Genomic DNA, 57,671 nt, shown 5'->3' on the forward strand with positions numbered 1-57,671 from the left:
AATGATTGTCCTTTTCTTGCCATAAAAAAATCCCCTCCAGATAAAACAGTATTGAGTCCATCATATCAGATGGACTCTTTTTTTACTGTCTACCTATAGGGGATAATACCAACTTTGGTCCTCTTTAATCTTTCCGAAACAATCCGAACACCCCAACTGTTTGCAGTATATTTGTAAATGCACCTGGGTCCACTTGTTTAATAATCCTCTCTAATTCGTATAACTCGTAACGGGTAATAACCATCATTAACATTTCTTTATTTTCATTCGTATAAGCACCTGTTGCTGGTATCGTTGTAATCCCTCTTACTAATCGCGAGTGAATCGCCTTTCTTACGTCTGCCCCATTCTTCGTAACAATTAATGCTGTAATCTTTACATGACGAGTATGAATTGCATCAATAATTCTCGTTGACACATATAAAGTCACTAGCGTATACAACGCTTTTTCCCATCCATATACATAGCCAGCAGCGATAATGATAATTGCATTAAAAAAGAAAAAGTATGTACCGACAGGCTTATCTTTTATTTTTGATAAAATCATGGCAATAATATCTAATCCGCCTGTAGAAGCACCCCACTTTAAAGCAATCCCTACTCCAATTGCCGAAATAATTCCGCCAAAAATCGCATTTAATATGATATCATTCGAAACCGCTCTAACAGGGATAATTTCTAGAAACAGAGTCATAAATATAACACAAAGAAAACTGAAAAAGGTGAAGGCCTTTCCAACCTTTTTCCACGCTAAAATAACGACAGGAATATTAAATAAGCTAAACAATACTCCCGTAGATATGTGAATCGATAAAAAATCACCTAATATTTGTGATAATAATTGAGACAATCCAGCAAAGCCGCTCGCATACACTTTTGCTGGCGTTAAAAATAAATTCATCCCAATCGCGTTTAATAAACCTGCGATGATTACAACGATTAACTTCTTTATAAGTTCAGTATAATTCAACTTCAAATCCATTTGGAATCCACCTTTACCCTTCATAAATGCACCGCTATACATAGTCTTTACGAAAAAGGAAATGATAAACGTACAACGTTTAGAAATGGAGTTGATACATATGCCACATACGAGTGATAACGACAAAAAAGCACGCGATAATAACGCAAAACGCACACAAAAAAATGAGCAAGAACAAAAAAATATAGAGCAAGGTAAACGTGCATACTCTAAAAAGACCGATCACCTTTGATTCCATCGTACATCAACAATTATGTTGATGTACTTTTTTACATTTTAAAGGAAAAAAACATTAAAAATTCACTTCATGTTCACTTCTATATTCTACAATAGCGATAACATATTCGGATGAGGTGTTGGCATGAGAGGGAAACATATTTTCATTATTACTGCACTAATAAGTATATTGATGTTATCTGCTTGCGGACAAAAAAACGGCTCAGCTACAGTCGCTACAGCAACAGACTCGACCATTACAAAGGATAACTTCGAAAAACAATTGAAAGATCGTTACGGAAAAGACATGCTATACGAAATGATGGCACAAGACGTCATCACAAAAAAATATAAAGTATCTGATGAAGAGGTAAATAAAGAAGTAGAAAAAGTAAAAAAACAATATGGAGATCAATTCAAAAAAGTATTAGAAAATAATGGTTTAAAAGATGAAGAGGATTTTAAAAATCAAATTAAGTTCAAACTTGCTATGAATGAAGCGATTAAGAAAAGCATTACAGAGAAAGATGTAAAAGACCACTATAAGCCAGAAATTAAAGCGAGTCACATTTTAGTAAGTGACGAAAATGAAGCGAAAGAAATAAAGAGTAAACTAGATGCTGGTGCTTCATTTGAAGAATTAGCAAAACAAGAATCACAAGATCTACTATCAAAAGATAAAGGCGGAGACCTTGGATACTTCAATTCAGGTACAATGGCTCCTGAATTCGAAACGGCTGCCTACAAACTAAATGTTGGACAAATTAGCAACCCCGTAAAATCATCAAACGGTTATCACGTTATTAAATTAACTGATAAAAAAGATTTAAAACCTTACGATGAAGTAAAAAACTCTATTCGCAAAAACTTAGAGGAAGAACGTACTGCTGATTCTATATTCAGCAAAAAATTGTTACAAGAGGAATTAAAAAAGGCAAATATTAAAATAAATGATAGTGATTTGAAAGATACGTTTACTCTTGTTTCTCCGCAAGGAAATTAAAAAAAGCACACCCTTATCTTTTTAGATAAGGGTGCGCTTTTTAATCTTTCATCTTATTTCTTAAAGTAAGTCCAACCTTCTTCTTGGTAAACCTTTTCTTCTTTCATCAACTTACCAAGTGCACGCTTAAATGCAGCTTTACTCATGTTAAAGCGTTCTTTAATATCTTCTGGATGGCTCTTATCCCAAAACGGCATTGCTCCGCCTCGTTCTTCCATATATGCATAAATTACTGCAGCATCGTCTTCCATTCCTTCTTCTTTACGAGGAAGAAGTGAAATGTTAATTGTACCGTCATCTTTTACGTCAATAATACGTCCTGTTACACGCTGACCGATGCGGACTTGTTCTTTTCTTTCTGTATGGTGTAAGAAGGCACGGAAATGCTCATCCGTTAGTATGAATGAACCAACTTGAAGTGAACGATATACACGTCCATTTACGTTTTTATTACGCATAGATGGCGTTGCATCTACGATAATTTCTTGCATATCACTGTCTCTTGCCGGAAGAGCAATTAAACGATCACGATTCGTTAATTTTAACGTACAATATAATTCGTCGCCTACTTCTGGCCATACTGGCATATAAATCGGGAACTCATCAGCTGGAATTAGTATATCTTTTGACACACCAATATCAACAAACACACCTAAACTAGGAATAACTTCTACAACCTTTACCCAGTTCCAATCATAAGTTGTAATAATTGGTTCCTTCATTGTTGCTGAAATACGATTTTGGTGATCAAGGTATAAGAATACATCAATCGTATCGCCTTCTTCAATTTCTCCAGCTACTTCGTTTTTATGTAGGAAAATTTCTTCTTCTTCATTCCCAACCATATATCCGATTTCCGTTTCGCGTAAAACAGTTACCTGTTCAATCGATCCTATTTGCAAATACATATTTTTTAATTCCCTTCTATATATATAAAATTATCTTTTTTATCATTCCAAACAAAAGTTAATTATAACATGATTTTTCCTATATTTGTCCAACTGCCCAAAATTCACTATAATAAAATGAGGTTACATGAATATAAGTACGAAAACACTTAAGTCTAGACTCGTTTTCAGCTATACTTTAGTATGTACAGTACATAACAAGATTAGAAATTTATTTGGAGGTGCTAACTATGGCAAAAGATAGTTCTTTTGACATCGTTTCGAAAGTAGAATTACCTGAAGTAACAAACGCAATTAATATCGCATTAAAAGAAATCCAAAACCGATATGACTTTAAAGGAAGTAAAAGTGATATTAAATTAGAAAAAGAAGTACTTGTTTTAACTTCTGATGACGAGTTTAAATTAGAGCAAGTAAAAGACGTTCTTATCTCTAAACTTGTAAAACGTAACGTTCCAATTAAGAACTTAGATTACGGAAAAGTTGAAGCTGCAACTGGCAACACTGTTCGCCAACGCGCAACACTTCAACAAGGTATCGATAAAGATAACGCGAAAAAAATTAACAACATCATTAAAGAAATGAAATTAAAAGTAAAAACACAAGTACAAGATGATCAAGTACGTGTTACAGCAAAAAGCCGTGATGACTTACAAGCAGTAATCGCAGCTGTTCGTAGCGCTGATTTACCAATCGACGTACAGTTCATTAACTACCGCTAAAAAGAAAACTCCTCTTAATTAGAGGAGTTTTCTTTTTTGTCTTGTAGAGACAATATTACGAGAACAAACCATAGAAAAATGGTATATGCGGTGAAATTTGCTAAGTGAACAAAGTCTAACCATACGAGCACTTTACAAATGACCGCATGATCAAACTAGGCCTTATTGTAGAATTTGTTTCATACATGTATTTAGCAGACCTTATGGAAAATAAGAAAAAGACAACTTAAGACGTTTTCCCTTCGATTTGAATTACTTTTCTTAGTAATTACATCCTAGGCCAAAGTCATCTTAAAAATCGCTGTAACTCATAATTCCTCTCCCCGTCAAAACGTAACAATTTATGAGTATAAGAATATTTCCCAACCTTTAATGTAATGTAAAATTAATAAGGAACTTAAAAAATGTTAATTAAAAAAGAGTTAGAAGTGGTTATATGAAGAAATTAATATTATGGTTTTTATTGGCCACATTCTCCCTAAATACTGTAGGATGTTCTAATAATGCGAATTCACTAACGGATAAGTCTAACTGTATCAACAAAGCTTGGTACAAAAAAACTATGTCATGTAATCATTTAAAAAAACATTAAATAGTTAATGATAAAAGTCATAAAAAAAGACACCTCAAAGCGCCTTCCTCCGACTTGAACCATCTTAATTTTAATTATATTTGGATGGAGTTAAAAAGAAGCATAAATGGTTAATAAAGATGCAGACTTCAAAATAAAAAGTACACTAAGTAAACTCTTATTCAAAAATTTATATTAAACACTAATATTTTAGAAGAAAGTTTATAAGTTTAGAACCTACAGGGATTTTCCCTGTAGGTTCTATTATATTTCAAGTAATCCCCAAATGAATTATGAGTGGCTTTTTTCATTTTGGTTTTCAAAATATTTTTCTTTAACCATTTTTATCAGATTTTCTTTTTCTGTTAGTTCAAATATAAATAATGCTTTTTTCATGTTATTTGCAATATCTTCTTCATTCTGTTGTTTAAATCTTAATAAATTCCATCCCTTTAAATAGTAAAGTTCACCTAATAAGTATAAAGTATTTAGATTAATAGCTAATTTGATTCCTTTATCAATGTATTTTACTGCCTCTTCATATTGATAGGTCATACCTAAACATTTCGCTAAATTAAAAATGATTTTTAATTTAATCGCTTTATCTCTCGGAAAATCTAACTTATTAAAATTAGTTAAACACCTTCTTAATATAGTAATACTTTTATCATATTCTTTATTTTCCGCATAAAATATAGACATTGTCTGCATAATATCTATTTCTCTTTCTGATAAAAAATCAACATTGGTTAAAGTTAGTTTTAATGCATTATTTAAAAGCTTTAAAGCAGTTTTTATGGATCTGTTCGCCTCAAATATAGCAATTGCTTCATGCCATAGGAGAAATTGTTCATCTTCTTTTGCCTGGAAATTCCTTTCATCTTTCTCTTTTTTCACGATTTCATAAAGTTCATTATATTGTTTTTGCTTTAAGCAATCTTTTATTACGCATTTTACATTTTCTACATATTTTAGTTTTTTGTTTTGAGTTAATGCAAATATATTATTTGGGTCAATACCAAGTCTTTCTGATAATTGATATAACAATATACTAGATGGATAAATCACACCTTTTTCTATTTTGCTAATTTGACTTTGCGAACATATTCCATGACATAATTCGGATTGTGATATATTTTTTTTAATTCTAAGCTCTTTAATGGTAATACCCAAATCGTAAAATTCCATTTTCCACCTACTATTTAGCACTGTATTAGTATAAGAGTATTCTCTAACTTTTAATGTAACGTAAAATTAATATAGTTACAATTATTGATTGTTTCAAAGATTCTTCCCTATCGGTGCTAACACAAAAAACAGGTTAGGAAGAACATCCCCTTCCTAACCTGGCCCTCCTCTCACTAGGGACGTTTTCATTCTCACATCGTTTCTCTTAAGAAATTTCATATCAACAGAATAAATACTATCGCGCCACCGAACAAACTTACATATACAATAAGAAGACATGAACATAGAGCCAGCAACTTCTCATCTACGCTTCCTTTTAACTGCAATTAAAAACGCAATAAATAATACATTCACCCCAACGATTAAGGAGATAAATAACCAATTCACACCTGTTTCTCCTTTAACTTTATACACGTTTGATTCTTCACGCTTTAAAACGAGATAAAATTTTCCGTTTTCCTCTCTTATAATTTCATCCTGCAACAATCCTCTTAACTCTTGTTTTTCACCAATTGCACTTGCAGGTAAGGAGACTTTTTGTGTTTCTTTCGTATTATTAATTGCTACTAAAGTTACTTCATCTTTATATTTTCGTTTTAGTATGCTCATCCCGCTCTTATCATACAGAAGCTCAAACGTACCGCGTCGTAAAGACGGTCTCGCCTGCCTAAATTCACCTAGTTTTGTTATGTGTTGCATAAACTTTTCGTCTGACTTAAAATCCATTAATCGTCTATTATCGGGTACACTTCCTCCATCTAATGCAATTTCAGTTCCGTAATAAAAATTCGGAATTCCAGGTGATGTTAACAAATAAGTAAGCGCCAGTTTTAAACGTGATGGCGGATAATACATATGTTCTTTTGCAATACGCGCATATCTTTTTGTTTCTTGATTATCTAAGAACGTAACAAATTCTCCTTCTTTTTTACTCACATCGTATAACGATTTCACCGATACATCTGCTTTAGAAAACGACTCTACTATTTTTTCGTTGTATTCGCTATCCTCCTTTGTCATAATACGAAAATCTTTCTTTATCACTTGCATATCTTTTTGCGCGTTATCCCAAAAGGAACGCGGCTTTTTTTCACTCTGTATAACATAACTTCCGTCTAAATCAACTTCTTTTATCCACCATTTCATTGCGTCAATTACCTGTTGTTCGTTTTCTCCAAGCGGAAATTGAAATACAACTTTCATTCCTTTTGCATGAGCTTCTTTTACAAGTTCTTTCACATCATTGTCTGTCCCGAAATGTTCATTTACCTTTTTAAAATTTCGCACGTCTAATCCATCGTACTTTCCACTTTCAAAAAGTGGCGAAAGCATAACGGTAGTAAAACCCATTTCTTTTATGTAATCCAACCTTTTTATAATTCCTCTTATATCCCCGCCTTGATACCCTTCTAAATTACCAACTTCTAACTGCTTGTCATTTTTCGGTTCTCCATTATTGAAGCGATCAATCATAATGGAGTATATAACTTCATCTCGCCACTCTCTTTTTTCGTCTGCAAAAGTATGTATTGGTACAAACAAAACAACAGCTAAGCAAAAACAAATGAATAGTTTCCTAGTCCGTATTTTTCCCACACGCATCCCCCAAGCTTTTTTAATTGTAAGAATATTATACCAATTATCCGAATGAAACGCATATTTCGATTTTAATCCTAACAAAATAATTCATGTTAGGTTTCATGACATCATGCATATAATTTTCTGAATTTTTAGTTGATTTTTGGTTTAATTTCGAATATGATATGAAACATAACAAATAGATGTTATTTTTTCTAACATTTCAGGAGGAGAGATCATGAATATGGGAGATACGGTTTTTATGTTTGTGACGACAGTAATGGTCATGTTGATGACGCCAGGATTGGCACTTTTTTATGGAGGTATGGTTCGCAGCAAAAACGTACTCAGTACAACGATGCATAGTTATAGCGCAATGGCTATCGTTTCGATTCAATGGATCGTTTTCGGCTATTCTTTATCATTCGGACCAGATTGGCACGGGCTTATCGGTACACTTGATTGGTTCGGTCTAAATGGAGTTACCTACGCACCAAATCCAGACTACTCATCCACTATTCCTCACAATTTATTCATGATGTTTCAACTCATGTTCGCCATTTTAACTCCAGCTTTAATTTCAGGTGCATTTGCTGAAAGAATGCGATTTTCTGCCTTTCTTATTTTTATCCTTCTATGGACAACAATCGTTTACAATCCTGTCGCTCATTGGGTATGGGGCGTTGGTGGGTGGCTAAGGGAACTTGGCGCACTAGACTTCGCTGGCGGAAACGTCGTTCACATCACTTCCGGAGTTGCCGGCCTTGTATTAGCTATTTTCCTTGGAAAACGAAAAAACATAAATGGCCCTTCTCCTCACCATTTGCCATTTACAATGTTAGGCGCCGGTTTATTATGGTTTGGTTGGTTCGGTTTTAACGTCGGCAGCGCATTATCCTTAAATGATGTAGCTTTAACTGCATTTATTAATACAAATATAGCCGCCGCTGCCGCCGCTCTAACTTGGATGCTTTCTGAATGGTTCTTCCAATCAAAACCGACCGCGATGGGAGCTGCTTGCGGAGTTGTTTCTGGTCTAGTCGCTATTACACCAGCTTGCGGGTTCGTTACACCTTTCTCCGCCCTTCTTATCGGAGCAATTGGTGGCATATTATGCTTTGGCGCCGTTTTCTTCTTAAAAACAAAATTTGGGTATGACGATACACTTGATGCCTTTGGATGCCACGGCATCGGAGGAACTTGGGGCGGTATTGCAACAGGACTATTTGCAACTACTACCGTAAACGGGGATGGTGCGAACGGATTGTTTTACGGAAACGCCGCGTTACTGTTTAAACAACTTATAGCGATTGGCGCAACATATGCATTCACAATCATCATGACGTATGCCATTATTAAAGCGATCAACTTCTTCCTCCCTGTTCGAGTAGATGAACACGAAGAACACATGGGTCTTGATATTTCAATGCATGGTGAGAAGGCTTATGAACATGCAGAGCGAGCAAACTAAAAAGGGATGCAATCTATTACTAATAGATTGCATCCCTTTTTTTGCGCACGAGGCAACATACCCCACCTAGTATAACTGTAAATATATCAACGTTTTTTTGGATATATCAACGATTTTTCAAATATATCGATTGTTTCTTTCAATATATCAACGGTTCGACACAACATATCAATTTACCAACAAATTCTGACATGAAGAAGATGAAAAATACCCCGGCATAAATTTACACACAAAAAAGACGACCGAAGCCCGGTCGTCTTTTCCTATTTATTTCGGAGCATTTCCTACATATTGCGTAATATCAACATTTAATGCCTGCGCTAAACGCATACCGTATTCTTGATCTGCACGGAAGAAGTTACAAACAGCTAATAATTTTGTGCGTTCATTTACGTCTTTTAGATCATTTGTTAAGTTTGCAATTAAGTTATCTTGCTCTTCTTTAGAGAATGAACGGTAACGCTCACCTGCTTGTTTGAAGTCATTTGGTTTCTCAATTTTTTCACGAGATACATAGCCTTCTACTTTCATAGTTGAATCGCGGTAAGCTTTGTCTTCAACTGGATTTTCAGCATGACGACTAGGTTCATAGTTGATTGTAGATGGGTTTTGATTCACTTGCATCGCACCATCACGTTGTTGATTATAAACAGCTGCGTATGGGCAGTTTACAGGAATTTGCAAGTAATTTGCACCAAGACGATAACGTTGTGTATCTGGGTAAGAGAATAAACGACCTTGTAATAATTTATCTTCCGATGGCTCAATACCATTTACAGTTGCACTTGGAGAGAACGCTACTTGTTCTACTTCTGCAAAGAAGTTTTTCGGATTACGATTTAATGTCATTGTCCCTACTTCAATTAACGGGAAGCGATCTTCTGGCCATACTTTCGTTGGATCTAGTGGATCAAAGTCTAAAGAATCCATTTCATCTAATTGCATAACTTGTACGTGTAAATCCCATTTCGGGTGATTTCCTTTTTCGATCGCGTCGAACAAGTCACGAGTAGCATGATTGAAGTCTTTCCCTTGTACCTCTTGCACTTCTTTCGCATTTAAGTTACGTACACCTTGCTGTGGTTTCCAGTGGTATTTAATATAAACAATTTTACCTTCTTCATTAATCCATTTAAATGAATGGACGCCGAAACCTTCCATTTCACGATAACTTGCTGGTGTACCGTAATCAGAAAATACCCATGTCATCATATGTGTAGATTCCGGACTTAACGTCATGAAATCCCAGTAACGATCTGGCGTTTGAATATTCGTATCTGGTGCTGGTTTTAAAGAATGTACCATATCAGGGAATTTAATTGCATCACGAATGAAGAAAACTGGTAAATGATTACCTACGATATCGTAGTTTCCTTCTTCTGTATAAAATTTAACAGCGAACCCACGTGGGTCACGTGCTGTTTCAGGAGAACCTTGACCATGAATAACCGTTGAAAAACGAACAAATACAGGTGTTTCAGTTCCTTCATTTTGTAAAAATGCAGCTTTCGTATATGGCTTCATACTATTTTTCGTTACGAATACACCGTGAGCACCTGCACCACGTGCATGTACAACACGCTCCGGAATACGTTCACGATCAAAGTGTGCAAGTTTTTCTACTAAATGATAGTCTTCTAATAATACCGGTCCACGACGACCAGCTGTACGAGAATTTTGGTTGTCTCCAACTGGAGCACCTTGGTTTGTTGTTAAGCGATTATTTGGATTCATCTAGGGGGATCCTCCTCTTTCTTTCATAGTAATTATTATTTATTTAAAATTATTATAAATTAATTATTATTCAAAACTAAATCTTTGTCAACTATTTCCTTCACTTTTTTGGAAACAATTTCAGCCAAACAGTCGATAAATGCCGATTGCGCATTCGGCATATTTGGTCTAAAATATTTGGCATTTAATTCATCCGTTACAACTTTACATTCATAATCGTTGTCATATAAAACTTCTAAATGCTCCGCTACAAAACCAACTGGGCAATATATGAAATATTCGTACCCATGCTCTTCATATAAATCTTTCGTTAAATCTTGCACATCTGGACCAATCCACGGATCCGGAGTATTCCCAGCACTTTGCCAACCGATTGTATAGTTTTGAATATTTGCAGCTTCTACAATTAAATCTGCCGTATGCTTTAGTTGTTCTACATATGGGTCTCCTGCTGCAATAATTTTTTCTGGCAAACTATGTGCTGAAAAAATTACGACTGCTTTCTCTTTATCATCAATTTCTTTAAACGTTTCTTTTATTTGGTCTGCCCAATACGAAATAAATTTCGGTTCATCATACCATTGTTCAATTGGTTCAATAACAGGACCACCGATTTCTTTTGAAAGACGAATAGCACGGTCATTATACGCTTTAATGCTAAATGTAGAATAATGCGGCGCTAATACGATACTAATCGCTTGCCCAATCTTATCACGCTTCATCTCTTCTACTGCATCTTCTATAAATGGAGCTATATGTTTTAAACCTAAGTAACAAGTAAATTCATACTCTATAAATATGTTATTCATTGAATCTGTTAATTTATGCGCCTGTTCTTTCGTAATTTTTGCAAGTGGCGAAATTCCACCAATCGCTTTATAGCGCCCAATTAAATCTTCAAGCGCTTCTTCTGATGGCTTACGCCCGTGACGGATATGTGTATAATATCCCTCTACATCGTCTAATGATTCCGGTGTTCCATACGCCATTACGAGTAAACCTATTTTTTTCTTTGTCATCGATATAACACCTCAATTTTATAAATGAGAATCCTTTTCAGAACGTTTGTTTCCAATTATAACAAGTAATAATAAGTACGTCAAAATAATAATTCTAATTAAATATTATTTACAAGGTAATCTTGAATTTTATATGACAATTTCTTTAATAAAAAGCGACTTACATAATTGTAAGCCGCTTTTCCGTTATTCCTTAATATTTACCCCATATTCTTTAAACCAAATGTGAATTTGTGCTAAATGAGCTAAAAGCTGCGGCCCAGTCATCAATTGACCAAACCATGGTGTTTGAAATGCACTGCCGCCAGACTGAATCAATTCGTTCAACTGCTCTTTATCAAACAGTTCGTGTAAAATTGAACCTTTATCCGTTAATAAACTTTGAAGCCATACTGTTACTGCTTTTGTATAGTGTGGATTGTGAGTTTTCGGATAAGGACTCTTCTTTCTATATAAGATGTCATGTGGAAGTACATCTTCTAACGCTTTACGTAATAGACCTTTTTCGCGGTTTTTATACATTTTCATTTCCCAAGGAATATTCCACGCATATTCGACAAGACGATGATCTGCAAATGGAACACGTACTTCTAAGCTCGCCCCCATACTCATACGGTCTTTTCTGTCTAATAATGTTGTCATAAACCATACCATATTTAAATAAAATAATTGACGTCTTTTTGCTTCTAACGGACTTTCTCCCTCTAAAATAGGAACTTCTTGAATCGACTCTTCATAGCGCCTTTGTACATATTGTTGTAAATTTAATTTATTTCTCCATTCTTTTTTTAGAAGTTGTTCACGTGCCTCTGTAGAACGCATCCACGGAAATGCACTCGATTGTAAATCATCTTCTCTATAAAACCACGGATATCCACCAAATATTTCATCTGCACATTCTCCAGATAAGCCAACGACAAAATCTTGTTTAATTTCTCGGCAAAACCATAATAATGACGAATCGATATCTGCCATACCAGGCAAATCACGAACGAGTACCGCTTCAGTTAAATACTCTGCTAATTTTTCATTCGAAATGACGCAGCGATGATGGGTTGTTTGAAATGTCTCAGTCATTAAATTAATAAACGGAGCATCTGAATTTGGCTGGAATGCATTCGCTTTAAAGTATTTGTCATTATCTTCGTAATCAATAGAATACGTGTGTAATGGCCCTTTTCCTGATCTCTCGTATTCTTTCGCTGCGATAGCTGTAATAGCGCTCGAATCTACACCACCTGATAAAAAAGTACATAGTGGTACATCAGAAACAAGCTGTCTTGTAATGGCATCTTGTAATAAGAAGCGCGTTTTCTCTACTGTTTCTTCAAAAGAGTCTTCATGTTTTTTACTTTCTACATTCCAATATCTCCATATACATAAACCGTTCTTTGAAAATGTCATCGCATGACCTGGACGCAATTCTTTTATACCAGCATAAATACCGTGCCCAGGCGTTCTTGACGGTCCGAGTCCGAATATTTCTGATAATCCTTCTAACGTTACTTCCGCCTTCACATCTGGATGCGACAATATCGCTTTTAACTCCGAACCAAATAATAAGCGTCCGCTATCATATTTATAAAAAAGTGGCTTTACACCTAATCGATCTCTCGCAATAAATACTTGTTCTTTCTGTTCGTCCCATACTGCAAACGCATATATACCGTTTAAATGACTGACACATTCTTCTTTCCATTCAATATAAGAAGCTAATAATACTTCTGTATCAGAATGACCTTTGAACGTATATCCTCTTCTTAATAATTCCTTTCGAATGTCTTCTGTGTTATAAAGTTCACCGTTATAGCAAATGGCGTAATTCGTTTCATCTTTTAAACAAGTCATCGGTTGTTTACCGCCCTCAGGGTCCACAACGATTAAACGTTTATGCCCAAATGCGACATTGCCTTTAATCCAAACTTTATTATCATCTGGGCCACGCTTCGCTAACGTCTCAGCCATTTTCGTAACGACGTCCCGCTCTCCTTCTAATGAGCGTTTATAATCCACCCATCCTGTAATCCCGCACATATAAATCATCCTTCCATCTTATTTCTTTTCTTGAACGTGCAGTAATCCCCACCCTAAGAGTGCGGATTAAAAAATGAAAAACTTGACGATAACCTACTATCCACATATGGAATAGCATTTTCACTCAGTAAAACGTGTTTTATTGTATGCCCACCTATGTCTAGATGTGTCTAGTTATAAAGAATGCACGAACTGTCTATAACAGAAATAACTACTTTTCATAAAGGAGAAATCGTGTATGATACAACGTAAACATATTTTATATAATCAACCCCGTGCTCATACAGTCGGTAATGTAGAATATATAAACAATGAGTGGGTATTCTTTGATGATGAAAATGATGAAGCGTTTTTATTAGAAGATATTGCCGAAGATGGGTTTGAAATTTTGTATAATAACAATTGGCTACCAGCCCGTTTCTATGAACAAGATGTATTACAAATCGCCAACGAGCAACACCATTTGCAAAACGGTGAAATGATACGTATTCGAAAAAAGTTACTTCTTAGCTATAATGAATGGCTGGAGGAATTACCTGACTCTGTCTTCACATTATTAACGGAATCATTGCAATCACTTCACTACTCTTTATATGATTGCATGTATTGTCATAATTATTTATCTTTCTTACCGAAAGAGGAGTCACGCGAAGGAGTAAATATTCTTTTGTTTGATAACGAAGAAATGATTTGTACACTGCAGCATCATTTCGTTCGTCACACTACATCAAATAAAAATATGTTCCGTTTTACAAAAGTAAACGGAGAAGAGTTGCATATTGATGCGACATAAAGTAAAACTTTAATTAGTGGGGCAACCCCCACTAATTATTAACCTTCACCAATCTGGTGTTTACGGGATAACGTAAAAAACCACCTTATCTCCCAAGTCTTTGAGATTATAAGGTGGTTTTATTTTTTATTAGAATACTTGCCAGCCAATCGGTAATTTCAGTCCAAGGTAAAATACTGCTACTAGTGCAACAATAAATAGCCCCCAAACTGCCCCTGTTGCTTTGTTCTTGCTCATTTTCACAAGAACCATTTCCATTCCACCGATAACTAAAATACCAGCTATCATTTTTAAACCATACCACATGTGCATGTTACTTGTTGCAGTCTTCATAATACCCATGTACAACATGAAACCTGTCACAATAATGATAATATACATTAGGCGAAGCCCCATATGTACACCTTTACCTTTTCTTCCTGCTGAATAAAGTGAATACGCAACGAAGAATAAAATTAAACCTAACGCCCATGCTGTAATATGCATATGTACCATCGTATCCCTTACCTCCTCTTTTCACACTTTTTCACTCTATATGATAACATGTTCATTTATTTTCAGGAAATGTTTCGCTTTTTTACATTTAAATGATATAATATTTAGAGTATTTACAAACTTCTTGTAATAACAAAAGGGGGAACAATCATGATTCAAACTAAGGATATTATCGAACTTACAGACACATACGGAGCAAATAACTATCACCCACTTCCAATCGTTATTTCTAAAGCAGAAGGTGTTTGGGTAGAAGATCCTGAAGGAAACCGCTATATGGACTTATTAAGTGCATATTCTGCAGTAAACCAAGGTCATCGTCACCCGAAAATTATTAACGCTTTAATTGACCAAGCTAATCGTGTTACGTTAACTTCTCGTGCTTTCCATAGCGATCAATTAGGTCCTTGGTACGAAAAAGTTGCGAAACTAACTAATAAAGAAATGGTACTTCCAATGAATACAGGTGCTGAAGCTGTTGAAACTGCAATTAAAACAGTTCGTCGCTGGGCTTATGATGTGAAGAAAGTAGAAGCAAACCGTGCTGAAATCATCGTTTGTGAAGATAACTTCCACGGACGTACAATGGGTTCTGTTTCTATGTCTTCAAATGAAGAATACAAGCGTGGATTCGGTCCAATGCTTCCTGGCATCGTTGTAATTCCTTACGGTGATTTAGAAGCGTTAAAAGCTGCAATTACACCAAACACAGCAGCATTCATTTTAGAGCCAATTCAAGGTGAAGCAGGAATTAACATCCCACCAGCTGGTTACTTAAAAGAAGCTTTTGAAGTATGTAAAAAAGAAAACGTTTTATTCGTAGCAGATGAAATCCAAACTGGCTTAGGCCGTACTGGTAAAGTATTCGCTTGTGACTGGGACGATGTAACTCCTGACATGTACATACTTGGCAAAGCGCTTGGCGGCGGCGTGTTCCCGATCTCTTGCGTTGCAGCAAACCGTGACATTTTAGGTGTATTTGAGCCAGGTTCTCACGGTTCTACATTCGGTGGTAATCCACTTGCATGTGCTGTGTCTATCGCAGCTCTTGAAGTGTTAGAAGAAGAAAAATTAACAGAGCGTTCTCTTCAATTAGGAGAAAAATTAGTTGGGCAATTAAAAGAAATTGATAACCCAATGATCACTGAAGTTCGCGGTAAAGGTTTATTCATCGGTATCGAATTAAACGAACCAGCTCGTCCTTACTGTGAACAACTAAAAGCAGCTGGTCTACTATGTAAAGAAACACATGAAAACGTAATTCGTATCGCACCACCTCTAGTAATCTCTGAAGAAGATTTAGAGTGGGCATTCCAAAAAATTAAAGCTGTATTATCGTAATGATAGAGAGGTTGTCCGACATATTGGGACAACCTCTTTCTTTTTATATTCATTTATATTAAGATAAAATTGTAATTTTCTGTATTTTAAAATCGTAAAGGAGGTGCGATATGCTATTAAGATATGGTAAACATATTAACTATTTAGCTACATCTTTTATTTTAGTTACATTCTTTGGCTTCCTACTTTCCACAACATGGCTTACTCACTACTCAACTTCTACTACATTCACACTACTGAAAGCATCATTTTGGACTGCTGTTATTCTTACTATCATTGGTTTTGGACGAGAAAAAAGCGCACTTACGGTTATACTATTTGGCATTTGTACACTTGCATTCATTGGTCTTTACACTTTTTCCGTTATCGATTACCTCTATAACCCAAGGCCATAAAAAAGAGCTATCTTTTAACAAGATAGCTCTTTTCTTCACTTCACTACATTTCGCAAAGTACCAATTCCTTCTACTGTAATAACCACTTCATCACCAGCATGTAAAAACTTTGGTGGTGTGAAACCTTTTCCGACACCAGCCGGGGTTCCTGTTGCGATAATATCGCCTGGTTCTAAAGTCATTCCTTTACTTATCGTTGAAATAATTTCTTCTATTGGAAAAATCATTTTATTTGTGTTGGAAGTTTGCCTTACTTCTCCATTTACTACCGTTTCAATGTGTAATGAATTCGGCGCATTAACCACCGATTTATGAATTAAATACGGTCCCATCGGACAAAATGTATCGAAGCTTTTCCCAAGGAAAAACTGTTTATGTTTTCTTTGAATGTCTCGAGCTGTTACATCATTGATAATCGTATAACCAAAAACATGCTCAAGCGCTTTTTCTTTTTTAATTTGTTTCCCTCGCTTACCAATAATGATAGCTAATTCTCCTTCGTAATCTAGTTCGTCCGTTGCATGAGGGTGACCATTAATTTGCTCATTTATGCCAATAACTGTTGTTGGTGCTTTCGTAAAGATCATTATATTTTCTGGAATAGACTCTACTCCGCCCATTTCTACCGCATGCTCACGATAGTTTTTTCCAACGCACAAAATATTCTTTCTTGGCCTTGGAATCGGTGCTAATATTTTCACCTCTGTTAACGGATAATACGCCGCTTCCCCGTTCTCTTTTGCCCAATTTACAATTTCACATACTTTCTCAAAGCATTCAGTCCCTCTTTCAATACACTCTAGCATTGTAATAGGGATTGTAACCTTTTCCCCTTTTTGTCTTTGCGCTTCTCTTAAGTGTAATACCTTTTCTTCTTCTTCATCCACAATACCTACAAATACCTTTTCTTCTTTTTTCGCCGTTACAAAACGCAATATTTCCACTCTCCATCCTACAACTCATACACTTTAATTGTATTCGCATCCGCAAGAAAAAAACCTTCTCATGCACGCTAATTTTTACAATATTCTTCTCATATCCGATTCGTTACTCCTTTATCATTTGGCATAAAATGTAGAAATTTTACTTTTTTTAGCGAATGCATTTCTTTTTTATGAAGTTTTTGTATAATATGTACTACATATATACTAAAAATTTCATTTAGAGATGGAGCCGATTTCAATGTTTGAGCAAGCGATTGAAAAAAAACGTGAAAAAATGATTTATTTTGCTGAACGCTATGGAATGACTTCTCAAAAAACAGTGGATTGTAGCCAAGAACTGGACAGGCTCTTAAATGTAATTTGTCATGTACATACGGATTTACACCCTAATCAAACGTTCAAAACACACACGCAATAATGCGTGTGTTTCTTTTATTTCAAAAAAATACACATTTTATTGGAAACGCCCATACAATAGTAGAAAAGAAAATTTTAAAAACGAAGGGTGTTTTGTATGCCAGCTATGGTCGGACATATTCGTATCGTCAATATTGGATCAAGTGGTATTTTTCATATTGGAGATGTATTTGCGATTAGGCCTATTAGTTACTCACGTGCTTTCGCCGGGGCCGGCTCTTTTAACGTTGGAGATAACGTTTCTGTCTACAATTATCAAAGTGCAACGACTGTCAACGATTCAGATGTCGTCGATCAAGCGATAATTGGTTCAACTTAAAGGGGGCGATTATATTGAACTTTTATGTAAACCAAAGTATCGTCATCAACAGTATTAAAATTGATAGCATTACAACCTCTTCTGTGTTCCAAATTGGTACTGCCGGAAGTATTAAAGCCCTATCTAAATTTTCAAATACGGGCGGATTTACGGAGCCGCTTCGCCCATTACAGGCGAAAGGACAAATTATTTCTATCAAACCATCAACTAGTTCTTCTTAAGACATCCTTGTCATAAATATATAGTAGGAATATTTTTACCCTCCCTATTGAAAAGGAGGTTTCACAAATGAATCAAGATATATATACTTACTTACACCAACTTCAACAAGCTCTTCAAACACAACAAGCAGCCATCTTGAATTTAGAAGATCAAGTGCGCCAACTCCAAGAAGAGCTTAACGAATTAAAAAATCGCCCCTCCTCTTCTGTAGGAAAAGTGGAATACAAATTCGATCAATTAAAAGTCGAAAATTTAAATGGTACTTTAAATATTGGTTTAAACCCATTTTCAGCAAAAGGACAACAAATTGAAGATTTTCAAGTGGATACAGAAACATTAAAGGTAAACCCTGAAACCGAAACAAACCCAGACTTTTATCAAGGTATCCTCCAAGAAATGCATCGATACTTAGATGAAGAAGCATATAATCGTATTCTCCATTTTGAACAAGAAGAGAGAACACCGCTTGATGAAATGTATCGACAAATGATGGTGGATGACATAAAAAAACAGATGGAGCATCGACTCCCTTATTATTTATCACAAGCGCAATCATATGAAGGTATTTCAACAGATCCAGATTATTTACGAGATATCATTATTCAGGCAATGAAACAAGATATTGACAAAGCCTTTCTCTCCTTTATTCAGCACATACCAGGAAATTTCCGAAAGGAGTAATTATGTATGAACCTTAACGTTGTAAACCGTGAGTTAAAAGTCGGACAGATTAAAATGAACGGTGTATCGTCGTCCGCACTCTTTTTAATTGGAGATGCAAATCTCCTCATTCTATCTTCTATTCTCGATACACCATTTGAAACAGTTACAGAGGGTCCATTTGTACCATTAGTAACAGATGTCGCTCCTACTCCAGGTTAAGGAGACTGAGAAATTATGTTGCATCATGTGTCCATTGTCCAAAATGTTTCTATTATTTCTTTAGGGATTACTGCCGTATTTCAAGTTGGAGATGCAAACCAAATGGAATTAAAAAGTAGAGCTATTGCCGTCCACCGTGAAATTCCTTGTTATATACGGGGAGAAGGTCGCTTTGATGCTTTTGAAATCTTTACAGATGAACACATTACAATTCCAAAACGAACGACAGATGTAAAATTAAATATTGTAAATGAATGTCCTTTTATTGAAGTGAATAACGTTGAATTGCGGACACTTTTAAATTCTGGTTGCTTTCAAATTGGGAATGTTGATTATGCTTTTAATAACTCTCGTATTATGCAAATCCGCCAATATATTACGGATGAACCTTCCGCACAATAATTCATATAGTAATTAAAAAGCTTAGTAAAGTAGGTGGATGGTATGCCTTCGGTTGTAGGAAATCTCGTCGTGCAAAACAGTAACGGCTCTTTCAACTTAGGAGATTTTTATAACGTATCTCCGAAAGAAAACACGAAAGCCTATAACGGATCTGGAGCTTCTAATGTTGGGTTTGTCGTGAATACGTTTAACGGTGTTAGTGCAACAAATACGTTTGATTCTGATGTGGCAGATCAAGATCAGATTGGAACAGCGTAAAAAAAGTAGGAGATATTCTCCTACTTTTTTCTTTTATCTAATTCAAAATTATTAAAATGAAATTTTAATAAGCAAGAGCTTTACTGTCCACAAATAGTGGTATAAACAAGTAAGTAGTGAAGAAGCACTATTTCATTTTATTTAAATGATAACCCACTCTCCTCCAAAGCCCTCCTAAGCTTCGGCAAAGACGCTGGTCCCATACCATGCATTTTTAAAATTTCTTTTTCACTATATTTTGAGAGTTCTTCTATCGTTTGAATTCCGTGATGTTGCAGCGCATTTCGTGCTGGTGATGAAAGAAGTGAAAGAAATCCTGTTTTCGGCTTCTTTTCTTTCTCGCAAGTTGGGCAAGTTGGACAGTCGCTACTTTTGTAGTATTCATGTCCTTTTTCACACGTTCTTAACGTTTTTTCCGTTGCCATTTTCAAGTCCCTCTATTCTTCAATTTTTACAATATGATTGCCATCAAAGAAGTATAAGCATTTCTCTTTCACAGGATGTTGTAAGCTTTTCTCCAGTGCTTTTGCATATAACGAAAGCTGTACTTTATATCGATCTTCTAAAATTGGTTTTGCTTGTTCAAATCCGCCTGGGAATTTTCCTTCAATCGTATCTGTTTTGAAGTCGATTAACGTAATGCCGTCTTCCTCTTCAATCATGCAGTCGATAACCCCTTGGACAAGAATCGTTTCTTCACTCTTCCCTTGCCAATCTTGATATGCTTCTTCTGCTGCAAGCATCATCGTAAATGGTACTTCACGCTCAACACTTTTCGCCGCTAATACCCTTTTACCTAAGTCACTGTCGAAGAATGAAATTACTTTTTCAATGGCTATTTCTTCCGCCTGCTCGAATGTTAATAATTCCTTATTTACCATTCCAGCAATTTGTTCTTGAAGAACTTCAACCGTAATCGGCTTCTTCAAATCAACATGCTGCATAACGGCATGGACTGCTGTTCCGCGCTCTGCGTACGTTAACCCTTTTTTCTCCATAAAGCGCGGGCGTGTTTTAATTGGTGCACGTAGTTTTTTAATAAAGGCGTTATCGCTACCTTCTTCAGATTGATAATTTCTCTTTATTTCTGTAACAGATTGCTTCGCGCGATGAGATGTCGCATCCTCATATCCGTACTTCCACATTAATCTGTCGTACACTTCTTCTTTCCGCTCACTTTGCAGGGGAACAGCCTTTTTCTCACGAAGCGCTTCTAACAATTCTTGTTTCTCTTCTTGAACTGGCTCTGGTGCAAGTAGCGTATTACCGTCCACAACTTCTACTTTCCAGCTAGTGTCATACCCGTAAATTTCATCTGGAATACTTCCTTGTCCTAATTCAAGAAGCATTTCACTATCACGGTGTCTATATAATGAAGGTGCAATCCAGTCTAAATAACAAGACGCTCCGGCACGTATATGATCTGGTAATAACCATTCACTATGCTCCCTCGCATCAAGCCATTTTTCCATTTCCTTATTTGCATCCTTAACTGTTCCAATTAAAATTAACTTCTCTTTCGCACGCGTCAATGCTACGTATAGTACGCGCATTTCTTCCGCAATTAATTCCATTTTCATTTTACGCTTAATCGCAAGCTGTGATAATGTTGTATATTTAATTCGTTTGCGCGGATCGATAAATTGCGAACCGAAACCGAAATCTTTATGCAATAAGAAACGTTTCATTAAGTCTTGTGTATTAAAACGACGACCGAGTCCAGCTACAAATACAACTGGGAACTCTAGCCCTTTACTTTTATGAATCGTCATAATGCGAACAACGTCTTCTTGTTCACCGAGGGCCCTCGCCGTCCCCATATCATCACCGCGTTCTAAAATACGTTCAATAAAACGTAAGAAGCGGAATAATCCTCTAAATGATGTTGCTTCATATTGTCTTGCGCGGTCATATAGTACGCGTAAGTTTGCCTGCCTTTGCTTTCCAGCTGGTAAACCGCCAACGAAGTCGTAATAACCTGTCTCACCGTACACTTTCCAAATTAAATCAGAAAGTGATTGTTGACGTGCAAATTCACGCCATCCTTGTAGTAAGTTATAAAACCACTCTAATTTATCATGAAGTTCTTGCTCCTCTTCAAGCGGAGCCCCTTTTAAGAATGAGCTCATTACTTCATAAAACGAGCCTTTCTTTCCATGAGCACGAAGCGTTGCAAGTTCTTCATCGTTTAATCCAACGATCGGAGAACGAAGTACAGCTGCAAGCGGGATATCTTGCATCGGATTATCAATAACGCGGAATACGTTCATCATAATATTTACTTCCGTCGCTTCAAAGTAACCAGTCGCGAGGTCAGCATATACTGGAATTCCTTGTAATTTTAACTCTTCCATAATTTGCGGGGCCCACGGCATGGAGCGAAGTAAAATAACGAAGTCGCGGTATTGTACCGGACGCATACTATCCGTTTTACGATCATATACTTCATAACCTGAATCGACCATCGCTTTAATGCGCTGCGCCATAAGGCGAGCTTCAAGCTGTGCCTTTTCTACTTCCGAACCTTCTTCACCGTCTATTACTTCTTCTTCTGTTTGCTGAATGCATAGTAGTTCAGCCGCTACATCTTCACCTTCTGGATAGGTAGCACCTAGCTTTAGTTCAGCGTCAACATCGTAGTCAATTTCCCCAACTTCTTCGCCCATAATTTGTTTGAAAATAAAATTCGTACCTGCTAGTACTTCATGACGACTACGGAAGTTTTTCGCTAAGTCAATCTTCATTCCGCCGCCTAATCCTTCTTGTGTGAAGCGTTTATATTTTCCTAGGAATAGTCCTGGTTCGGCTAGTCGGAAACGATAAATCGACTGCTTTACGTCACCAACCATGAACAAGTTCCCTTCACTCTCAGAATCTTTCGTTACGAATTTAATAATGGATTCCTGTACAAAGTTCGTATCTTGATATTCATCGACTAATACTTCAGCAAATTTATTACGATATTGGAGCGCCACTGCTGACGGATTCATTTCACCATTTTCACTTGGTTCACTTAAAATTTGTAAACAGAAATGCTCTAAATCTGTGAAATCGACCATTCCTTTATCTCGCTTCATCGCTTGGAAACGCTCTGTAAATACTTTTACAAGTTGAACGAGCTTTTCTAATACTGGGTGCATATCTTGAAAATCTCGTAAGAAACTTTCAGGTTTGCGGCTAAATAGCTCTTCTTGTAATTTCTTCACTTCATCTTTCGCTTTATTACGAAGAGAGTCTACTTGTTTTACAATATCCTCGTTATAATCACTTTTCTTAATGCGCTTTAACGTTTGCCACGATACGTTTTGCATCGCTTCATACAAACTTGTCCACGATTCACGAGCAGCTGATGATAGCGTTCCAAGTAAAGCTGCATCTGCTTGCAACGTTTCAACGCGAGGCGCTGGACCGTCAGGAAGCATTGCGAGCTCCGTCGCTTTACGAATATGCTGTTCCGCTGTTTCAAGCTGGAATTTCACATCTTCTAATAAGTAAGAAGCGTACACTAAATCTTCAATTGTCTTTCCTTCTACGTCATATGCTTCTACTAATTTATCGAGCCATTTTTCCGGATTTGGATGCGCTCTTGACTCTGTATGAAGCGCTAAAATCATACGTTGTAAGTCATCATCACTACGGTCACTCGTATAACGATCAACAAGTTCAAAGAAGATTGTATTATCTTCGATTCCGTACTCTTCTTCTAATATGTCATCTAGCACTTCTTCTTTTAACAATTCATTTTCTGTTTGATTCGCAATACGGAAACGAGGATCCACATCAAGCATGTAATAGTATCCTCTAATTACTTGTAAACAAAAGGAATGAATCGTCGAAATAGAAGCTTTATTTAATAAGCTCAGCTGCTTTCTAATGTGCTGAGAGCCTGGCTCATCAATTAATACTTTTTCTAACGCTTCCCCAATTCTGTTTTTCATCTCTTGCGCCGCTGCATTCGTAAATGTTACAACGAGCAGGCGGTCGACATCGACTGGATTCTCTTCATTAATAATCTTTTTAATAATACGTTCAACTAATACTGCTGTTTTACCTGATCCAGCTGCAGCCGCAACTAAAATATCACGTCCGTTCGCTACAACAGCTTTCCACTGGTCATCTGTCCATTGACTACCTTCTGGTTTTTTAGGCCAATTTTCTATCATTCTCCGCCAACCTCCTCTCTTATTTTCTCCATCGCTTCGCTATCTTTCATATCTTTTAACGATCGAAACTGATTATCTTCAAGTGACTCATCAAATTGACAAACAGATTTGAAGTTACAGAACGTACATGCTGCTTTATTTCCCATTTTATAAGGAGCAATATCGATAACACCTTCTGTAATATCTTTTCCGATATTTTCAAACGTATGGTGTACATATTTTTGCAGTACGTTAAACTCTTGCTCACTTGCAATACTTGAACGCGCACTAAAGCTACCGTCTTTTTTCAGGCCAGCAGAAATAATATCCGAACTTCCTGTTGAAAGTTTGTTATCCATTAAACGAACAACGTCAGCATCTCCTAATACGAGTCCTTTCATTTTAAATTTCTTTAAAATTTCTTTTTCAATTTCAGCTTCAGATGCGTCACCTTTCATCTCAACGATTGGGTTATGAATATGAAAATACAATACACCAGCTGGTGATGCTGTGTGACCTTTTTTCATCCAGGTCTGTGCATTCGAAGTAACAACATCTAAATACGTTAACATTTGAAGTGCTAATCCGTAATACACTTCCGTTAAATCTAACGCTTTTGAACTTGATTTATAATCAATAATACGTAAGAACGTCCCGTTTTCATCTTCTGCCTTATCAACACGGTCAATACGGCCGACTACTTCCATCTTCACACCATTTGGTAGTGAGAATTCCATCGGCGGAAGTGATCCTGTACCGCCCATACCGAACGGCACTTCTAAATCAACTGGTACGAATCCGCTCGACTTCGCATGTTCACGAAGAATGATTGACGTACGGAAAATGATTTGTTGTAGTTTTTGTTTTAAATAGAAATGACGGTTTGAACTTAATAAAATTTGTCGTTGTAATAACGGTGCGATTTCTTCTATTACTAAAACAGAAAGATGCTCACACTCTTTTATGGATAAATCCGCCCAAGTACGGTTTTCACGCAATAACTTGTCCGCAATTTTCTTTAATGCCGCATGGAATAATTCGCCGATATCTGGCGCATCAAGCTTGAAAATATCACGCTCTCTAAGCGATAAACCGTGCTGCGCAAAATGAGCGTATGCACAACGGTTAAATAGTTCCATACGAGAGACGCTTCCTTTAATTATATCTCCATATAAATCTCTACTTACTGCTGTACTTAGTTTCTTCGCACGATTTCGATAGAATAAACTTGATAAGACGCGGCTACTTTTTTGTTTCCATTCATCTGAAGTTACGTAGAAGTTGTATACGTCCCACCAAAAGTCTAAATTCCCTTCAAATCCGTATCGCTTCCACGTTTGTAGTTGCTGCATAACGTAAGATAACGTTACTTCTGGCGTTGCTACGTATGAAATTTGTTCTGAACGTGATAAATCATTTACGTCATTCGTAATAAATGAATCTTTCACATTAGGGAACATTCTTTTTATTTTCTTAATAAAGCTAGACGCAAGTAACGTCTTTCCTTCTTCATCTGCAAGCGGGCATGAAATGTATAACTTCTCAGATGCTCTCGTTACCATTTGATACATAACGAACTGTTCTTCTAACAAAGTTTGTCTCGTCGTTGGCGCTAATTCAATTCCTGCCGCACCAAGAACTTCTCTTTCCTCATCAGAAAGCATACCTTCATCCATAGGTGCTGCTGGAATAACCCCCTCATTTACACCTATAATAAACGTTGCTTTCACGTCAGATAACCTGGAGTGATCAATATTAGCAATTAATACTTGGTCTAATGAAGGCGGAATATTAGCAAATTGAAGTGCCTCAAGACCTGTCGACATAACGTCCGTAAACATAGAAAGAGACATTTTCTCATCACCAAGCATCTCTACAAACGTATCAAGAAGGCTCATTACCTCTTCCCATACTTGTTCATGATCTGTCGCAAATAAGAAATCTCCACTTTCTTCTGCACGTATACGTAATTCTTCTAGTTTCTTTGGAACATCCAGCTCTTCTAAAAATAAGTAAACTGCTTCACACATTTGCATAACTGTTCCTGCACGCTTTAACCTTTTTTGCATGCGAATAACAGGTGTTCTTACAACGTCACGTAGCCTATTTATTTTCTCTTCCATTTCACGTTCACTGTCTGTGATCATCCCGTTCGTATCATCAAGAGAACGATAACGGCGATACATCCATGGATCCTCTGAAGTCCATCTCTTTCCTTGTACACCGTACGCTAAACAGTAATTTTCAAATTCATCCATTTCTTCACGCATCGTTTCTTTTCTTACGTCTAATGGATATAAAAGCTCTGTTTTCACGCAGCGGAACACCGCATCATAACGCCAATTCCCACTAATAATCTCGAGTGCAGAACGAATACATTCTACTAATGGATGGTGTGACATCGGGCGCTTTTCATCGATGAAGTGCGGGATATTGTAATCTGTAAATAACGTTCGCATCACATCGTAATAACTTTCCCCATTACGAAGAAGTACTGCAATATCTCGGTAACGATATTTTTCATCCGCAACAAGTTTACGAATTTCACGAGCAACACCTTCTACCTCCGCTCGTAAATTCGCAGCTGTACTAATCGTTACACTCGCTTCATCGTTAAATTTTTCATTCGGACGCGCTTCATAATGAGCTTCTAAATGCGCTAATGCTGGAGAATGAAAACGCGGCTGTTCCATAAGTGGAATTGTTTTTTCAATTTCTATTTTTTCTTCACGCGCTACTTGTTTTATTTTTTCATACGTTACCGTCGTTTCATAAAATAAATCGAGTTCATTTACTGGCTGCGCTAACGTTTTTTCATCTATCGTTAACGTGATCGTAACTCTCGCTCCGCAAATCATAAGCTGTCTTACAATCTCTAACTCTTGCGGGGAGAATGAATGAAATCCATCTATATAAATTTCCGCACCATTTACATATTCAGACTGCGGAAGCTTTTCCACTAGCAATTGCAAGTAGTCTTCTGAATCTAAATATTTTCCGATTAAAGCACGTTCAAAATCATCATATAGTAGTTGTAAATCATACACTTTATTCGCTAATAGCTTTTGCTCGGCACTGCTACTATGCGCATCTAATTGTTGCCACATTTCATATACGTTAGATGGCGTTACATTGTAACGTTTAAACTCTGCAATCATACTGCCCAGATGTTCAAAGAAACCGTTTTGCTCCGCTGCTTTTTGGAACACCGATAACCCATCTTTACGAGACTCTACAATTTTACGAAGTAACATATGTACACCCGCTTCATCAATATGAAGACGACTCGCTCCGCCAACTTCTTGTAGTACCTTCCACGCTAATCGTGAAAAACTAAAAACTTGTGCCCGAATAGAACCTCTTACATCCTCACTTCCAATTAACGCCTGCTGCGTCTGGAATGTCATCTGTTCTGGCACAAGATATAATATTGTTTCCCCTCTCGGGCGCTGTTTTAACTCTTCTTGCACTTCGTGTAAACAAAGTGTACTTTTTCCACTTCCCGCTCTACCAATCACAAATCGAAGTGACATGTAACCCCACCTTTCACTTACATAACGAACGTTAGTTTGCTACTATAATTGTATTATAGGACACGAAAAAAGACAAACGGAGTAGTTTGCCTTTTTTTATACTTCTACCTATTATATCAACCTTTTGAAAAATTCGTTTGCACCTCTTGAATTGGCCAATATCGTAAATCAACTTTACCGACAACTGTATCAGCTTTTACAAATCCAAAGTGTCTACTATCCCAGCTCCCGAGGCGGTTATCACCTACTACAAAAATATATCCAGGTGGCACCGTTTTTTCCTTAGTTAACTCTTCTAGCGTAAAGTCACCTGTTAGTTGTCGTCCATTTATCTCCTTCTTATATTTCTCTAAATAAGGTTCATCCACGAATTGTCCGTTTATATATAATTTATCATGCTTATATTCAATATGATCTCCAGGTAAACCGATAATCCGCTTTACATAGTCCTCTTTTTTATTCGCATGAAACACCACAACGTCAAATCTGTTCAAGTCCCCAACTTGATAACTCACCTTATTTACAACGAGCATATTGCCATCTTGTAATGTCGGCATCATTGACTTCCCCTCTACAACGTACGTCGAAAAGAAAAACGTTCGAAAAAATACAGCTAATAATACACCAATTAAAATTGTTCGTATCCACTCTATGCCTTCTTTTTTCAAAGTTTTCTTCATCTGCTTCTCCCCTTATCCTTTAATACTGAAGCTTTCCTTTACAAAGAAGACTATTCTTAATGCAGTTCTAACTTTACTTCGATTTTCTTACCGACATACCATAAAATAAAAATACCAATCGCTACAATGACTGATTTCACTGGATTATGAATAAATGACATTAAATCATGACCGATATACGTTAAAATAAAAATCATCACAAGTTTTCCGAATGCTAACGCTAGCCCAAACTGTTTTACACTAATTCGGGATAAACCAGCGACAACATTTATTAATGCTGACGGTGTAAATGGAAAACAAAATATAACAAAAATCGGTGCAAATCCTTTTCTTTCAATCCATCCCATTGCTTTTCGTACTCTCTCATGCTTATTTACAAACGAAAAGAAACGACTGCGACCAAAATGGCGGATGATGAAAAAGACAAGTAATGCACCCATTACTGATCCAAGCCATGAATAAAGAAAACCGAGCCAAAAGCCAAATGCAACAGCATTTGCCAGTACAAATACAATAAGCGGTAATGCTGGAATCAACGCCTCTATCATCGGTAAACCAATACCAAGAAGTGGTCCGAACGCTTTATAACTCTCAACAATATGATCCATATTTTCTGGTGAAAAATACTCTTTGATTGTCTGAAAATCCATTCTACACTTTACCCCTTTACTCTAAATACTATCCCTACTGTATCATTGCTTATATGAAAGAGGAAATGGTAGATACGACATATGGAGATGTATTTATTAAAGTTTCCATATCTTTCATAAGAATTCCTTCATTATTTAGCTATGATAATCTATCAATATTTGACAAGATATTACATATTAATAACACCACATCCAACAATATCCTTATATCCCTTCAAAAATAGTATATTACAAATAATTTATTTAAATATAAAAAAATAGTATTTTTTACATTTTTTATTAAAATAACAACATAAATCTGTTATACTAAATATCGCAATATATTTATTTTATGTTTCTAGGAGGAAATACTTTGAAAGACACAGTAAAATTATTAAAATGGGTTACTGGTGCCTTAGAGGCTTTACTGGGAATACCTGTACTCGGAGGAACTATTGTTGTTTCTTTACTTTGGTTACCACTTCTTTTCATGCTAGTATTACATATCGTCACTTTAGTATTGGCTAAAAAAGCTAATATGAGTGCTAACGGTAATGTGCTAGGAATTGTAACTTCTTGCCTTGCATGGATTCCGTTTGTAGGAATGATTTTGCATATTTTATCAGCTATCTTCATTATGATGGATGCTGCCCGTAAGGAAGAAACTTATTAATATTTAAATAGCAAAAAAGCTGTCCTAGAATGCCGCTTAAAGCAACATTCTAGAGGCAGCTTTTTCTATATTACACTTCTTCTTCTCTAACAACATACACTTTCTCATAAGCGGGTCTTAATGTTGATTCCTCTTTTTTATCAACCTCTTTAAAACAAGGGCTCCCTTGTTTTTTCCTACGATCTTCATATTCAGTACGTAATTTCGCTGTACGATTTTGTTGATTTTCAAAACTAGTTTTTGATATTTCTAATTTCACAGCAAAACCATTTATAAATCTAATAATAAGATTTCCATCTTTTAATTCTTTGTTACTTTCAATATAAAAATGAGACAACCAAGCGCACTCTTTTCTAGAGTAAGAATAGGTAGGGAAAAAATAAAGTTGATCTGCTGGACTAATCGCAATCGGTGCTTTATGTGTAATATGAGTTAACTCTTTCGTTCCTTCTTTTCTGCCTAAGAAACTAGAGCCATGCTTGCGGCAACTTCTTTCTATAATATCTAGAGGTTTTTGAAATACGAAAAAAGAATCATTCATTTCAACGACTCGCGTAACAATTTTCTTTTCACTTAGAATAACAGGAAGTAAGGCCATCGTATTTTTCGTTACAACATAATTTTCGACATAGCGTTCCACTTTACTTTCCATACTCCATTATCTCCTTTTTTCCATTTATATTAGCAGCTGCATATATAATTTTAGCATCTATGAAAAGGAAATAGCTTACAAGTTCCGCTTTTTTACAGTTTTTTATCATTTATCAAACATTTGTTAAATAATAAAATCACAATATAGTAATTTTTTAATTTTAAAGTTATAAAAACAACATTTATACTACCTATAAATATTTATTATCCCTTCCTATTTTCACATCATTAAAGCAGTTAACTTTGCTATAATTAAAATGTAAATCCAATATATAGAGGGCCACTATGGAAGAAAAAGAAATCCAACCATCGATTCAAATGAAAAATAGTAGCATCATTATCGTGAAAAACTCAGCTAGTATTATATTCGGTTTATTTTTCATTCTGCTATTCTTTGCCAAACCGTTTCGTAAATCAAAATGTACAGAATGTAAAAAACGTGAGAAGAAAAAATCAGGGCAAGAACAATAAAAGGCCTTCCTTTATGGAATGCCTTTTTACATTTGTAGTATCATTTTATTTATTCTTCTTAACCCTTAAAAAAAACAACTATATTTTCTTCCAAGGTTCTCTACATCTTTTTTGATTTGTAATATGCTCCTTATATAAAACATGAGAAAGAGTATTTGTACTTGTTACCCGCTTTTAATTTTTGTTAAAAAATTAAAATTTGTACATCTTTATCCATCACTAACAATTCGTTAATTAGTTAACTTTGTAATATAAGTTTTGTATATAATTTCATTCAAAAACACAATATATAAGTAGCTAGTTATAATTACATTACTTTTTATCGAATTCCCAAAAGGAGCTGTATACTTATGGATAAAGAAGATCTATTAAGCCAGCAGGTTAATAGCATCCCCTCAGATGCTCTGAATACCCCTAGTAAGGAACAAGAACAACTGTTAGAAACATCATCTCAAAACGTACAAAATTCCAACAACAATGCTAACAAAAAAGATGTTACTCAAGGTCTATCTAGAAAAGATTTCCCCATTTCAACAGAGAAAACAAATTTATAGTTATTTACTATCATACGCAGCAAATGCTCTTGCTGAACTAACTCTTCTACAGAAACTAATACGCATTCCCGATAATTTTTTACCAGTTTTAACATAAAAAAAAGAGAGTTACATATAAAAACAGGCTCTGGAAAAATTTTCTCCACAACCTAAAAAAAGGATGGCATTAGCCATCCTTTTTTCCATCATCAACTATAAAATTATAGTTTGATTACGTTTTTAGCTTGAGGTCCACGGTTACCGTCTTCGATTTCGAAGCTAACTTTTTGACCTTCTTCTAGAGATTTGAAACCGTCAGTTTCGATTGCAGAGAAATGTACGAATACGTCGTTTCCACCTGGAACTTCGATGAAACCGAAGCCTTTTTCGTTGTTAAACCATTTTACTTGTCCTGTTACTGCCATAATTATTTCCTCCTAAGAAAATACAAATTTTAAATTTTTTAGTCTTCCTGTCTAAAAAAAGAATCCACACATTATCAAATACGAAACATAAACTAGTTCTCACATACTTTTTCTCGTTCGTTTTCAGCACTTGATAACATATGGATTGCTTAATTTAACTATTCAACTGACATTATCATAGCACATTAAAATAAAATGTACAATCTTTTTCGAAAATAGAATTTCTAATTTTTAGTATTTCTTATAAAATATAATTATCTCTATTCTAAATAAGGAGGAGTTTATGACCAATAAAATTCCTAAAAAAACATTAAAAAGAATTGAAGAGGATATTGAAAATAATAATCTTGGAAAAGCAAGAGATAGATTGCATGGCCTCATCTTTACATACCCAAATGAATTACATCTTCGAAAACAACTCGGAGATATTTATTATAAATTACAATATCCGGAAATGGCTGGACGTTACTGGTATCTAGAAGAGCATAAAACAGATATTATGCATGAATCATGTTTATTATTTGAAAAATCAATGGGAAATAATCCTCATCATATTGCACGTGCTTTAAAGTTTAAAGGCGATTCTATCCATATAAAGGGTTTGGATAAAGATAAGCCCTTATCTTCAGTGCAGAAAGAAGTAGTAGAGAATTTAGTTTATGAGTATAAAGAAACATGGCAAGATAAGCTAGTTCCTTTTGGCTGTCTAGCATTGCTTGCTTCCCTTCTCTTTTCTGCCATTGTTGGTCTATTCACTATTTGGAATTGGATTTTTTAATCACAGGGGGGAATTTTCACATGTCAAACTACGCTAAAGAAGAAAGACTAACAGGGGGAAACGTCTCAAACGTATATCGTTCTGAAAATACTGTTCGGCGAGAGTTAAAGCTAGGCAGTGAAAAGATTCATAAGCTATTGCAACACTTAGAAAACAAAGGATTTCATTATGCTCCAAAGTTTTTAGGTGTAGATGAAAAAGATAGAGAGATTTTATCCTTTATTGAAGGAGAAGCTGGCAATTATCCTTTAAAAGAATATATGCGATCTAATGATGTATTAAAAGAAATCGCAAAGATGCTCCGCCTTTACCATGATGCCGTAAGTGATTTTCCGTTATTAGATGATTGGAAACCGATGGATCACACTCCAAATAACATTGAGGTTTTATGTCACAATGATTTTGCCATATATAACATTATTTTTAATAATGAGAAGCCAGTAGGGATTATTGATTTCGATGTTGCTGCTCCTGGTCCAAGACTATGGGATATCGCTTATACACTCTATACTTGTGTGCCTTTAAGTAGAGTGTATTATACAGAATCTGGTGAAGCCGTTCATTATGACTCATCGCAACATGCAGATCGTATTAAAGAGAGAGTGAATTTGTTCGTTCAGTCCTATGATAAAAATATGGATGAAGATTACTTAGGAATGGTGTTACTTCGATTAGAAGGGTTATGTACATATATGAAACGAAAAGCGCAAGAAGGCGACTTGAATTTCCAAAGAATGATCGATGAAGGACATCTAGAGCATTATGAGAAAGATATGAAGTTTATTCGTGATCATAGGGCTGAGTGGAGTTGATTTAGTAATAAAGAAAAGTTAGTATTGTTTTTTGCCGACAACTCAATCTCTCTTTTCGAATCTTTTAGAAAATAATAAGGGGCACCCTTCAAAAAGGTGCCCCTTCCTTTTATTTCGTAAACTGTGCTTCTTCTGTAGATCCTTTTAACGCTGTCGTTGATGAAGTTCCGCCCGTAATCACTTGTGCCACTTCATCAAAGTAACCTGTTCCCACTTCGCGTTGATGACGTGTTGCAGAGTAGCCGTGTTTTTCAGCTGCGAATTCTGCTTGTTGTAGTTCAGAGTATGCTGCCATGCCGCGCTCTTTATAGCCACGTGCTAGTTCAAACATACCGTAATTTAATGAATGGAATCCAGCAAGTGTTACGAATTGGAACTTGTAACCGTAAGATGCGATTTCCTTTTGGAAGCTTGCGATTGTTTTTTCATCTAGTTTTTGTTTCCAGTTGAATGAAGGTGAGCAGTTATATGCAAGTAGCTTCCCTGGATGCTCCTTATGAATTGCGTCCGCAAATCGTTTTGCATCTTCTAAATTTGGTTCTGACGTTTCACACCAAACGAGGTCTGCATACGGTGCATACGCTAAACCGCGCGCAATTGCTTGATCAAGACCTGCATTCGTACGGTAAAACCCTTCTGGTGTTCTTTCTCCTGTAATAAATGCTTTATCAACAGGATCGATATCGCTCGTAATTAAATCAGCTGCATCCGCATCTGTTCTTGCAACGATAATTGTCGGCACTCCCATTACATCTGCTGCAAGGCGTGCAGAAATTAAATTGCGTACTGCTGTTTGCGTTGGTAGTAGTACTTTTCCGCCTAAATGGCCACATTTTTTCTCTGAAGATAATTGATCTTCAAAATGCACACCTGATGCACCTGCTTCAATCATACCTTTCATCAGTTCGAATACATTTAATTGCCCACCAAATCCAGCTTCTGCATCTGCTACAATCGGTACGAAATAGTCTGTATCATCGCTTCCTTCCATATGCTGAATTTGATCCGCACGTTGAAGCGTTTGATTAATTCGTTTTACTACAGCAGGTACGCTGTTCGCTGGATATAAACTTTGGTCTGGATACATATGCCCAGAAAGGTTTGCATCAGCTGCTACTTGCCAACCACTTAAGTAAATCGCTTTTAACCCAGCTTTTACTTGTTGCATCGCTTGGTTTCCTGTTAATGCGCCAAGTGCGTTAATATAGTCTTCTGTATGAAGCGATGTCCAAAGCTTCTCAGCACCACGACGCGCTAACGTATGTTCAATATCAATTGACCCGCGCAGGCGAATTACATCTTCTGCCGAATATGGACGTGTGATCCCTTTCCAACGCTCATCTAATTCCCAGCTTTCTTGTAACTTCTCGATTCTTTCGTTTTTCATTTGTTCCATCCCCTTTTCATTTTTTATAAAATTTCATAACCCGGTAATGTTAAAAATGGTACGAATTCATCATTCCGAACGAGATTTGTAAACAACGTTGTCGCCTCTTGGAATCTCCCTTTCTTAAAGGCTTCCTTACCAATCTCTCTTTCTATTTTTGCTAATTCTTCTTCTTTTAACTCTTCCATTAATTCAAGCGTAATATTACGACCATCATTTAGTTTTCCACCTTCATGACGAATCCATTGCCATACTTGTGCTCTTGAAATTTCAGCTGTTGCCGCATCTTCCATTAAGTTATAAATGGGTGCTGCTCCCCGTCCGCTTAACCAAGATGCAATATATTGAATACCTACGCTAATATTCATGCGAAGGCCCTCTTCTGTAATCGTTCCCACCGGTACCTCTAGTAAATCGTTTTCTGTTACACATATTTCTTCACGTTTTCTAAAAATTTGATTTGGTGTTTTCATAATGTGATTAAACACTTCCATTGCAACCGGTACAAGTCCAGGGTGGGCAACCCAAGTCCCGTCATGACCGTCTAAAGCTTCGCGTTCCTTATCAGCACGCACTTTTTCAAAAGCTGCTTCATTTGCTTCTGGATTATTTTTAATCGGAATTTGTGCCGCCATTCCTCCAATTGCTGGTGCATTACGGCGGTGACATGTTTGAATTACTTTCAAAGAATACGAACGCATAAATGGCGCCGTCATCGTGACTTGTGCTCTATCTGGTAGTAAGAATTTATTATGATTACGGAAACTCTTTAAAAAGCTAAAAATATAATCCCATCTTCCGCAGTTTAAGCCAGCAGAATGATCTTTTAGCTCATACAAAATTTCATCCATTTCAAACGAAGCATGAATCGTTTCCAGTAACACAGTTGCTTTAATCGTTCCATTTGGAATGCCGATATATTTTTGAGCAAATACGAATACATCATTCCATAATCTCGCTTCTAAATAACTTTCCATTTTCGGTAAGTAAAAGTATGGGCCGCTCCCTTTCGCTAAAAGAGCTTTCGCATTATGGAAAAAGTACAAGCCGAAATCTACTAAACTACCCGACATATTTTTCCCATCAACTTGCATATGCTTTTCCTCTAAATGCCATCCTCTTGGACGTACAATGAGTACAGCTGTTTTCTCATTTAATCTATATTCTTTCCCTTTATCATTTTCATGTGAAATCGTTCCCTTTACTGCATCTCGTAAATTGATTTGACCTTCAACTGCGTTTTCCCAAGTTGGTGCATTCGAATCTTCAAAATCCGCCATAAAAAGATGCGCTCCTGAATTTAAAGCGTTAATGACCATCTTTCTATCTACCGGTCCAGTAATCTCTACGCGACGATCCTCTAAGTCTTTTGGCAGCTTGGCAATTGTCCAATCCGCTTCACGTATGTGTTTTGTTTCTTCTAGAAACTTCGGAAACTCCCCTGCATCAATTCTCTTTTGTTTTTCTACACGTTTTTGTAAAAGTTCTATGCGGCGCTCATTAAAATTCTCATGTAGTTCCTTCAAAAAACTAAGCACCTCAGGTGTCAATATTTCGTTGTACGCTGGTAACATTTCTCCAACGAGTGTAACCCGTGAAGTTTGCGTCGACATATTAGCATCCCCTTCTTAAACTGTTTTATAACAGATTTGATTTCATGTTTTATATTATATAACAAATCTTCAGAAAAGGAAGTTTTTTTTTGAAAATTCATTTCATTTTTTTTCAAAACGTCATTCTTTCGCGCTTTATTTTATAAAAAAAAGGCCGCTGTTATACAACAACGACCTTTTTGTATTATTTTTAAATTTCACTTTGACTAGTTAAACTTTATTACTGCCCTTGTTCCATATCATGCAATATTGCTCTATGTAAAAACTGTGCGTATTGTTCTCTCGTTACCTTCATAGACGGACCGAATTTACCTTCTCCGATTCCCATTGTAATACCATTTGTTTGTACTGCACTAATTGCATTCGTTGCCCATGAATTTGCTGAAACATCATTAAAGTTATGAGATCCTTTTGCCTGTAAGTCAAAAGCATTCGTAAGAACTTGTGCCATTTCCGCACGCGATAACGTTGCCTTCGGTCTAAAGTTTCCATTCTCGTCTCCCTGGAAAATTCCGATTTCCGTTAAAGCCAATATCTCCTCGATAAAGCTTGTTGAATTTTCATCGATATCTCCATATGGGTTTTCATATTCATCTTGTTCTTCCATATCAAACACACGGTAAATTAAAGCTGCAACTTGCTCACGTGTTACATTATCCCCAAAACCGAATATTCCATCACCATATCCCAAAATGATTTCTTGCTCCGCTAATTCATGAATTGCCTCATATGCCCAATGTCCTTTTGGTACATCTTGAAATACAATTGTATTTGTTTTTTGCAACGGTGCACTTTCCGCTTTTACACTATCACTCTCTGCTGAGAATAACACCCCACCCATAATTGTTAATGCTGTAGCTGTTTTTAATAATTTTTTGCTCATCCAATTATCTCCCCAATATGCATATGTTTTTTTAAAAATATACAGAATAAATGGTATAGCGACAATATATTTTTCGACACATTTCGTGACGGTTTTGTGAATCATATTACACATCATGTCTTTTTCATCGGGTTGATTATAAAGCTTGTGTATAACCATAAAAATACATAAATACGAATAATAATTCTTTTTAAACAAACAAAAAAGCACAAATATTTCTATTTGTGCTTTCATATTTCACTCTACTTCCAATCCTCTTTCAAATGATAATTAATAATCGCATTATTAATAAACTGAGCATATTGCTCTCTAGGTACAGGGCGATTTAATTCATACATGCCATTCCCAGTTCCTCTCACAACATTATTAGATTGTAACGCACTAATCGCATCTTCTGCCCAGTGGCCTTTTGGAATATCTTTAAATGTATGTTTTTGGTTCGTTTCAAAATTAAATGCTCGTTTTAAAATGACAGCCATTTCCGCTCTAGAGATTGGTGCTTTCGGCCTAAAATCCCCTTGGCCATCCCCTGTAAAAACACCACGTTTTGTTAACGCCAAAATTTCCTTTTTAAAAGTTGTTGTACTATCAGAAACATCTTTATATGGATTCGCTACTGGCCCTTCTTCTTTTATCTCAAGTGTTCTGTAAATAGTCCCAGCTACTTGTTCACGTGTTATAAGATCGCCAACACCATACTTCCCGTTTCCATACCCTAATATAATTTTATGATACGCTAAATCCATAATAGCATCATATGCCCAAAATCCGTATGGAACATCTTCAAACACAATCATTTGTGGATACTCTTCCGCTTTTACAGGCATCACATTCGTCCCTGCAAATATACCTCCTGCCATTGTCGCAATCATCATTACACCCAATATTTTTTTCTTCATTATCCTCTCTCCCTATTTCATTCAAATAAAATGAACTTCATTGTTTCAGGAGTACTATTTTTTGGTGAATGTAAGATAAAATGCAAATCTTCTAGAAGAAATATTTCCACTACCTTTCTGCTTTATGCCTCCTTCTTTCTTTTTCAAAAAGGAAGTTGTTACATCTAAGGTGTTATATACTAAAACATTCTACAATTTCTTTATAAACTCCTTTTCACTTTATAACTTCCCTTTATTGGCACCTAAAGGAGATACCTAATGGAGGCTACTATATTGATGGGTTATATTTCAAGGGTAGCATTTTTCGCTGAATTTTGAGGTGGGGGTCTTACTGCCCAGCAAATAACGGGATAAAAAAATCATCCTTTTTTCTTAAAAGAGGATGATTTTTTTATCTTTATTAACACTCAAATATGCTACTACTTTTGAAGAGTAAATTGGGCAACTATTTGTTTTAGTTTTCCTGCTGCGTTATGCATATGTTCAATTGAAACCGAAATCTCTTGAACAGATTTTTCTTGCTGTTGAATAGACTCTTTTACCCTATCAGTTCGGTCAGATGATCTTTGGGAAATTTGAGCCATGTCTTCTGCAGAAGCCGAGATTTCCTCACTACTCGCTGCAATTTCATCTGTTGACATAGATACCGTTTGAATTTGCTCAGATACTTGCTGTACTTTTTCTGTAATTGTTCCAAATACTTTTTCTGTATGCATTACTACTTGTGTGCCTGCCTGTACCTCATTATCTACTTTCCCCATCATATGTACCGTATGGTTCGTTGTTCCCATAACTTGAGTAATAAGATTCTCAATTTGTTTTGCAGAATCACTAGATTGTTCTGCTAATTTCCTCACTTCATCTGCCACAATTGCAAATCCTCTACCACTTTCACCAGCACGTGCAGCCTCAATTGCAGCGTTTAATGCTAATAAGTTAATCTGGGAGGTAATACCTTGCATCACATCAATGATTTTAACAATTTCTTCTGATTGTTCTTTCATAGTCTCTACTTGTTTCACACCGCTATGTACCGAATTTTGGATTGTATCCATCTGTTGAATCATTTGTTTCATTAATTTGTTACCATTCTCTGCATCTAATGCTGATTGAGCAGATAATTCATTTACAGAGGATGATGTATTGACTATACTCTGCATTCCTTGTGTCAACTCTTCCATCGCACCCGCAGTTTGTTCCATTGCTTGCATTTGACTTTCTGCACCATTTGCAACTTCTTCAATATCCATAGTGATTTTCTTCGCTGCACTACTAGATACTTCTGATGCAGATACTACTCCGTCTGCATGTTGGAATAAAAGCTGAATATTATTCTCTACTTCTTGCATATTTGTTCTTAGCCCTGCAATCATCTCGTTAAAATTACTTACTAATACACCTAATTCATCCTTAGCAGTATAATCACCATGTACGGTTAAATCTCCTTCTTTCGCTCTTTCCATCATACGACTAACCGTTTGTAAAGGAGCAACTATAAGCTTGCTAATAATATAACTTACTATACATATAACGATTGTAGTAACTACTACAAGAATGATAAAGGTAATAACGGATCGATCAATCATTTTTTGAGAATCTTTAAATACTTGGTCAGCTAAATTTGAAACATACGATTCTAGATCCACTGCATAACCAGCTAACTCTATTCCCTTCGGTTTTAATTCCTTCTGAAATTCATGTACCATTTGTGGCTCGTTTGTTGCCTTCGCCTTTTCAAATAATTTTTTATATGTATCTTTATAACTTGGTAAAGATTTCTTCATCTTCTGAAACAGTTCATCCTCTTGCTTACTTAAATTAAAACCATCATCATATTCTTTTAATAAAGAATCATATTTTTTAAGATCCTTTTCAATATTATCAATTATTCCCTCTTTATTTGCTACTTCATTTTGTGACGCCGTAATTAATTCTAATAAATTATATTCTAGTGAATTTTGTGTGCGAAGCATTCCTTCTAATAAAATTGCAGAATATTGATAATCATCTACTACAACCTCTGTATCATGCTTAATCTTATTAATAGAACTAATTGCTACACTGCTTATAATTACCATACCTAAAACTGCTAATGAAATAAGCGACAATAATTTATATTTCACTTTTAAATTTTGTAAAAAATACATTTTTCCACCTTTATTCCTTTATATATAGATTTTTAGAATTTTATAGCTTATTATTTACAAAATCACAATAAAAAGCAATGATAAATATTCCCAATATGAAACTTATATCTCTATAAAAAAAGAAGTAGCTATCATGCTACTCCTTTTTGCTTTGTTTCTCATATTGTTCAAACGTATGAATTCTTTCAAAAATTGGTGGGTGCGTGTATAAGAAAAATTTCACTAACGCAGGCGGATTTACTTGGCTTAAACTTGTTTTTGATAAATATTGAAAAGTTTTCACACCAGATTTCCCGTCCTTCGTCATATTTAAAGCATATTGATCTGCGGCTCTTTCTTCTATACGTGAAACGTAGTTTGTTGCTGGTTGTGCTGCAAAAGAGAGTATAGAAGAAATTAAGAAAAATAAAGGTAAAATGGAGAAACATGCCACTTTTGAAATTTGCAATGTATCTCCCCATTTGCGAATACACATATTTATAATACGACTAATTAAAAACATACCTATAAACGATAGCAACACATAACTTGCAACGCCAAAATATATATGTTTCATAACATAATGCCCCATTTCATGGGCCATTATAAATAAAATCTCTTTATCTTTTAACTGCTTAAGTGTTGTATCCCACATTACAATACGGGCGTTAGGGCCAATTCCTGTTACGTAAGCATTTAATGCATTCGTTTTTTCTGACATATTTACTTCATATACGTGTTTAGCAGGAATGTCCGCTTTGTCTGCTATCGCTAAAATTTTCGTTTCTAATTCTTTATTTTTCAGCGTCGAGAAGTCGTTATACAGCGGATCAATAACGACAGGCTGTATGAATGTTAAAAAGATTGTAAATGGAACAGAGAGTGCCCACCCTGCTAGCCACCATCTCTTCGGAAATTTACGGATAAGCCATAATAGAACGGTAACTACGATTAACATAGTCGCATAACTTTCCCAAAAACCGATAACATGATCTTTTATCCAGCTTTGTGTACTTTGTGTTGAAATGCCGTAATCAACGGACACTTTCCGGCCAATCCATTGCATCGGTAAGGCAAGCACTGTTGTCAGTAATGATAAATAAAAGAAATAAATCGCAACTTGCAAGACACTTATTTTAGTCGTTTCCTTCGACCATTTCTCAAACTTTCTTGAAATACCTAACACAAGTACAAATAATAAAATAATCCATTCAAGAGGCGTCGCTAAAAAGTATAGTAAATTTTTCACGCGCGAATAATCTTGGCTTAGCGTAAGCTCTCTCGCACTCATAAACGTTTCTGGATCTGCACTCGTTCCTTTATACATGTCCGGAATAAGTTCATGATTCCATCCAAATAAATACCAATATATAAGTAACGCAAATCCAACGTACAAAAAAAGCGACCAACCGATAACCTTCCTCACGCTATTCCCTCCTCTATGCTGCCTGTCTATTATTATTGTAAGTTCGTACACGCTAAAATAGAACAAGCTTATTATGTGAATTGCGCTGAATCTTTTTATTTACATAAAAAAACTCTTCTACATAAGAAGAGTTTTACCTATTTTTAAACACTTTCTTCGGTTCATAATCCGGAATAAGGATCGCACTTACAAACCAACACGTATCCTACTTACTGTTTAGATAACATAAAGAGCCTCTTTAAGGAAGTACATCTATTAATAAACTAAAATCTTGTAAAGAGAAAGAACTATATTTCATAATACCCTGTACAGCTAAAAGTAAAACAAGACCGATCACACACATATAGTTAACGCTTTCTTCACTCTTTTTTTCAGTAACGACTCCACCACTTATACATAAAATCCCCAACAAATGGAGCGCTAAATACATGAAAAAGTAAGCTTCCTCCCAGCGCAAAATAACATTCACTGTCGTTATTAACACTAGACTAAGCAAAATCAAATAAAAAAACTTATTTGATGATATCGTTTCATTCATATGATTTTATACATCCCTTTCAAATTTCGAATTAATGATGTTTCAAAGCTATAAAGTAAATGATTGTTTTTATACCATAAAACAAAAGGAAAGCCACCATTACTTTCTCGAATACTTTATGAATCCACATATACTTCTCTTCATTCTTTCTGAAGATGCGCTTCATCATTTCTTCTACAATTAGACCAAATATTAGTAAAACCCCGAACACAATAAGAAGAGAAATAATATTTTCTTTTAAATGAGTACTAGAAAATAAGTAATACTCTGGAAACACAATCGTATCTACTACAGGTTGAAGCCAATGACAAAAGCTTTTATCACACATATCTGTGATAGACGTAGCATCTATAATATCTTTTAATATTTTTTCAACCGTCTTCTTCATCTTATTTACTCCCGACTACATCTGAAAAGCTCTTTTCCTGCTCTGCATATATAACTGGCACTTCTTTACTCCAATACTTGCGATTAACAAATAAAAAGATAAGTACTAAGTTTAATCCTGTTATAAAAATAATAAGTCCAGGAAAGAATGTCGTATAATTTGAGAAATCGGCAAAACTCATAATTTTTTCTCTACTTATTAGAAAAGACGCACCTATTACAAATGCATTGTTTAACATATGTATTGCAATTGGCATGAGTAAACTTTTCGTACGAATATATACAATCGACAATACGATGCTGAATATGGCTGCACCGAGGAAATCAACATGTAACAACGCAAACAATATTGCTACAACGATGGTCGCTATGCTCGTTCCCCATTTTGTGGCAAAACGTTGAAGTAAAAATCCGCGAAAAACAAATTCCCCAATAACTGGTGCGATGAATACGACCCTAATGACTTGAGATACATATCCCCCAGTACTATCTACAATCGGTTCATGCAGGGCATTCATAATAAAGTCCGGTGTAATCCATGCAAAACTATACATATACAAAATAAGATACCCGTAACTAAACATGCATAACATAACCGTAATGTATAAAACTTGCACCAAGTTAAATGTTTCATTTTTATTAATAAACAATGAAAATGAAATGTGATGCTTTCTATACTCATAAAAAATCCATACCATCGGAAGGATATAGAATATAAGGGTATTTATAAAAGAAGAATTTTGTATATGAAATATACTTGTTAGCAAATCGCCACTACTTCTCGCTATTAAAATTAATAGTGCAAATACAATTAAAAAATATCTAGCTCGCATCACTTGAAACGGATTCACACTCATCTCCTCCCCTATGTTACTTTTATCATATCATTTGATTCTTAATTTTTTGCGAAAGAAAACCTTAAAATTTCCTTAAAAATTCCATAAGTTACAAAAGGATGATATGATATTCGAGAAAATTAGGAGGGATGTTTATGTACCAAGCAAATATTTTACTCGTTGATGATGAAACTGCAATTTTACAATTACTAACTACCATTCTTGAAAAAGAAGGTTTTTCTCATATTACAACTGCAACATCAGCTGAAATAGCTTTATCTCTAACTAAGGAAAACAATTACGATTTAATTATTTTAGATGTAATGCTTCCTGGACAATCTGGTTTTGATATTTGTCCAATCATTCGCCAACAAACAGATTGTCCCATTTTCTTCCTATCAGCAAAAGCATCTGATTTAGATAAAATATCTGGATTTTCATACGGTGCGGATGATTATATTACGAAGCCCTTTAATCCATTAGAAGTAGTAGTACGCATGAAAGCACAGCTTCGGAGACATATGAAACAAACCGTTCCACACGAGCAAAAATCACACTCGATTTCATTTGGAAGATTTGAAATTGATCAGCACTCTGCAGAACTAACAGTAGATGGGCATATTGTCGAATGTTCCGCTCAACTCTTTCAACTACTACTCTTCTTTTGCGAGAATCCAAACTACGTATTTTCGAAAGAGGAAATATATGAAAAAGTTTGGGGAGCACCTGCCTATAATGGCGATGACAACACTGTTATGGTCCACATTCGAAAACTACGTGAAAAAATTGAACACGATCCAAGTAAACCAGAATATATAAAAACCGTTCGCGGGCTTGGTTATAAGTTCGTTACAAAGTAGGGTGACGATATGAATTTTAATAAACGACTTATTATTCAATTTATCATGCAACACGTTTTTGTTTTAGTTACATTACTTATCGCTGTAGTTGCTGCTTTTACTTATTTAATTTTTCTTCTTACTAGTACTTTATACGAACCTAACATTCCAGATTCTGATAGTTTTACAATTTCAAGATACATCTCCTCAGAAGATGGGCATATTTCATTACAATCTGAAGTGCAAGATTTAATAAAAGAGAAAAATGATTGGTTCCAAGTTGTAGATGAAGACGGAAAAATCCTCTACCACTTTAATACACCAAATGATGTTCCGAATGCTTATACGAAGACATCTTTAGTCGCATACATACAACATCATATCGAAAGTAATTATAAATTTACATATTGGGAAATTGAATTAGAAGAAAAGAAAGTACTTGTTATTTATGGTGGTATGTTAAAAAGCAATGCGTTACTGACAGCAATTCAAAAGGATCATTCCTCTTTAACGATGGATTCGTTCACATTAACAGATCAAGAAAAACAGTTACTGTCTAAAGAAAAAGCAGCACTTCAAATATTTAATCAAAATGGCGAAGAGGTTTTTTCCTATCCAACTGGAAAGAAAAAAACATTTTCAGCAATACAAATTGCCCTTAATGAAAAAGAACCGTGGAATCATAAAGAAAACACGTCTAGCTTTTACGATGCAAATAGTGGCAACCTTCTCGTTGTAACTGCAAAAAATGAGCACTACTATCCAGATGATGAAATGGAAGATGTATTTACTAAGAAGTTTCTCATCGGATGCGGATTAATCCTTCTTATCGTATTTGTTTATTTAGTCATTCTTTCTATTTGGTACGGTAATAAATTCGGGAAACCGTTATTACATGCGATGCGCTGGCTTAAAAATATCGCTGGTGGAAAGTATGAAGAACCTATTAATAAAAAAGGAAAACCTGTCAGGTTCCGGCGATCTGGTAAAGAAAAATGGTCATTCCGTTTGTTTAGAGATGTGACAAGTTCACTAGAACACCTTTCTATTACACTCAAAAAAAATGATGCGATGAGGCAAGTACTCCAGCAAACACGAGAAGAATGGATTACTGGTCTAACGCATGATTTAAAAACACCACTTAGCTCTATATATGGCTACGCATTATTACTTGAATCGAATCAATATAACTGGACTGATCGTGATATTCAGCAATTTGGTAGTGTTATGAAAGAGAAATCTCAATATATGACGACATTAATTGATGATTTAAGCTTAACGTATCAATTAAAAAATAATAGCCTTCCTGCACAGCACGTAAACGTTGAAATCAATCAGTTCGTTCAAAAAGTATTATTGCAATTTATTAACAATCCAACACTCCAAAATCAAAATATTGAATTCGTACCGAGCTCAAATAAAATTCAATATTTCATTGAAGAAAAATGGTTTCAGCGTATTATCGAAAACTTACTCGTAAATGCTGTAAAACATAATAACGAAACGACTAATGTCATCGTAAAACTATCACAAAACGCTAATTCCTTTACACTCTCCATTTCAGATGATGGAAAAGGAATGGATGAAAAAACGAAAGAACTTCTATTTGAACGATATTACCGCGGAACAAACACAGAAGAAAGCAACATCGGAACTGGACTTGGCCTAGCCATTACAAAACAGCTCGTTCATGCTCATAACGGGACAATTTCCGTTGATAGTGCACTCGGAAAAGGAACGACGATTATTCTTGTATTTCCGTTTCGTTCGTAGGAAAGACGCTATGTGGCGTCTTTTTTTCTTTTCTGGGAGAGTTTTGCGGTAATTGAAATTATGCAGATCGTTTTTTTTGAGGTGTTTTAGCGGTATATGAAATTATATCAGCGATTTTTTGAATATATCAGCGATTTTCGAAATATATCGGCGCAATTCAAAATATATCAGCGACTTTCTAGATATATCGACTTACCGACAAAAACCGACAATACTAACCTACCTCCCTACTATACAAAGTAAAAATAAAACTATTAACAAATACATTTCTAAACTGTTATACTATAAATAGAAGTATAAACTAACTAAGTTTTGCATAAAATGAAGTAGACGAGGTGCTTCCAACACCCCGTCACTGCAACTAATTACCGTAAGGTGGAAGGTTGCAACTAAAGCTTATTTGCGCTTAGAAGACTTCCCACGCTTCGCAGGCAGACGGGTGGTCTTCTTTTTGCGCTTTTTTGCCGTTAATTTCTTAAATCCCAAAACTATACCTTCTCTAGCTATAGTTTTTGTGATTTCCAACAAAATTTGCAAAAGAAATTCCATACGATTACACCTCCTTTCTTCACCAAATGAAGAAAGGGCATAACCTTCCACCCGCAATATTTAATTGCTATTTTATTTTACCATTTTCATATGTATTACAGATAAAACAATACAAATTTAACAATCCACTTATAAAAAAAGCGAACCATCTCTCAATGATTCGCTCTTACCCTATTATTTTTTCTTCACCGGTATCCAAAGCTCTACTTGTGCAAACTCACTCTTATCTTCGTGGCAACGCTCATCGTACAGTTCAAACTCTGTAACTCCGCAATGTTCATATCCTGAATGCGGGAACCATTCTGAGAATACTGCATTCCAAGTTTGGTGAATAGACGATACCATTTCTTTATGAGGAACTTTCGGCGTTGTAAATACTGCATATGTTGCTGCAGGGAAAGTACGCTTTGCAATTTCATTTGGTACATTTTCAAAGTCTGTAACTTCCATTCCAATAATATAAGTGAAGTCCCCTGTTTCTAAATTAAAATCAGTACATAATCCAAGCTCTACCCATTGGCTCGTATCTTTACGATTCGGAATCGTTGTTCCAAGATCTTTTTGTAAATATTCTTGCCAAAATGCTGGGATGTCTTGATGGTTTTTCCCTTCTTTACTTGTCGTCTTCAGTTCATAACCTGCCATTAAAAATTCTGGTTTATTTACAATACGATATTCCATTTGTATGCCTCCTAAATACGGATTTAATTTTCTTTGCTTTACATTCACGCTGTAATACATCGGTGTTTCAATTTCTTGTTTTCGATATTCACTCGGTGTCATTTGAAATAATTTCTTAAAGGCTCTCGTGAACGTTTCGTGAGATTGAAAGCCATGCTCAAATGCGATATCAATAACTTTTTCATCCGTATGAGAAAGTTGATAAGCTGCCCGGGCTAACCTCCTCTTTCGAACATACTCCATTACTGTATCACCTACTAATGCCTGAAATACACGATGAAAATGCGACTCAGAAAAACCTGCAATACGTGCTAAATTACGCAGCGTCTGTTTTTCCATTACATCTTCCTCAATATAATCAATTGACCTTTGAATTTGTGTTTCATAGCTTTCCATCTCTGTTCACCCGCCTTATATGTATTATGATAAAAGAGAATCCTATCCAATTCTTGACGTTTTTTACTATAATTCCATAAAAAATTGTAACTTTTTTATATGTATTTCGTTGTTATGTATGAAGGGAGGGAAATGTAGTGAAACGCAAACAATCATTAGAAGACATTTACTCCGAGCATATGCAAGATTTATTTCGCTATCTTCTCTCCCTAACCGGAGATTCCCACTATGCGGAAGATCTCATGCAAGAAACATTTTACCGAATGCTCGTCCATATTGATTATTATAAAGGCGAAGAAATTAGGCCGTGGTTATTTACAATTGCCTACAATGCCTTTATCGATTGGTATCGAAAAGAAAAGAAATATAAAACAACAGAAGTTGCAGAATTCCATTTACCAAACGTTCCAAGTACAGAACATGCATATTTCGTAAAATTTGAGATTGCTAGTTGGTTAGAAAGTTTATACGCTCTTCCGCTCGAAAGACGAAATGCCCTGCTACTACGAGATTACTATGGATTCTCCTATAAGGAAATAGCAGAAATGACTGGTCTCTCATTAGCGAAAGTGAAAATTGAATTACACAGGGGACGAAAAGAAATAAAAAGCATAAAGGAGTGATACAGATGGGCTGTGCAGAATTTAAAAAACTATGGAAGAAGTATGAAAATGGAACGCTCACGCATGATGAACAAGAACTGTTAGAAAGTCATATTGAGTCATGTGAAGAGTGTGAAGCTTACTTAGATGAGCTGTTAACAAAAACAGAACCAATTAAGAAAAAGTTACCTCCAAAAGATCTTAAAATTCCTTTTTGGAGAATTAAGTGGAAACATCGTTTACAAACGTTTGGTTTTATATTATCAATTTGCATCGTTATCTATATAATCGGCGGGGTATTATCAGCCTTTTATTTTCAAGCTAATAATGATAAAAGGCTAAAAGAAATTAGAGAGGTTCCTTCGCTTGCACTTGAAGCAACTATCCCAAATAGCCGCGTTATGGGAGGCGGAACAAGTGTAGAAGCTTTTTTCCGTACGAATAGCCAATTTGATTTAGTAAGAACCATCGGTAAAAAAGAAATGCCCCTCGGTACAATAGAAACAAAAAGCTTCTTATCATCTGTAGATATCACGAAGCAAACTTGGATGAATCCGTTCTATCAACCAAAACTCTTCTTTGTTCATCCAAAAACAGAGCAGGGTGATTATTTAAAGGATTCATCAAAAAAAGTATGGGATACACTTGCAAAAGTACATGATGGAACCGTTGCAGAAGTAGCAATTTCTTTTGATAAAGCTTACACTTTAAAAGAATTAGAACCGCTTTTATATAGCATATTCGAGGCACAAGAACTCCCTCCAACTCCTGTATGGTACGCTTTAGATACAGGACAAGAAAGAAAAAATGTAGATGACTATATCCTACATGGCGGAGAAGCTATAGGGTTTCCAGAACATGTAAGATTCCTCGATAATGAAACTGACGGACAGAAAACGCAAGAAGACAAAGTAACCGAAATGATGCGCGTCCTTTCTATCCATAAAAAAACGGTAAGCAAAATAGCAGCGCTTTCTGAGAAAGAACTAAACTTAGATAAACGTTATCAATATGTAAAGGATAACGGTGTAAAAGTATACGGAATTGTTATTACTGGCCCATCGAAAGAGTTATTAAAATTACAAAACTCCCCGCACGTACGTTATGCGACTCTTGGAGATATTGAGATTTGGAATTGGTTTGATCATTAATAAAAAAGAAGTAGCGCTCTAAAAACGATGCGCTACTTCTTTTTTAATTCGAAATCACTTTCACATACATCCCTCTCACCGCTTTTTCATAAGCAATATCACTCATCTGTCTTATGTTTTCTGACACAACAGACGACTGAACGATTTTCCCTTCACGAAGTAACGGCGGATCAATAAGACGCACTTTATTTTTCTGATGTAAATCATAATCGTTTCTATCTTCTTTTACCTTTACATTTCGATGAACTTTGCTTAATAAAGCTTCTACTTCGGGGTCATTACATTGCTGCAATTTCGAAATAAGCTCCTCATCTTCAAGAAGAAAATCATCTGCATGAATAATCCTTTTATGAAGAGCTACCTTTAACGTTTTCGCTAACATATCATTTCCGTAAATATTCATTGGTTCCATAAAGAAATCGATTACTTCCTTGTAATACGTTTCTGTAAACCATTCTGCCATTTCGACACTTTGAACAACCATTTTCCCATCTACAGCGATGACATCTTCTAAAAAACTGTGAACTTCTTCTAAAGAAACATACCCATATGTATACATATCTCGTAATGTATAATCCACTCTGTCTGCGCATAATTCTGGTGCTGACCTTTCGAGTAACGTCCACTTCGAATCATCTAACAAAATATCTTCATAGTTATAACCATACTTCGCAAGAATCGCTGGAATTTCTGAGTTTTTCACAACAGAACTAAATATCTCTTCATGATAACTTTCATCTTCATTATCAAAAACGTAATCAATCACATGGGAAAAAGCAGTATGTGATACGTCATGTAGTAAACCAGCAATCTGTTCTTCTACTGAACCACCTAGTTTTTTCACTAATAACATAACACCAACTGAATGATCAAAGCGCGTTACATTCCATTTCTCGTTCATTAAGTAACTTGCGCCTGCTTGATGAATTCCCTTTAGTCTTTGCATAGACTTACTTGAAATTAATTCTTCTACTACTTGATCCACTTCAAATTCTCCGTATAGTACATCTGATATGATCACTTACAATCCCCCTTTATTTTAATCGAGTCTTATAATCTTATCTCTTTTATGAAATTAGCACCAACATAAATATTTATTGTTATTTGTTTTTATTTAAAAAAATAGAGAGCCATTAGCTCTCTATTTCATAACCCCTATTCAAATGTAACTTCTACCTGCACAATCTCCGACCTACTTCCAAGTCTAAGCGGTGGTCCCCAAAATCCAAATCCAGAAGAAACAATTGCGTGGAACGCGCCTTTTTGTGAGTATCCCCAGTCTAGCTCGTACATTCTTCTCGTTACAATATGATTGGGCGCCATTTGTCCGCGGTGTGTATGACCGGATAATAATAAATCTACACCTGCCGCTGCTGCTTGTTTCAACTCAAATGGCTGGTGATCCATTGCGATAACAGGCATCGATTTATCTACCGTACTCATTAATTGTTCAAAGCTTTGACGATCTCGCTCTGTTTTATCTCTTCTTCCAACGAGATAAAAGTCATCTTCAATTGTAATTACTTCATCTAAAAGAATACGAATATCAATCTTATCCATCTCTTGTAAAAACTCTGGAACCGCTCTACCGTAGTATTCATGGTTCCCTAAAACACCATATACGCCTAATGGTGCTTTCATTTGTTTCATGATTGGTCCCATATTCTTTTGAATGAACACACCTGGATGATCATCGATAATATCACCTGGTAGCAAAATAATATCGGGCTCCATCTCATTTACATGACGAACAAGTCTTTTTAAATGCGAAACGCCAGACAGTTTACCGAAATGCATATCAGAAGCCATCGCAATGCGTAAACTTTTACGCCCCTCTACCTTTTTCGGTATGTGCACCTCGTACTTTCTTACTACCGGGCTATACGCATTAAATACTCCATACGCAAAGATAAAGATAAATGCAGCTATCACAGCCGCCCCTGTCCAAATAATTGCCGCTTCTTTCTCTACTGAAAACTGTAAAAGAAAGACCATAATATTAGCTAATGGCAACAGCATAAGCGCATATTGTATAACCGCAAACCAAATCGAACCTATCGTTCGCAGAAATGGCAAAAACTTAAACACTTGCACGAGAATGTACGCATATGAAATAAATGCAACTATAAAAGCATAATATCCCCAAGATTCCCAGCCAAATACCGCATGAAGCCAAACCCATCCGTTCCAGCCGATGTAAAACATAAGTAGTGTGTATATAATTAATATGGTAAATATATTGAGATAACGAAGATTCTTCACAGCCAGCCTCCTTATTGATTTCTTCTATTATAACTTGTTATGCACTTATAACGTAAATATTAAGCGCTTCAATCTTCAGAATAAGAACATTGATAAATATATTGTCTTAAAATTTTTAAGAACGGCTGTAATGGACATTTTTGAGTCTTAAGTGTTGGATGAAATTCTATTATCTTTATCCTTCAAAACTCATCTATGCAATTATGCATAACCATCCATTACGTTTTATTTTCATGTTACGATATAAATGTAATACGACATATATCGACAAAGATAAAAGGAAGTGATTGTATGAAACGTTCTAAAACATACTTAAAATGTTTAGCATTATCCGCTGTTTTTGCTAGTAGCGCTTTAACTCTTTCAACACCTGCTGCTTACGCTCAAACGACGTCACAAGTTGTAACAGATATCGGGCAAAATGCAAAAACACATACGAGCTATAATACATTTAATAATGATCAAGCTGATAATATGACAATGTCTTTAAAGGTAACTTTTATCGATGATCCAAGCGCTGATAAACAGATTGCCGTTATTAATACAACTGGTAGTTTTCTAAAAGCAAATCCTACTATAAGTGATGCACCTATTGATAACTACCCAATCCCTGGCGCTAGTGCAACATTACGTTATCCTTCACAATATGATGTTGCATTTAACCTTCAAGATAACAGCGCTCGCTTCTTTAACGTAGCACCTACAAATGCTGTAGAAGAAACGACTGTAACATCTAGCGTATCTTATCAACTTGGTGGCTCTGTTAAAGCTTCTGTAACGCCTAATGGCCCTAGCGGTGAAGCTGGTGCAACTGGTCAAGTCACTTGGTCTGACTCTGTAAGCTATAAACAAACTAGTTATAAAACAAATTTAATTGACCAAACGAACAAAAACGTAAAGTGGAACGTATTCTTTAACGGATATAACAATCAAAACTGGGGTATTTACACACGTGATTCTTATCATTCTTTATATGGAAACCAACTGTTCATGTACTCTCGCACATACCTATATGAATCTGATGCAAAAGGTAATTTAATACCGATGGAGCAACTTCCAGCATTAACAAATAGCGGTTTCTCTCCTGGTATGATCGCTGTTGTTATCTCTGAAAAAAATACAGATCAATCTAACTTACAGGTCGCTTATACAAAACACGCCGACGACTACCAACTTCGTCCAGGCTACACATTCGGAACTGCAAACTGGGTTGGAAACAACGTAAAAGACGTTGATCAAAAAACATTTAATAAATTGTTCACACTAGATTGGAAGAATAAGAAATTGGTAGAGAAAAAATAGATAAAGAAAACCGAACCGCCATTTAAAGGGTGGCTCGGTTTTTATTTAAATAACAAAATTCTTTCGTTCTTTTCATGTTATGGAAAAGATTTTTTTATGTGCCTAATTCTCTGTTCTTTGTAATAAAGGAATCGTATTATATATTATTAATATAGCGATATAATATTTATTAAAATACCTTTCGTATCACTTTTCAAAACATTACCCACGCATCTTCATACGTTGCTACAACTTCTCTGCTTTGATCTGTCATCGCAATAACATCACCACGAGGATTGTAGTAGTAGTATAACGTTTGCCCTTTTGATTTTATAGCTAAGCGTGTACCACTTGTTGAGTATACATATTGACGAAGTACAGTTCCACTACCATCCGTCTCGTATAACGGGTTAATACTGTCTCCATCATAGAAGTAGCGTGTTACTTGACCATTTACACTCTTTTCAATACGACGATTATCCTCATCATACTTATACGTTGTGAAAGCATTACTTTCACCTTGTTTTGTGATAGCTACAATTTGGTCTTCTTCATTCCATGTATACTTATACTTTCCATCTGATGTACGATTTCCGTTCGCATCATACGTTAACGATTCGTTTCCGAATTTTACAAGCTGATTTCCGTCATTAAAGGTTGCCGCTATAGACTTTGTTTCTTTTCCATTCTCTACAACTTTAACACTTGTACGGTTTCCAAATCCATCATATGTGTAAGATTTACTTGTTCCGTTTGGTAGTGCTTCATTTAATAATTGGTTGATCGGGTCATATACAAAGTTTGTCTCTGTTACTTTTCCGCCCGCGCCTTCATGTTTAATCTTCGTATTGAAGTTTAAAGATAAATACATTTAACAATTGATAAAATAAGACAAGGGCTTTTTTGGAATCATCGGTTAAACTTGCAATTTAGTTGAAGAAGGCACAAACTGATGATGCGGAAAAACGTAGTATATAGAAGACTATGTAAGGAGTTTTTCATATGATTGATAACAGAATTTCGAAAGATTATGATCATGAAATAGATGATTCTTTAAAAGAAATTACAGATACAACCATCTTACTTAATTTTCAAAAAGCGATTGTAAGTTTATATCCTCATCTAATACCAATTCATGCTTTTGCCTATGACGCATGGGATGATATTGTAATGCCATTGTTTTATGAGATGGTATATAAAACTTTTGCTTTTAAATATGGGATAGATATTAACTTTAAAGAAACTCATACCTATATGTTTTCACTTAATAGTTATAAAGGGATACATCACATCGAGTGTGTTCCAAAGTGCACGACATTTAAGATTTATATTAACGAAGAATGGATTGAAATGGATAATAAAAGTTTGAAAGAAAATACATTTGTATTTAAGTCATTTGGGGATGGATTACATTTTCTAACTGGTGGAATTGAAATTGAAGATGCTTATCGTGTAGGATTTGACCTTGTTGAGGTTGATATTGTTTCTACCATAACAGGTCTTCCATCTAAAACAAGTATTTTTATTGATAAAGAGCATGTAGACTTTGTGTTTGTTGCAGAAACATATGATACAAATATCCAAAATTAAAAATTTTATGTAAGAAAGTAGGAAGAATATCTTCATTACTACTCATATCAAATAGTTGAACACGCTCCGCTATTATATATACAAACTTCCTACTACATTTCATATGAGAAAAAGTTATTACGATAAACAAAGAAAAGGTCTCCTAAAATATCTTTTAGGAGACCTTTTCTTCATTACACTTGCATCGCTTTCTCTCTCAATGCTCTTCTTAACAACTTACCCGTCGTATTCTTCGGTAATTCTATTAAAAACTCAATGCTTTTCGGCACTTTATATTTCGCTAAATGTAACGTGCAGTAATGCATTAGCTCTTCTTCTGTTACGTTTGCTTGCTTCAAAACGACGTACGCTCGCACAGCTTCTCCTAAGTTTTCATCAGGAACACCGATTACGACAACTTCCGCTACTGATTCGTGCGTATATAATACTTCTTCTACTTCACGAGGGTATACGTTATAACCGCCAACTAAGACGATATCTTTTTTACGATCAACGATATAGAAGTAACCTTCTTCATCCATTTTCGCTAAGTCACCTGTATATAGCCAGCCGTCTTTCAATGTCGCAGCTGTATCTTCTGGTGCATTATAGTATCCTTTCATAACGTTAGGTCCGCGAACGATTAATTCGCCGACTGCGCCGACAGGTACTTCTTCCCCAAGTTCATTTACAATTTTATTTTCTACATGCCAAATATTTGTGCCAATTGATCCTGGTTTACGAGGACGATCTAGCGGGTTGAAACAAGTAACTGGTGATGCCTCTGATAAACCGTATCCTTCTGAAACAATAACGTTAAAACGTTTTTCAAAGTTTTGCAGAAGAGCAACAGGCATCGATGCACCACCGGAAATACAAAGGCGAAGCGTCTTCACATCTTCTGCACTTGCTTCTTCAAATAAATATAAATAATTGTACATCGTCGGTACGCCAGCAAAGATCGTTGGTTCGTACGTGCGACAAATACGGAATACTTCTTTCGGACTAAATTTCGGTAACATTAAAATCGTTGCCCCGTTCACAATCGGTGCATTTACCGCAACTGTTAAACAGAATACATGGAACATAGGCAGTGCCGCAACAACGCGGTCATCAGCCGTATATTGTAAATACGACGCCACATCGTTCGCATTACTATATAAATTTTTATGTGTTAACATAGCGCCTTTCGGTTTTCCAGTTGTGCCCGAAGTGTATAGAATAACCGCTACATCTTCTTCATCTAGTTCAGGACCTTCGTAAGTTGTATCTCCAGTCCCCACAAAACTAGTAAACGTTTTCATTTTTTCGGTTTCTGTATGGTTAAAATCTGATGAGGTTTCACATATGATGATGTTTTCTAATGAAGGAAGTCTTGTTGTAAGAGATTGTATAACAGGTAGAAGGACGTCGAGTACGATGATTGTTTTTACATCTCCATTTTGTAAAATATAATGCATTTCGTCTGCTGTATAAATTGGATTAACTGGAATAACAGTTGCTCCGGCTTTCATTGTTCCGTATAAACCGACCAAAAAATGTGGTGAGTTCCCAACAACTAATGCGACATTGTCCCCTTTTCCAATGCCCATTTCTGCTAAATTGCTAGAAAACCTTGTGACCATTTTGTTTAATTGGTCATATGAGACCGACTGATCCATAAATATATAAGCCGGTTTTTCCCCCTTCTTTTTTGCCGTTTCAGCCAAAGATTGAACGAGATTCACAAAAACCCCACCTTTATAAAATTTAGAATATTTAAAAATTCTAAATTAATTATATTAAAAGAAAATTAAAGTGGCAAGTGATATTCTATTAACTGCATATAGACAGATCACCTTCTCTTAGTTTACTTTGGAAAAATAAGGGGATTTTATTTACAAGTAATTTATAACACTAGACCAAAAATCATTTTAGGATAATATGCACTCATCTTTTCTCTAAGTTTATCAAGTTCTTCTTTATTTAACGTCGTATGCTCGCCGTGCAAGTTAAGAGCGTCCGCTCCATCTTCATGAAAATACACCGTAACATATAACGTCGGTAACCCTTTGTTGTCTTCATCTATTGATAAGACGACATCTGGTGTTTTATTAACAGTGCTGAATGTTTCATTTCTTTTCCACTTCTTATTTTGAAACATGTCTTGTATATCATGTATCTTTCGTTTGTTATCTGTATGCGTAAAATATATAACATTATCCTCCGCTGGTTTTCCGATAGACAAAATTATACGACTTGAGGGCGATCCACTGCTACACGCTGTCATTCCGACGACGAAGCTGAGTAATAATACAACGTACATTACCCTTTTCATTTCGATTCTCCTCCTTTTGAATATATATATTCCTTTATAAGAGGCAAATGTCCTGTGATTTTATGTTTTGTGGTAAATGAAATTATATGAGCAATTTTTCAGTTATATCAGTGCAGCTCGATTTATATCGGCGATTTTTCAAATATATCAGCGCAGCTCGATTTATATCGGCGATTTTTCAAATATATCAGCGCAACTCGGTTTATATCAGCGATTTTTCAAATATATCAGCGCAACTCAATTTATATCAGCGATTTTCCAGTTATATCGACTTACCGACAAAATCTGACAATCTACACAAAAAGAAAGAGGCTGCCCGTTATGGCAACCTCCCTTATTTTTAGAAGAATAAATGTAAGAAATCTTCTGTTGTAATGTTACCGAAGTAACGTGCGATATCTACGCCTTCTAAAGCTACAGTGAATGCATCTTTATCGAATTGAACGCCTGTTAGACGCTCTTCAATATCATGAACATCTAGTGAACCGAAGAAGTCGCCGTAAATTTTGCATTCTGTTACTGTTCCTTTTTTCACTTCAAGACGAACGTCAACTTGTCCAACTGGGAAGCGGTGTGAATGTTGTAAGTTGAACTTCGGTGATTTTCCGTAGTTCCAATCCCAATTTTGGTAACGTTCTTCAGAAAGTTTGTGGATCTCTTTCCAATCCTCTTCTGTTAATTCATACGTTGGGATTTCTGTTTCTCCTTCGAAAATTGTTTCTAGAAGAAGTTGTCTAAACTCTTCTGTCGTCATTTCTTCGTTTAGGAACTCTGTAATGTTCGCAACGCGGCTACGGATTGATTTAATACCTTTTGATTGAATCTTATCCATTTTTACTTTTAATGCTGATACGACGTGATCGATTTCAGAGTCAAATAGTAACGTACCGTGACTGAACATACGACCTTTCGTTGAGAACTGCGCGTTACCTGAA

Annotated in this window: 57 protein-coding genes and 3 pseudogenes (1 of these 60 running past the window's edge); 26 read left to right on the forward strand and 34 right to left on the reverse strand. The window is 35.7% G+C overall.

What is annotated here, in order from left to right:
• Nucleotides 1-124 precede the first annotated feature (124 nt).
• Nucleotides 125-982 (reverse strand): YitT family protein, encoded by an 858-nt coding sequence (locus MR143_RS25630; protein WP_000364431.1) that lies wholly within the window; start codon nt 980-982, stop codon nt 125-127.
• 100 nt (nt 983-1,082) lie between these two features.
• Here MR143_RS25630 and MR143_RS25635 point away from each other — a divergent pair, with 100 nt between their 5' ends.
• Nucleotides 1,083-1,214 carry a DUF3941 domain-containing protein gene (locus tag MR143_RS25635; protein WP_001120850.1) on the forward strand — a complete coding sequence of 44 codons (132 nt, stop codon included), beginning with the start codon at nt 1,083-1,085 and terminating at the stop codon, nt 1,212-1,214.
• Nucleotides 1,215-1,343: 129 nt separating this feature from the next.
• On the forward strand, nt 1,344-2,201 hold the full coding sequence (gene prsA, locus MR143_RS25640; RefSeq protein WP_199717714.1) for a peptidylprolyl isomerase PrsA: 858 nt from the start codon (nt 1,344-1,346) through the stop codon (nt 2,199-2,201).
• A 53-nt stretch (nt 2,202-2,254) separates the two neighbouring features.
• On the opposite strand, the gene MR143_RS25645 is transcribed toward prsA, so the two are convergent.
• The gene (locus MR143_RS25645) at nt 2,255-3,109 is read right to left on the reverse strand and encodes a CvfB family protein (RefSeq protein ID WP_000281260.1); all 855 of its coding nucleotides are present in this window, start codon (nt 3,107-3,109) and stop codon (nt 2,255-2,257) included.
• Between the two features lie 230 nt (nt 3,110-3,339).
• Here MR143_RS25645 and MR143_RS25650 point away from each other — a divergent pair, with 230 nt between their 5' ends.
• Nucleotides 3,340-3,831, forward strand: a complete 492-nt coding sequence (locus MR143_RS25650; RefSeq protein WP_001040149.1) for a YajQ family cyclic di-GMP-binding protein — start codon at nt 3,340-3,342, stop codon at nt 3,829-3,831.
• 862 nt (nt 3,832-4,693) lie between these two features.
• Here MR143_RS25650 and MR143_RS25655 read toward each other — a convergent pair.
• A complete protein-coding gene (locus MR143_RS25655) occupies nt 4,694-5,590 on the reverse strand; it encodes a helix-turn-helix domain-containing protein (protein WP_242281071.1) in 897 nt (298 codons plus the stop codon).
• Between the two features lie 300 nt (nt 5,591-5,890).
• A complete protein-coding gene (locus tag MR143_RS25660; protein ID WP_242281072.1) occupies nt 5,891-7,192 on the reverse strand; it encodes an alpha-amylase family glycosyl hydrolase in 1,302 nt (433 codons plus the stop codon).
• 214 nt (nt 7,193-7,406) lie between these two features.
• On the opposite strand from MR143_RS25660, the gene MR143_RS25665 reads away from it, so the two are divergent.
• Complete coding sequence (locus MR143_RS25665) at nt 7,407-8,639, forward strand: ammonium transporter (protein ID WP_199717715.1); 1,233 nt, start codon at nt 7,407-7,409, stop codon at nt 8,637-8,639.
• 267 nt (nt 8,640-8,906) lie between these two features.
• Here the strand turns inward: MR143_RS25665 and katB are convergent, their stop codons facing one another.
• From katB to asnB, 3 genes are all read right to left on the reverse strand, one after another.
• Nucleotides 8,907-10,373 carry a catalase KatB gene (gene katB / locus MR143_RS25670; protein ID WP_001069163.1) on the reverse strand — a complete coding sequence of 489 codons (1,467 nt, stop codon included), beginning with the start codon at nt 10,371-10,373 and terminating at the stop codon, nt 8,907-8,909.
• A gap of 59 nt (nt 10,374-10,432) precedes the next feature.
• Nucleotides 10,433-11,392: a ferrochelatase gene (gene hemH, locus MR143_RS25675; protein ID WP_199717716.1), complete on the reverse strand. Its 960-nt coding sequence runs from the start codon at nt 11,390-11,392 to the stop codon at nt 10,433-10,435.
• Between the two features lie 186 nt (nt 11,393-11,578).
• Nucleotides 11,579-13,426: an asparagine synthase (glutamine-hydrolyzing) gene (gene asnB, locus MR143_RS25680; protein ID WP_089149404.1), complete on the reverse strand. Its 1,848-nt coding sequence runs from the start codon at nt 13,424-13,426 to the stop codon at nt 11,579-11,581.
• Between the two features lie 238 nt (nt 13,427-13,664).
• On the opposite strand from asnB, the gene MR143_RS25685 reads away from it, so the two are divergent.
• On the forward strand, nt 13,665-14,219 hold the full coding sequence (locus MR143_RS25685) for a DUF2777 domain-containing protein (protein WP_000616044.1): 555 nt from the start codon (nt 13,665-13,667) through the stop codon (nt 14,217-14,219).
• A gap of 129 nt (nt 14,220-14,348) precedes the next feature.
• On the opposite strand, the gene MR143_RS25690 is transcribed toward MR143_RS25685, so the two are convergent.
• Nucleotides 14,349-14,714, reverse strand: a complete 366-nt coding sequence (locus tag MR143_RS25690) for a YisL family protein (protein ID WP_000233490.1) — start codon at nt 14,712-14,714, stop codon at nt 14,349-14,351.
• 150 nt (nt 14,715-14,864) lie between these two features.
• Between MR143_RS25690 and rocD the strand changes: the two genes are divergently transcribed.
• Complete coding sequence (gene rocD, locus MR143_RS25695) at nt 14,865-16,055, forward strand: ornithine aminotransferase (RefSeq protein ID WP_000616657.1); 1,191 nt, start codon at nt 14,865-14,867, stop codon at nt 16,053-16,055.
• A 110-nt stretch (nt 16,056-16,165) separates the two neighbouring features.
• Entirely contained in the window at nt 16,166-16,450 is a 285-nt protein-coding gene (locus MR143_RS25700) for a hypothetical protein (protein WP_000926865.1), read from the forward strand.
• 35 nt (nt 16,451-16,485) lie between these two features.
• On the opposite strand, the gene MR143_RS25705 is transcribed toward MR143_RS25700, so the two are convergent.
• Nucleotides 16,486-17,385 (reverse strand): fumarylacetoacetate hydrolase family protein, encoded by a 900-nt coding sequence (locus MR143_RS25705; RefSeq protein WP_001213073.1) that lies wholly within the window; start codon nt 17,383-17,385, stop codon nt 16,486-16,488.
• Nucleotides 17,386-17,632: 247 nt separating this feature from the next.
• Between MR143_RS25705 and MR143_RS25710 the strand changes: the two genes are divergently transcribed.
• The 7 genes from MR143_RS25710 to gerPF all read left to right on the forward strand — a co-directional run bounded on the left by MR143_RS25710 (nt 17,633) and on the right by gerPF (nt 19,894).
• Nucleotides 17,633-17,812 (forward strand): aspartyl-phosphate phosphatase Spo0E family protein, encoded by a 180-nt coding sequence (locus MR143_RS25710; RefSeq protein ID WP_000462841.1) that lies wholly within the window; start codon nt 17,633-17,635, stop codon nt 17,810-17,812.
• 96 nt (nt 17,813-17,908) lie between these two features.
• Nucleotides 17,909-18,130, forward strand: coding sequence for a spore germination protein GerPA (gene gerPA, locus MR143_RS25715; RefSeq protein ID WP_001111188.1), 222 nt, complete (start codon nt 17,909-17,911; stop codon nt 18,128-18,130).
• Nucleotides 18,131-18,144: 14 nt separating this feature from the next.
• Nucleotides 18,145-18,351 (forward strand): spore germination protein GerPB, encoded by a 207-nt coding sequence (gene gerPB / locus MR143_RS25720; protein WP_001012516.1) that lies wholly within the window; start codon nt 18,145-18,147, stop codon nt 18,349-18,351.
• Between the two features lie 67 nt (nt 18,352-18,418).
• Entirely contained in the window at nt 18,419-19,033 is a 615-nt protein-coding gene (gene gerPC, locus MR143_RS25725; protein ID WP_001070760.1) for a spore germination protein GerPC, read from the forward strand.
• 6 nt (nt 19,034-19,039) lie between these two features.
• Nucleotides 19,040-19,234, forward strand: a complete 195-nt coding sequence (gene gerPD / locus MR143_RS25730) for a spore germination protein GerPD (protein WP_001052806.1) — start codon at nt 19,040-19,042, stop codon at nt 19,232-19,234.
• 15 nt (nt 19,235-19,249) lie between these two features.
• Nucleotides 19,250-19,636 (forward strand): spore germination protein GerPE, encoded by a 387-nt coding sequence (locus MR143_RS25735; RefSeq protein ID WP_000902323.1) that lies wholly within the window; start codon nt 19,250-19,252, stop codon nt 19,634-19,636.
• A 42-nt stretch (nt 19,637-19,678) separates the two neighbouring features.
• A complete protein-coding gene (gene gerPF / locus MR143_RS25740; RefSeq protein WP_001141566.1) occupies nt 19,679-19,894 on the forward strand; it encodes a spore germination protein GerPF in 216 nt (71 codons plus the stop codon).
• Between the two features lie 137 nt (nt 19,895-20,031).
• Here gerPF and MR143_RS25745 read toward each other — a convergent pair whose 3' ends face one another.
• From MR143_RS25745 to MR143_RS25765, 5 genes are all read right to left on the reverse strand, one after another.
• Nucleotides 20,032-20,319 carry an RNA polymerase alpha subunit C-terminal domain-containing protein gene (locus MR143_RS25745; protein ID WP_000179952.1) on the reverse strand — a complete coding sequence of 96 codons (288 nt, stop codon included), beginning with the start codon at nt 20,317-20,319 and terminating at the stop codon, nt 20,032-20,034.
• Nucleotides 20,320-20,331: 12 nt separating this feature from the next.
• Nucleotides 20,332-24,057: a helicase-exonuclease AddAB subunit AddA gene (addA, locus tag MR143_RS25750; RefSeq protein WP_074594663.1), complete on the reverse strand. Its 3,726-nt coding sequence runs from the start codon at nt 24,055-24,057 to the stop codon at nt 20,332-20,334.
• Nucleotides 24,054-27,569, reverse strand: coding sequence for a helicase-exonuclease AddAB subunit AddB (gene addB, locus MR143_RS25755; RefSeq protein ID WP_000058568.1), 3,516 nt, complete (start codon nt 27,567-27,569; stop codon nt 24,054-24,056). Before addB ends, addA begins: the two co-directional genes overlap by 4 nt.
• Nucleotides 27,570-27,685: 116 nt before the next feature.
• Nucleotides 27,686-28,249, reverse strand: a complete 564-nt coding sequence (gene lepB / locus MR143_RS25760; protein WP_000751900.1) for a signal peptidase I — start codon at nt 28,247-28,249, stop codon at nt 27,686-27,688.
• A gap of 56 nt (nt 28,250-28,305) precedes the next feature.
• Nucleotides 28,306-28,899 (reverse strand): TVP38/TMEM64 family protein, encoded by a 594-nt coding sequence (locus MR143_RS25765; RefSeq protein ID WP_000347517.1) that lies wholly within the window; start codon nt 28,897-28,899, stop codon nt 28,306-28,308.
• Nucleotides 28,900-29,251: 352 nt separating this feature from the next.
• Here MR143_RS25765 and MR143_RS25770 point away from each other — a divergent pair, with 352 nt between their 5' ends.
• Nucleotides 29,252-29,551 (forward strand): hypothetical protein, encoded by a 300-nt coding sequence (locus MR143_RS25770; protein ID WP_000655757.1) that lies wholly within the window; start codon nt 29,252-29,254, stop codon nt 29,549-29,551.
• Nucleotides 29,552-29,621: 70 nt separating this feature from the next.
• Here MR143_RS25770 and MR143_RS25775 read toward each other — a convergent pair whose 3' ends face one another.
• Nucleotides 29,622-30,203 carry a competence protein ComK gene (locus MR143_RS25775; RefSeq protein ID WP_131250263.1) on the reverse strand — a complete coding sequence of 194 codons (582 nt, stop codon included), beginning with the start codon at nt 30,201-30,203 and terminating at the stop codon, nt 29,622-29,624.
• 284 nt (nt 30,204-30,487) lie between these two features.
• Between MR143_RS25775 and MR143_RS25780 the strand changes: the two genes are divergently transcribed.
• A complete protein-coding gene (locus tag MR143_RS25780) occupies nt 30,488-30,673 on the forward strand; it encodes a hypothetical protein (protein ID WP_000391367.1) in 186 nt (61 codons plus the stop codon).
• A 350-nt stretch (nt 30,674-31,023) separates the two neighbouring features.
• A complete protein-coding gene (locus MR143_RS25785; RefSeq protein WP_000356609.1) occupies nt 31,024-31,227 on the forward strand; it encodes a hypothetical protein in 204 nt (67 codons plus the stop codon).
• A 200-nt stretch (nt 31,228-31,427) separates the two neighbouring features.
• Here MR143_RS25785 and cspA read toward each other — a convergent pair whose 3' ends face one another.
• On the reverse strand, nt 31,428-31,631 hold the full coding sequence (cspA, locus tag MR143_RS25790; RefSeq protein ID WP_000301523.1) for an RNA chaperone/antiterminator CspA: 204 nt from the start codon (nt 31,629-31,631) through the stop codon (nt 31,428-31,430).
• Between the two features lie 283 nt (nt 31,632-31,914).
• Here cspA and MR143_RS25795 point away from each other — a divergent pair, with 283 nt between their 5' ends.
• A complete protein-coding gene (locus tag MR143_RS25795) occupies nt 31,915-32,409 on the forward strand; it encodes a DUF6584 family protein (protein ID WP_242281073.1) in 495 nt (164 codons plus the stop codon).
• A gap of 20 nt (nt 32,410-32,429) precedes the next feature.
• Nucleotides 32,430-33,221: a phosphotransferase gene (locus MR143_RS25800; protein WP_046945920.1), complete on the forward strand. Its 792-nt coding sequence runs from the start codon at nt 32,430-32,432 to the stop codon at nt 33,219-33,221.
• A 109-nt stretch (nt 33,222-33,330) separates the two neighbouring features.
• Here the strand turns inward: MR143_RS25800 and aceA are convergent, their stop codons facing one another.
• The 10 genes and pseudogenes from aceA to MR143_RS25845 all read right to left on the reverse strand — a co-directional run bounded on the left by aceA (nt 33,331) and on the right by MR143_RS25845 (nt 43,331).
• Nucleotides 33,331-34,608, reverse strand: coding sequence for an isocitrate lyase (gene aceA / locus MR143_RS25805; protein ID WP_000787346.1), 1,278 nt, complete (start codon nt 34,606-34,608; stop codon nt 33,331-33,333).
• Nucleotides 34,609-34,631: 23 nt separating this feature from the next.
• Nucleotides 34,632-36,221, reverse strand: a complete 1,590-nt coding sequence (aceB, locus tag MR143_RS25810; protein ID WP_000107337.1) for a malate synthase A — start codon at nt 36,219-36,221, stop codon at nt 34,632-34,634.
• Between the two features lie 220 nt (nt 36,222-36,441).
• Nucleotides 36,442-37,209, reverse strand: a complete 768-nt coding sequence (locus tag MR143_RS25815; protein ID WP_199717717.1) for an S-layer homology domain-containing protein — start codon at nt 37,207-37,209, stop codon at nt 36,442-36,444.
• Nucleotides 37,210-37,346: 137 nt separating this feature from the next.
• On the reverse strand, nt 37,347-38,003 hold the full coding sequence (locus tag MR143_RS25820; protein ID WP_131250259.1) for an S-layer homology domain-containing protein: 657 nt from the start codon (nt 38,001-38,003) through the stop codon (nt 37,347-37,349).
• Between the two features lie 419 nt (nt 38,004-38,422).
• Nucleotides 38,423-39,376, reverse strand: a complete 954-nt coding sequence (locus MR143_RS33730; RefSeq protein ID WP_407842732.1) for a methyl-accepting chemotaxis protein — start codon at nt 39,374-39,376, stop codon at nt 38,423-38,425.
• Nucleotides 39,371-40,150: pseudogene (locus MR143_RS33735) on the reverse strand (MCP four helix bundle domain-containing protein); the annotation flags it as partial. The gene MR143_RS33730 and the pseudogene MR143_RS33735, both read right to left, overlap by 6 nt.
• Before the next feature lie 136 nt (nt 40,151-40,286).
• Nucleotides 40,287-41,555 (reverse strand): M48 family metallopeptidase, encoded by a 1,269-nt coding sequence (locus MR143_RS25830; protein WP_001233314.1) that lies wholly within the window; start codon nt 41,553-41,555, stop codon nt 40,287-40,289.
• A gap of 238 nt (nt 41,556-41,793) precedes the next feature.
• Entirely contained in the window at nt 41,794-42,093 is a 300-nt protein-coding gene (locus MR143_RS25835) for a DUF2101 family protein (RefSeq protein ID WP_002163887.1), read from the reverse strand.
• A gap of 31 nt (nt 42,094-42,124) precedes the next feature.
• Nucleotides 42,125-42,481, reverse strand: a complete 357-nt coding sequence (locus tag MR143_RS25840) for a hypothetical protein (RefSeq protein ID WP_000754328.1) — start codon at nt 42,479-42,481, stop codon at nt 42,125-42,127.
• Nucleotide 42,482: 1 nt separating this feature from the next.
• On the reverse strand, nt 42,483-43,331 hold the full coding sequence (locus tag MR143_RS25845; RefSeq protein WP_001067990.1) for a CPBP family intramembrane glutamic endopeptidase: 849 nt from the start codon (nt 43,329-43,331) through the stop codon (nt 42,483-42,485).
• A gap of 140 nt (nt 43,332-43,471) precedes the next feature.
• On the opposite strand from MR143_RS25845, the gene MR143_RS25850 reads away from it, so the two are divergent.
• Entirely contained in the window at nt 43,472-44,176 is a 705-nt protein-coding gene (locus MR143_RS25850; protein ID WP_000283861.1) for a response regulator transcription factor, read from the forward strand.
• A gap of 9 nt (nt 44,177-44,185) precedes the next feature.
• A complete protein-coding gene (locus MR143_RS25855; protein ID WP_199717718.1) occupies nt 44,186-45,928 on the forward strand; it encodes a sensor histidine kinase in 1,743 nt (580 codons plus the stop codon).
• A gap of 396 nt (nt 45,929-46,324) precedes the next feature.
• Here MR143_RS25855 and MR143_RS25860 read toward each other — a convergent pair whose 3' ends face one another.
• Both MR143_RS25860 and MR143_RS25865 read right to left on the reverse strand, forming a co-directional pair.
• Nucleotides 46,325-46,477: a hypothetical protein gene (locus MR143_RS25860; protein WP_000394945.1), complete on the reverse strand. Its 153-nt coding sequence runs from the start codon at nt 46,475-46,477 to the stop codon at nt 46,325-46,327.
• A gap of 174 nt (nt 46,478-46,651) precedes the next feature.
• Nucleotides 46,652-47,554, reverse strand: coding sequence for an AraC family transcriptional regulator (locus MR143_RS25865; RefSeq protein ID WP_000446844.1), 903 nt, complete (start codon nt 47,552-47,554; stop codon nt 46,652-46,654).
• A 137-nt stretch (nt 47,555-47,691) separates the two neighbouring features.
• Here MR143_RS25865 and MR143_RS25870 point away from each other — a divergent pair, with 137 nt between their 5' ends.
• Both MR143_RS25870 and MR143_RS25875 read left to right on the forward strand, forming a co-directional pair.
• Nucleotides 47,692-48,177, forward strand: a complete 486-nt coding sequence (locus MR143_RS25870; protein WP_196478085.1) for an RNA polymerase sigma factor — start codon at nt 47,692-47,694, stop codon at nt 48,175-48,177.
• A 5-nt stretch (nt 48,178-48,182) separates the two neighbouring features.
• The gene (locus tag MR143_RS25875) at nt 48,183-49,307 is read left to right on the forward strand and encodes an anti-sigma factor (RefSeq protein ID WP_046945929.1); all 1,125 of its coding nucleotides are present in this window, start codon (nt 48,183-48,185) and stop codon (nt 49,305-49,307) included.
• Between the two features lie 43 nt (nt 49,308-49,350).
• Here MR143_RS25875 and MR143_RS25880 read toward each other — a convergent pair whose 3' ends face one another.
• Both MR143_RS25880 and MR143_RS25885 read right to left on the reverse strand, forming a co-directional pair.
• Complete coding sequence (locus MR143_RS25880; protein WP_046945930.1) at nt 49,351-50,328, reverse strand: HD domain-containing protein; 978 nt, start codon at nt 50,326-50,328, stop codon at nt 49,351-49,353.
• A 134-nt stretch (nt 50,329-50,462) separates the two neighbouring features.
• On the reverse strand, nt 50,463-51,569 hold the full coding sequence (locus MR143_RS25885) for a metallophosphoesterase (RefSeq protein WP_098619246.1): 1,107 nt from the start codon (nt 51,567-51,569) through the stop codon (nt 50,463-50,465).
• Between the two features lie 34 nt (nt 51,570-51,603).
• Here MR143_RS25885 and MR143_RS33280 point away from each other — a divergent pair.
• Together MR143_RS33280 and cytK2 are read left to right on the forward strand one after the other, a co-directional pair.
• Nucleotides 51,604-51,717 (forward strand): annotated as a pseudogene (locus tag MR143_RS33280) (TetR family transcriptional regulator); the annotation flags it as partial.
• A gap of 143 nt (nt 51,718-51,860) precedes the next feature.
• Nucleotides 51,861-52,871 carry a beta-channel forming cytolysin CytK2 gene (gene cytK2 / locus MR143_RS25890; protein ID WP_199717719.1) on the forward strand — a complete coding sequence of 337 codons (1,011 nt, stop codon included), beginning with the start codon at nt 51,861-51,863 and terminating at the stop codon, nt 52,869-52,871.
• Nucleotides 52,872-53,044: 173 nt separating this feature from the next.
• Here the strand turns inward: cytK2 and MR143_RS25895 are convergent.
• A pseudogene (locus MR143_RS25895) lies at nt 53,045-53,697 on the reverse strand (wall-associated protein); the annotation flags it as partial.
• Nucleotides 53,698-53,852: 155 nt separating this feature from the next.
• On the opposite strand from MR143_RS25895, the gene MR143_RS25900 reads away from it, so the two are divergent.
• On the forward strand, nt 53,853-54,440 hold the full coding sequence (locus MR143_RS25900; protein ID WP_199717720.1) for a hypothetical protein: 588 nt from the start codon (nt 53,853-53,855) through the stop codon (nt 54,438-54,440).
• Between the two features lie 173 nt (nt 54,441-54,613).
• Here MR143_RS25900 and MR143_RS25905 read toward each other — a convergent pair whose 3' ends face one another.
• The 3 genes from MR143_RS25905 to MR143_RS25915 form a co-directional block, all read right to left on the reverse strand.
• Nucleotides 54,614-56,146: a fatty acid--CoA ligase family protein gene (locus tag MR143_RS25905; RefSeq protein ID WP_001055200.1), complete on the reverse strand. Its 1,533-nt coding sequence runs from the start codon at nt 56,144-56,146 to the stop codon at nt 54,614-54,616.
• Between the two features lie 161 nt (nt 56,147-56,307).
• Nucleotides 56,308-56,736, reverse strand: coding sequence for a hypothetical protein (locus tag MR143_RS25910; RefSeq protein WP_199717721.1), 429 nt, complete (start codon nt 56,734-56,736; stop codon nt 56,308-56,310).
• Nucleotides 56,737-57,076: 340 nt separating this feature from the next.
• Nucleotides 57,077-57,671 carry the 3' portion of a lipoate--protein ligase gene (locus tag MR143_RS25915; protein ID WP_000897281.1) on the reverse strand. The gene runs 395 nt beyond the window's last position, so 595 of the gene's 990 nt are visible here — the last part of the coding sequence; its start codon lies beyond the right edge, outside the window — the gene reads right to left on this strand; the stop codon is at nt 57,077-57,079.

It is taken from the genome of Bacillus cereus group sp. BfR-BA-01347 (genome assembly GCF_022663835.1).
In the GTDB taxonomy this organism is placed as follows: Bacteria; Bacillota; Bacilli; order Bacillales; family Bacillaceae_G; genus Bacillus_A; species Bacillus_A thuringiensis_K.

Bases quoted from the DNA above. Each gene is read 5' to 3' on its own strand.
- MR143_RS25635 (WP_001120850.1), top strand. From the start codon at position 1,083: ATGCCACATACGAGTGATAACGACAAAAAAGCACGCGATAATAACGCA.
- MR143_RS25655 (WP_242281071.1), bottom strand. From the start codon at position 5,590: ATGGAATTTTACGATTTGGGTATTACCATTAAAGAGCTTAGAATTAAA.
- MR143_RS25875 (WP_046945929.1), top strand. From the start codon at position 48,183: ATGGGCTGTGCAGAATTTAAAAAACTATGGAAGAAGTATGAAAATGGA.
- MR143_RS25650 (WP_001040149.1), top strand. From the start codon at position 3,340: ATGGCAAAAGATAGTTCTTTTGACATCGTTTCGAAAGTAGAATTACCT.
- gerPD (WP_001052806.1), top strand. From the start codon at position 19,040: ATGAACCTTAACGTTGTAAACCGTGAGTTAAAAGTCGGACAGATTAAA.
- MR143_RS25780 (WP_000391367.1), top strand. From the start codon at position 30,488: ATGGAAGAAAAAGAAATCCAACCATCGATTCAAATGAAAAATAGTAGC.
- cspA (WP_000301523.1), bottom strand. From the start codon at position 31,631: ATGGCAGTAACAGGACAAGTAAAATGGTTTAACAACGAAAAAGGCTTC.
- MR143_RS25835 (WP_002163887.1), bottom strand. From the start codon at position 42,093: ATGAATGAAACGATATCATCAAATAAGTTTTTTTATTTGATTTTGCTT.
- MR143_RS25660 (WP_242281072.1), bottom strand. From the start codon at position 7,192: ATGCGTGTGGGAAAAATACGGACTAGGAAACTATTCATTTGTTTTTGC.
- MR143_RS25785 (WP_000356609.1), top strand. From the start codon at position 31,024: ATGGATAAAGAAGATCTATTAAGCCAGCAGGTTAATAGCATCCCCTCA.
- MR143_RS25645 (WP_000281260.1), bottom strand. From the start codon at position 3,109: ATGTATTTGCAAATAGGATCGATTGAACAGGTAACTGTTTTACGCGAA.
- MR143_RS33730 (WP_407842732.1), bottom strand. From the start codon at position 39,376: ATGATTGCAGGGCTAAGAACAAATATGCAAGAAGTAGAGAATAATATT.
- MR143_RS25860 (WP_000394945.1), bottom strand. From the start codon at position 46,477: ATGGAATTTCTTTTGCAAATTTTGTTGGAAATCACAAAAACTATAGCT.
- gerPC (WP_001070760.1), top strand. From the start codon at position 18,419: ATGAATCAAGATATATATACTTACTTACACCAACTTCAACAAGCTCTT.
- MR143_RS25765 (WP_000347517.1), bottom strand. From the start codon at position 28,899: ATGGATTTTCAGACAATCAAAGAGTATTTTTCACCAGAAAATATGGAT.
- MR143_RS25710 (WP_000462841.1), top strand. From the start codon at position 17,633: ATGTTTGAGCAAGCGATTGAAAAAAAACGTGAAAAAATGATTTATTTT.
- MR143_RS25775 (WP_131250263.1), bottom strand. From the start codon at position 30,203: ATGGAAAGTAAAGTGGAACGCTATGTCGAAAATTATGTTGTAACGAAA.
- aceA (WP_000787346.1), bottom strand. From the start codon at position 34,608: ATGAAAAACGAAAGAATCGAGAAGTTACAAGAAAGCTGGGAATTAGAT.
- MR143_RS25685 (WP_000616044.1), top strand. From the start codon at position 13,665: ATGATACAACGTAAACATATTTTATATAATCAACCCCGTGCTCATACA.
- katB (WP_001069163.1), bottom strand. From the start codon at position 10,373: ATGAATCCAAATAATCGCTTAACAACAAACCAAGGTGCTCCAGTTGGA.
- MR143_RS25900 (WP_199717720.1), top strand. From the start codon at position 53,853: ATGATTGATAACAGAATTTCGAAAGATTATGATCATGAAATAGATGAT.
- addB (WP_000058568.1), bottom strand. From the start codon at position 27,569: ATGTCACTTCGATTTGTGATTGGTAGAGCGGGAAGTGGAAAAAGTACA.
- asnB (WP_089149404.1), bottom strand. From the start codon at position 13,426: ATGTGCGGGATTACAGGATGGGTGGATTATAAACGCTCATTAGAAGGA.
- MR143_RS25910 (WP_199717721.1), bottom strand. From the start codon at position 56,736: ATGAAAAGGGTAATGTACGTTGTATTATTACTCAGCTTCGTCGTCGGA.
- hemH (WP_199717716.1), bottom strand. From the start codon at position 11,392: ATGACAAAGAAAAAAATAGGTTTACTCGTAATGGCGTATGGAACACCG.
- MR143_RS25665 (WP_199717715.1), top strand. From the start codon at position 7,407: ATGAATATGGGAGATACGGTTTTTATGTTTGTGACGACAGTAATGGTC.
- MR143_RS25850 (WP_000283861.1), top strand. From the start codon at position 43,472: ATGTACCAAGCAAATATTTTACTCGTTGATGATGAAACTGCAATTTTA.
- MR143_RS25855 (WP_199717718.1), top strand. From the start codon at position 44,186: ATGAATTTTAATAAACGACTTATTATTCAATTTATCATGCAACACGTT.
- MR143_RS25700 (WP_000926865.1), top strand. From the start codon at position 16,166: ATGCTATTAAGATATGGTAAACATATTAACTATTTAGCTACATCTTTT.
- MR143_RS25865 (WP_000446844.1), bottom strand. From the start codon at position 47,554: ATGGAAAGCTATGAAACACAAATTCAAAGGTCAATTGATTATATTGAG.
- prsA (WP_199717714.1), top strand. From the start codon at position 1,344: ATGAGAGGGAAACATATTTTCATTATTACTGCACTAATAAGTATATTG.
- MR143_RS25795 (WP_242281073.1), top strand. From the start codon at position 31,915: ATGACCAATAAAATTCCTAAAAAAACATTAAAAAGAATTGAAGAGGAT.
- MR143_RS25800 (WP_046945920.1), top strand. From the start codon at position 32,430: ATGTCAAACTACGCTAAAGAAGAAAGACTAACAGGGGGAAACGTCTCA.
- cytK2 (WP_199717719.1), top strand. From the start codon at position 51,861: ATGAAACGTTCTAAAACATACTTAAAATGTTTAGCATTATCCGCTGTT.
- MR143_RS25745 (WP_000179952.1), bottom strand. From the start codon at position 20,319: ATGGCAACGGAAAAAACGTTAAGAACGTGTGAAAAAGGACATGAATAC.
- MR143_RS25820 (WP_131250259.1), bottom strand. From the start codon at position 38,003: ATGAAGAAAAAAATATTGGGTGTAATGATGATTGCGACAATGGCAGGA.
- MR143_RS25735 (WP_000902323.1), top strand. From the start codon at position 19,250: ATGTTGCATCATGTGTCCATTGTCCAAAATGTTTCTATTATTTCTTTA.
- lepB (WP_000751900.1), bottom strand. From the start codon at position 28,249: ATGAAGAAAACTTTGAAAAAAGAAGGCATAGAGTGGATACGAACAATT.
- MR143_RS25815 (WP_199717717.1), bottom strand. From the start codon at position 37,209: ATGATTCACAAAACCGTCACGAAATGTGTCGAAAAATATATTGTCGCT.
- aceB (WP_000107337.1), bottom strand. From the start codon at position 36,221: ATGTCGACGCAAACTTCACGGGTTACACTCGTTGGAGAAATGTTACCA.
- rocD (WP_000616657.1), top strand. From the start codon at position 14,865: ATGATTCAAACTAAGGATATTATCGAACTTACAGACACATACGGAGCA.
- gerPF (WP_001141566.1), top strand. From the start codon at position 19,679: ATGCCTTCGGTTGTAGGAAATCTCGTCGTGCAAAACAGTAACGGCTCT.
- gerPA (WP_001111188.1), top strand. From the start codon at position 17,909: ATGCCAGCTATGGTCGGACATATTCGTATCGTCAATATTGGATCAAGT.
- MR143_RS25690 (WP_000233490.1), bottom strand. From the start codon at position 14,714: ATGGTACATATGCATATTACAGCATGGGCGTTAGGTTTAATTTTATTC.
- addA (WP_074594663.1), bottom strand. From the start codon at position 24,057: ATGATAGAAAATTGGCCTAAAAAACCAGAAGGTAGTCAATGGACAGAT.
- MR143_RS25840 (WP_000754328.1), bottom strand. From the start codon at position 42,481: ATGAAGAAGACGGTTGAAAAAATATTAAAAGATATTATAGATGCTACG.
- MR143_RS25630 (WP_000364431.1), bottom strand. From the start codon at position 982: ATGGATTTGAAGTTGAATTATACTGAACTTATAAAGAAGTTAATCGTT.